The organism is Silanimonas sp. (assembly GCF_027531545.1).
In the GTDB taxonomy this organism is placed as follows: Bacteria; Pseudomonadota; Gammaproteobacteria; order Xanthomonadales; family Xanthomonadaceae; genus Silanimonas.
Genome location: NZ_JAPZSC010000004.1, coordinates 57,672 through 115,006 on the forward strand (window position 1 = coordinate 57,672; position 57,335 = coordinate 115,006).

A 57,335-nucleotide genomic window follows, 5' to 3' on the forward strand; every position below is an offset into this window, starting at 1 on the left:
GGCCGCGAACCGCAATTCAACGCCGACGGCACGCGCGTGCTGTTCCTGACCGGCGGCGGGCTGTCGAAGAAGCTCGTGTCGGTGGGCCTGCACGGCGAGGACCGCCGCGACGTGCTCGACCTGAAGTACGTCGACGCGGTCAGCGTCTCGCCCGACGGCCTGCGCGTCGCCTTCACCGAGCTCTACAACGCCTACGTGGCGCCGCTGCCGCAGACCGGCGCGGCCGTGGCGCTGTCGAAGGACACCAAGGCGGTGCCGGTCACCGCGCTCTCGACCGATGTCGGCGCCTACCTGCACTGGTCGGACGCCGACACCCTGCACTGGCTGGTCGGCGAGCGCTACGTGAGCCGCGACGTGACCGCGGCGAAGGACGACGGCGGCAGGGCGCTTGGCCTGCGCGTTCCGGTCGACGCGCCCACCGACGTCGTCGCCATCACCGGCGGCCGCGTGGTGACGATGCGCAACGCGCAAAGCGAGCAGGAGGTGATCGAGGACGGCGTGGTCATTCTGCGCGGCGACCGCATCGTCGCCGTCGGCCGGGCCGGCGAAGTCGCCGTCCCACGGGGCGCGCGCGTCGTCGACGCGAGCGGCAAGACCGTGCTGCCCGGCTACATCGACGTGCATGCGCACGCCAGCCACTTCTTCAGCGGCGTGATCCCGCAGGCGAACTGGAGCTACGCGGCCAACCTCGCCTTCGGCGTCACCACGATGTTCGATCCGTCGGCCAACACCGAGACCGTGTTCTCGCAGGCCGAACTGGTGGAGGCCGGGCGACTGCTCGGCCCGCGCGTGTTCTCGACCGGCACCATCCTTTATGGCGCCGACGGCGACTTCAAGGCGGTGGTGAACTCGATCGACGATGCCCGCGCCCACCTGCGCCGACTGCGCGCCAACGGCGTGTTCGCGGTGAAGAGCTACAACCAGCCGCGCCGCGACCAGCGCCAGCAGATCAACCAGGCCGCCCGCGAGCTGGGGATGATGACCGTCGAGGAAGGCGGCAGCACCTTCCAGCACAACCTGACGATGATCGTCGACGGCAGCAGCAACATCGAGCACAACCTGCCCGTGGCGCCGCTGCGCCGCGACGTGATCGAGCTGTGGCGGCAGACCGACGTTCGCAACACGCCGACGCTCAACGTCAGCTTCGGCGGCCTCTCCGGCGAGTACTGGTGGTACGCCCGCGACAACGTCTGGCAGAACGAGCGCCTCCTGCGCTTCTTCCCGCGCGAGACGCTGGAGGCCCGCGCCATCCGCCGCGAGACCGGCCCGGACTGGGATTACTGGCACATCACCGTCGCCGAATCGCTCAAGGCACTCCGCGATGCCGGCGTGCGCGTGCACGTGGGGGGCCATGGCCAGCTGCAGGGCCTCGGCTCGCACTGGGAGATGTGGTCGCTGGCGCAGGGCGGCTTCACGAACTTCGAGGCGCTGCGGGCATTCACCATCGACGGCGCGGATCATCTCGGCTACAGCACCGACCTCGGCTCGATCGAAGCCGGCAAGAAGGCCGACCTCGTCATCGTCGACGGCAATCCGCTCGAGAACCTGCAGGACAGTGCCAAGACCACGCACGTCGTGGTCAACGGTCGCCTGTTCGACGCCACCACCCTCGCCGAGATCGGCGGGCGTGAAACCCCGGCCCCGACCTTCTACTGGCAGCGCCAGGGCAACGGCCTGATGCGCGGCGCCGAGTGGGGCCCCACCGCCCCCTGCCACTGCCCGAAGAGCCACCGCGCGCCGATGCCCTGGGAGTACGGCGGCTCCTGGGCCGGCCGCGGGAATGCCAGCCGGATGGGGGACGCTGGCAGGAATTGACGTGCGAGCGGGCGGAAAATCACCCAAGAAATCGATAGTCTCGCGGCCATGCGACGTCTCCTGCTGATCCTCGCGATGCTCCCGGGCGTGGCCTTGGCCCGCCCGGTGCCTCCGTCCGCCACGCCGGCGGACGACGCGCCCCGAACCCTCGTGCTGTGCTTCGAGGACAGCGACGTGCTTCCGTGGCGCACGCGGGACAAGGTCGGCCTGAACTTCGTCATGCTCGACGCCGTCGCCGCCCGAACCGGCCTGCGCTTCGAGTACCAGGGACGGCCCTGGCGCCGTTGCCACGACGACCTCCGCACCGGCCGCGTCGATGGCACCTTCGGCATCAGCGTCACGCCGGAGCGGCAGGATTTCGCCGCGTTTCCCGGCGGCGACGCGCCCGATGCGGCGCAGCGCATGTTCGAGGGCGGCTACGTGCTGGTGCGGCGGCGCGGCACGCCCCTGGCCTTCGACGGCGAGCGCATCACCGGGCTGGTCGGCAGCATCGGGGCCGAACCCGCCACGTCGATCGCGCAGGACCTGCGCCGGCGCGGCTACGCGGTGGATGACGCCGCGCCGAGCCCCCAGGCCCTCTTGCGCAAGCTCGCGGCCGGGCGGATCGGCGCCGCTGCCGTGGGCACCGACCAGATGCACCAGCTCCGCCAGCAGCGACACCCATGGCTCATCGAGCTCGACGTGGTCGAGCGCCCGCTGGTGGAGAAGCCCTACTTCCTCGCGCTGTCGAAACCGCTGGTGGCCCGGCACCCGGAACTCGCCCGCCGCGTCTGGCAAGCCGTGGCCGAAGTGCGCGAGAGCGAGGCCTACCAGGGCGAACTCGCCCGCGCCCGCGGCAGCTCGGATGGTGGGAGCCCACGATGAGGCCTTCCGGCGTCTGCACCACCGCCGGCCTCGCGATCGCGGCCTGGTTCGGTGCGGAAAGCGTCGTGGCCCAGCCGGTCCGTCCGGCTGCCGCCGCCGAGCCCGTGACGCTCGATCTCTGCTTCGAGGAAACCCCGGCGGTGCCCTGGCGCAGCCGGCAGAAGCAGGGGCTCTACTTCGAGCTGCTCGATGAGGTGGCGCGACGCCTCGGCCTGCGCGTGGAGTACCACCCCCAGCCCTGGCCCTTCTGCCTCGCCGAAGTGGGCGGCGGCCGGATGGACGGCGCCTTCGCGGTCGCGTTCTCGCCGGAACGCCGGCCGGTGTTCGCCTTCCCGCCGGGCGCGCCCGATGTCGACGCCGATGCCCTGCGCGAGGACGCCATCGTCCTCGTCCGCCGTCGCGGCACCCCCGTCGACGTCGTCGATGGCCAGCTGGTGGGCTCCACGCGGCCTGTGGGCGTGCAGCCCGGCTATGCCATCGCGGACGACCTGAAGCGGGCCGGATGGGCCGTGGAGATGTCGTCGCGGGACCATCTGGTCCAGCTGTCGCGGCTGTCCCGGGGCGAGCTCGACGCCATCGCGCTCAGTGCCTTCCGCTGGGCGCAGTTGCAGGCGGCCGGCGGCGTCGCGCTGGATGACCTTGAAGCCCTGCCGCGACCGATCCTGACCAAGCGTTACTTCCTCGGCCTGTCGCATGCCTTCGTCGCGGCCCATCCCGCGCTGGCTCAACGGCTCTGGGCCACCACGCGCGAGGTCCGCACCAGCGCCGCCTTCCGACGTCGCGAGCAGGCCGCCATCACCGAGGCCCTGACGCCACGGTCCTCGCCCTAGGCCTCGCCGCGACGGCCTGACACAGCGCGATCCGTTTCGCCAGCCTGTCCGCCGCCAGCGGCCGGGGGGACAATCGCCGGCCGTTCCACCTGCCGTCGAGTCCCGATGTCCGCTCCTGCTGCGCCCGCCCCCGAAACCGCCGGCCTCGCCGCGCCCGTCCGTCCTGCCGCCGCCATCGCGGCCACCATCGCCCAGCGCATCGCCGGCGAGATCGCTGCGCAGCCCGCGCAGGTGCATGCGGCCGTGGAACTGCTGGACGAGGGCGCGACCGTCCCCTTCATCGCCCGCTACCGCAAGGAAGTGACCGGCGGTCTCGACGACACCCAGCTGCGCAACCTCGAGCAACAGCTCGGCTACCTGCGCGAGATGGAAGACCGCCGCGACGCCATCCTCGCTTCCATCGCCGAGCAGGGAAAACTGACGAAGCCGCTGCTGGACGACGTGCTGGCCGCCGACAGCAAGTCGCGCCTCGAAGACCTCTACCTGCCCTACAAGCCCAAGCGCCGCACCAAGGCGCAGATCGCCCGCGAGGCCGGGCTGGAGCCGCTGGCCGACGCGATCCTCGCCGACCCGACCGTCGCCCCCGAGGAACGCGCCGCCGGCTTCGTCGATGCGGAGAAAGGCGTGGCGGATGCCGCCGCCGCGCTCGACGGTGCGCGCGCCATCCTGATCGAACGCATCGGCGAGAACGCTGGTCTGGTGGGCGAGCTGCGCGAGTGGCTGCAGGCCAAGGGCGTGCTGCGCTCGAAGGTGATGCCGGGCAAGGAAAACGAAGGCGCGAAGTACCGCGACTACTTCGAGCACGTCGAACCGATCGGCGCGATCCCGTCGCACCGCATGCTCGCCCTGCTGCGCGGCCGCCGCGAGGAGATGCTCAGCGTCGACCTCGAGCCGACCGCCGACCTCGAGGCCGGCCACGCCTACGCCGAAGGTCGCGTGGCACTCGCAGCCGGCATCGCGCCGAAGGGCCGTCCGGCCGACGCTTGGCTGCTGATGACCGCCCGCCTCGCCTGGCGCGCGCGCCTGCTGATGCACCTGTCGGTCGACCTCGTCGGCGCCGCGCGCGAGAAGGCCGAGGCCGAGGCCATCACCGTGTTCGGCGACAACCTCAAGGACCTGCTGCTGGCCGCGCCCGCCGGCATGCGCCCGGTGCTCGGCCTCGACCCCGGCCTGCGCACCGGCGTGAAAGTGGCCGTGGTCGACGCCACCGGCAAGCTGGTCGCGTACGACACCATCTACCCGCACGAGCCGAAGCGGCAGTGGGATTCGTCCATCGCGCGCCTGAAGCAGCTCTGCGCGGCGCACGCCGTCGAGCTCATCGCCATCGGCAACGGCACCGCCAGCCGCGAGACCGACAAGCTGGCCGGCGAGCTGATGGCCAAGCACCCGGAGCTGAAGCTCACCAAGATCGTCGTCAGCGAGGCCGGCGCCTCCGTGTATTCCGCGTCGGAACTCGCGGCCCGCGAATTCCCCGACCTCGACGTCAGCATCCGCGGCGCGGTCTCCATCGCCCGCCGCCTGCAGGACCCCCTGGCCGAGCTGGTGAAGATCGAGCCCAAGGCGATCGGCGTGGGCCAGTACCAGCACGACGTGAACCAGTTCGCGATGGCTCGTGCCCTCGACGCACGGGTCGAGGACTGCGTGAACGCCGTCGGCGTGTACGTGAACACCGCCTCCGCGCCGCTGCTGGCGCGCGTGTCGGGCCTGACGACCACGGTGGCGGAAAACATTGTTCGTTATCGCGATGAACACGGCGCGTTCAAGTCGCGCCGCGAGCTACTGAAGGTGCCGCGCCTCGGCGACAAGACCTTCGAACAGTGCGCCGGCTTCCTGCGCATCGCCGGCGGCGACGAGCCGCTGGACGCCTCGGCCGTGCACCCCGAGGCCTACCCGGTGGTGGAGAAGATCGTGAAGGCCTGCGGTCGCCCGATCGGCCAGCTGATCGGCGACGCCGCCAGCCTGCGCGGCCTGAAGCTCGAGCCGTTCACCGACGAGCGTTTCGGCCTGCCGACGGTGAAGGACATCGTCAAGGAACTCGAGAAGCCCGGCCGCGACCCGCGCCCGGAGTTCAAGGCCGCCCGATTCGCCGACGGCGTCGAGGACCTGAAGGACCTGCGCCCCGGCATGGTGCTGGAGGGCGTGGTCACCAACGTGGCGGCCTTCGGCGCCTTCGTCGACATCGGCGTGCACCAGGACGGCCTGGTCCACATCAGCGCGCTCTCCGACAAGTTCATCAAGGACCCGCGCGAGGCGGTGAAGGTCGGCGACGTGGTCAAGGTGAAGGTGCTGGAGGTCGACGTGCCGCGGAAGCGCATCGCCCTCACCCGGCGCCTCGACGACGTGCCGGGCGAGGCCCGGGGCGGCAAACGCGACGACCGCCCCACCTCGAACGAGCGGGGCAGCCGGGAGGCGCGCGGCCCCCGTGCGGACGGCGGACGCCCGAGCGGCCGCGGCACCCCGGGCACCGGCCCCGCCCCGGCCAACAGCGCCATGGCGGACGCCCTGAGGGCCTTGAAGCGCTGATCCGGGGCGACTCCGACAGGAATTGACGCGGCGCGCCTTGCCGGGAGCCGGGAGTGACGCACAATGGGGTCGGCCTATCCTCGGACGGATCACGACCATCGCCACGGCGCGCGCACTGCTGTTCTGGCTGTTGGTGTCCGTCTCCATGCCGGTCGCCGCCGGCCCGTGGTGGCTGTTCGGCCCGGCCGCGGACAACGCCGGCGCCGAGCTGACCGTCTACGAGGCCGCCGAGGTGGTCTGGTGGCCCACGAGCCAGGCCCAGGTGGACCGCTGGTCGACGAGCCAGCAGCGCCTGCGCCACGTCGATTTCCGGGGCGGAACCTTCTGGCTGCGCCACCGTTTCCGCAGCAACGGCGACGGCGGTCGGTACGTGGTGATGCCCGGGAACACTTTCTTCCACACGGCGGAAGTCCGCGTGTACGGGCCCGACGGGGTGCAGGCGGGCACCGTCGGCATCGGCCAGCCCTCCCCGCACGTCATGCACCAGGGCGTGGCGGTCGTGCTGAGGCCCGACACCGACTACGACGTGCTGGTGCGGATGGAGACCCCGCTCTTCACCTCGCTGCCGCGGGTCGACATCTACGGCGCGGAGGCCTTCACCGAACGCGTCCGCAACGAGACCCTGCTGTTCGGACTGGCGCTCGGCGGCCTGCTCGCCCTCGGCATCTACAACCTGCTGATCGGCGCGTGGACCCGCTCGTCGGCCTACGTGCATTACGGCGGGCAGTCCTTGGCCCTCGTGCTGGGCTGGGGCTACTACTTCGGCCTGCCCTACCAGTGGTTCGGTTGGAGCGACCTCACGATCAACTACTCGGTCTTCTTCATCGCATTGACGGCGCTGCACGCGGGCTTCTGCCGGAGCTTCCTGCAACTCCCCAAGCTCGACCCGAAACTGGCCCACATGGCGGACGGGCTGATGGTGCTGTCGGCGATCGGCCTGCTCGGCGCCTTGACGATGCCAGGCACCGCGCACCTGTGGGCCACCGTCCTCGTCGGCCTCGCGATCGCGTTCGCCGTGGGCTCCAGCGTCTGGGCGCTGCTCAATGGCGTCACCCAGGCGCGCTTCATGCTCGCGGGCTACCTCGCCATCCTGATTCCCGGCGTCATCATCCTCCCGGCCAACCTCGGGATGATGGAAGACATCATCGACAACGCCGACCTGCTGGTGCTGATCGGCAACGCCGTCGAGGCGATGCTGCTCGCGGTCGCGCTGGCCGACCGCGTGAAATCCGTGGAGGCCTCGCGCGAGACCTTCCGCGTGGGCATGCAGGCCGCGCTGCGCCAGGCCAGCACCGACCCGCTCACCGGGCTGCAGAACCGCTACGCCTTCAACCTGCGCTTCGAGGAGATCCTCGACTCCGACAAGGCCCTGCTGGCGAACGGCATCCTCGTCGCGATGATCGACCTCGACGGGCTGAAGACCATCAACGACCTGGAAGGCCACGCCCGGGGCGATGCCCTGCTCTGCGCCGTCGCGCAGGGGCTGCGCGACATCGCGACGCCGAACGCCGAGGTCTATCGGCTCGGTGGCGACGAGTACGCCGTGCTGCTGATGGCCGGCGACCAGCTCTCCACGCAGCGCCTGAGCCGCGAACTGCAGCGCGTCGAGATGGAGGTACGGGCGACGGGGTTCCCGCAGGCCGGCCTGAGCTTCGGCATCGCCACATCCGACCGCGCCCTGCCGACCAGCCGGCATCTGGCCCAGCTGCTCGAAGTCGCGGACCAGCGGATGTACGAGAACAAGGCCACCCGCAAGGCGATCCGCGCCGGCCACCGCTCGACCTAGTCCGTCGCACCACCACACGCACCACCCACAGGGGAATTCCATGGCGACATCGGCGAAATCGCGGCCCGGAAGCTGTGCGACACGAACCCTCGCCGGCGCCCTCGCCGCCGGCCTGTGCAGCACGGCCTTCGGCAGTGGATTCACCGTGCAGTCGCAGAGCGCGGCCGCGATCGCGAACGGACACGGTGGCGTGGCGCGGGCCGACGACGCCTCGGTGGCCCTGTTGAATCCCGCCCTCGCCACGCGCTTCGACACGCCACAGACCAGTCTCGCACTGGGCGGCATCGCGCTGACGGCGGACTTCGACAACCGCCAGAGCCTCTCCGCCGTCGGCACGCCGGCCCTCGGCCCGGCCCGCTCCAGCGCCGATGGCGCGGCGCCGCTGCTCAGCGTGTTCCACACGCGGCCGCTGACGGAGCGCAGCGCGTTCACCGTCGCGCTCTACACGCCCTTCGGCCTCTCCACCGACTACGACCCGGACTGGGTCGGGCGTTACCAGGTGCAGACCGCCCAGCTGAAGACGCTGGCGGTGAGCCCCGCGCTGGCCTTCGAACTGGACGAACACTGGTCGGCGAGCGTCGGCCTCACGGCGGTGCGCGGCCAGACCAAGCTGGTCAGCGCGGTGGATTTCGGCACCGTCTGCTTCGCCGCGATCGGCCCCGCGGCGTGCGTGCCGGCCGGCATCCTCCCGCAAGGCCGCGACGGCACCGCCCGCATCGACGCCGAAGGCAACGGCTTCGGCTGGACCGCCTCGCTGGCCTGGCAGGCCTCCGAGCAGTTGCGTCTCGGCGCGCACCTGCGTTCGAAGATCGATCTCGACGTCGACGGCACGACATCGTTCCGCAACCCGGTGCTGCCGGGCCCGTTCGCGGCGCTGACGCAGACGCCCGCCACCAGCAACGGCGGCGTGGCCTCGACCCTGGTGCTGCCGGAAATCGCCAGCTTGGGCCTCACCTACGACCTCGGGGACAGCACGCAGCTGGTCGCCGACGTGATCTGGACGCGCTGGAGCCGCCTGCAGGACATCCGCCTGCGTTTCGCCAATGGCGCCGCCGACAGCGTCATCCCCTTCGCGTGGCAGAACACGCGCAAGTTCGGCCTCGGCCTCAACCACCGCACCAGCGCGCGCTGGCAGTGGAAGGGCGGCGTCGAATGGGAATCGAGCGCCGTCAATGACGCGAACCGCAATGCCATCGTCCCGGACAGCGATCGCGTGTTCGTCGGTGGTGGCTTCCGCTACACGATGGCCGACCGCCGCAGCCTCGACGTCGCGCTCGGCATGATCCGTTTCGCCCGCAGCACCATCGACCGCGACATCGTCGGCGCCGGCCGCCTGCGCGGCGACCACGCGCTCGATTCGCTGCATCTCGGCGTGCAATACAACTGGCACTGAGGCCCTGACGGCGCGGCGTCGCGGGCCACCGCGACGCCCGCTTGAGCCACGGGGGCGCGAACGACGACACTCCGGGGCTCCCCGACCCGGATCGCGCCATGCCCAACCCCACGCAGCGCCCGCCGTTCCTCTATCCCCCCGGCTCGGTGCTGATGCACTCGCCGCTCGAACTGAAGAACGCCCAGATGTTCGGCTTCTGGGTGGAGGGCACGCTGGCCGCCCTGCAGGCCAGCGTCGACCAGACGCTCAACGTCTGCACGCAGGGCAAGATGCAGTTCAAGGTGCTGACGCCCTTCGTCATGCTCACCTTCACCAACGTGGCGCATGCGAACAGCCAGTTCCCCGCCGACGCGGCGAAAGGCTGGGGCCAGGAGACCGACATCATCACCTGGGTGATGGTGGGCCAGGTGCCGACCGGCGGCACCGAGATCGAGCACGTCTACTTCTACCCGATGCACATCTGGGTCAACGACGCGATGGCGTTGATCAACGGGCGCGAGCTGTTCGGTTACCCGAAATACGAGTGCACGTACACGATGCCCGCCGCGGTCGGCGACCCGCTCGCGTTCACCCTCGCCGCCAAGGGCTTCCAGCCCTTCGCGCCGGGCACCGAACTCGCCCTGCATCCGCTGCTCGAGGTGAACGGCACCGGCGCGCCGCGGCCGATCGCCAGCTGGGTGCAGTGGCTGGAGGAGATGCTCACCTTCCTGCGCTCGCTGCCCGGCTTCTGGCAGTTCGGCGAAGGTGCGTGGGCGCAGCTGCTCGGCATGCTGCATTCACCGAAGGTCGACCAGCTGTTCCTGAAGCAGTTCCCCGACTCCGCCGGCGAACGCGCGGTGTACCAGGCCATCGTCACCGCGCCGGCCGCCGTGCAGAAGGTGCACAGCGTGCATCTGTTCGACGACACGGCCACGTTGAACCTGCACGCCTTCGACAGCTTCCCGCTCGACCGCTCGCTGGGCTGGACGCTGGGCACGCAGCCGGCACTGATGCCCTTCGCCGTGAACTTCGATTTCGTCGTCAGCGCGGGCGAGGAGCTCGTCGACAACTCGGTGGTGAAGAAACAGAAGATCGCCATCCTCGGCGGTGGCGTTGGCGCGATGACGGCCGCCTTCTGGCTCACGAACCAACCGGACTGGACCAACCGCTACGAGATCGACGTCTACCAGATGGGCTGGCGCCTCGGCGGCAAGGGCGCAAGCGGTCGCAACGCCGAGGTGGGCGAGCGCATCGAGGAGCACGGCCTGCACATCTGGTTCGGCTTCTACGACAACGCCTTCGACGTGATGCAGCAGACCTATGCCGCGCTGGGCCGCCCGGCCGGCACGCCGCTGGCCACGTGGCAGGACGCGTTCAAGCCGCAGCAGTTCATCAGCCTCGCCGAATCGCTCGGCCCGCCGGGCCCGGACACGCGCAACGGGCCTTGGTCGATGTGGAACATCGACGTGCCGCTGAAGCCGGGGCAGCCGGGCCACCATTCCGAAGCCATCAGCCTGTGGTCGGCGCTCAGCACGCTGCTGGCGTGGATCCGCCAAGGCCTGTCCGACATTCGCGCGCAGCATGTGGCCGATGCCAACCAGCACGGCTTCACCGCCGACGCCAACGGCGCCCACGCGTCGTGGCTGCACCGCTTGGCGGGTGAAGTCGAAGCCGACGTCGAACACCTCGCCGCCGACGTGCACCACGGGATTGCCGCGCTGGAACAGTTCATCGCCGCACTGCCCGAGGCCATCGAGCAGCACGACGCCGACGACCATGCGCTGCTTGGCGACGCCCTCCGCGGCCTGCGCGCCTGGCTCGGCGGGCTGGCCTCCGAGGCGATGGCGCAGAACGACGCGCTGCGCCGTCTCTTCATCATGGTGGACCTCGGCGCCACCTGCAGCATCGGCATGCTCGAGGACGCCGTGCTGAAGCGGGGCTTCCAGGCGATCAACGACATCGACTTCTACGCCTGGCTGACCAAGCACGGGGCGAATGCGCGCTGGACCGTCTACAGCGCACCGGTGCGCGGCTTCTACGACCTCGTGTTCGCCTACGAGAACGGTGATTTCAGCCGGCCGAACATCGAGGCCGGCACCATGCTGCGCGGCATGATGAAAGTGGCGATGTGCTACCACGGCGGCATCATGTTCAAGATGCAGGCCGGCATGGGCGACACCGTGTTCGGGCCGATCTTCGAGGTGCTCAAGCGTCGCGGCGTGCGCTTCCACTTCTTCCACAAGGTGCTCAGCCTGACGCCGGGCACGGCCGATGGCGCGAAGGTCGTGGACCGCATCGAACTGCAGCAGCAGGTCACCGGCACGGAGGGCTACGCGCCCCTGCGCCCGGTGCAGGGCCTCGACTGCTGGCCGTCGACGCCGCGCTACGAGCTCCTCAATCCGGCGCAGGCCTCGCTGCTGCAGGCGAACCACATCAATCTCGAAAGCCACTGGTCGCCGTGGCCGCAGGTGTACGAAGCCCACTTCGGCCAGCCGCTGCCGCAGCGCACGCTGCAGCGCGGCGTCGATTTCGACCTCGTCGTGTATGGGCTGTCCGTCGCCAGCCTCGTCGACGTCGCCGCGTCGCTGCTGCCGCTCAGTGCCGGCCTCACGGCCTGCAGCAATGCGGTGCAGGCCGTCGCCACGCAGGCCTACCAGGTGTGGTCGAACAAGGACATCGCACAGCTCGGCTGGACGACGCTCTCGCCCAGCGGGCAGGAGCCGGTGCTCTCTGCCTTCAGCGAGCCGTATGACACCTGGGCGCCGATGGACCAGCTGCTCGTCCGCGAGCAATGGCCCGCCGGGCAGCAGCCGCGCAACGTCTCGTACTTCTGCTCCGCGATGCCCGTCGCTTCGTACCCGCCAAGCAGCGAGGCCGGCTTCCCCGCCGCGATCGCCACGCAGGCGAAGCAGAACGCCATCGCCCAGCTGGAGCAACGCATCGGCACCCTGTGGCCGAACGCGGTGGCGCCCACCGGCTTCGACTGGTCGGTGCTCGTCGATCTCCAGAACGGCACCGGCGCCGCGCGCTTCGACGGCCAGTACTGGCGCGGCAACGTCGATCCCTCCGAGCGCTACGTGCTCAGCGTGGTGAACAGCAGCCAGTACCGCCTGCGCGCCGACCAGTCCGGCTTCGGCAACCTGTTCCTCGCCGGCGACTGGCTGAAGACCGGCCTCGACGCGGGCTGCGTGGAGGCGGCGACGATGGGCGGCATGCAGGCGGCGCGCGCGATCTGCGGCTACCCGGCGGTGATCCGCGGCGAAGGCGGGTTCTAGGTGCTGCTGAGCGCACTCGCCGGTGCCTGCACGGCCTTCGCCGCCTTGCTGGCGGTGGCCCTCGTCACCGCCCCCGCGCGGATGGCGATGCCCTGGAGCGCGCGCATCGGCGGGGCCGTGATGCTAGCCGGCCTCACGATGACGGCCTGGCAACACGTCGGCCTCGCCGCCCTCGGCGCGACCGACGCCCCGCCCTGGTCCTACGGGACCGGGCTGTTTGCTCAGAGCTGGGGCTTCTATGCGCTGCTGTCCGGCGTGCTGCAGCCGGCGGATCGCCGGCGCGGGCTGGTGATCACGGGCGGGGCACTCAGCGCCGCGCTGGCCGCGCTCGTGCCGCCGGCCTGGGCCATCCCGGTGTCCTTGACCCTGGGCACCGCCTACGCGCTGCACCTGGGGACCCTGGTCTATCGATTGCGCGCGACCCGGCGCTGGTTCCGCCTCGAGCTGCCGGTGGTGCTTGCCTTCGCGGTGATGGGGCTCGGGGTGGGCGTGGCCGGCGCGCTGACGCCAGCCGTCATCCCCTGGCACGCCTTCGCCCTCGCCTACTCGGTGCAGATCGCGGCCGGCTTCCTGCTGGTCTCGGCCCTGCTGCTGCTCGTGCCCGACCTTGCCACGAAGACGCAGGAGGCGGTCACCACCAGCTACGCGCAGAGCTCGCTGGGCCGGGTGGACGTGGCCGAGGCGGCGGAGCGCCTGCAGCGGCTGTTCGAGGACGAGCACCTCTACCGCGACGAGGACCTCGGGCTCGCCAAGCTGGCCCGTCGGGTCGAGCTCAGCCCGCACCAGCTCTCCGAGCTGCTCAACGTCCGCTTCGGGGAGAGCTTCTCGAAGTTCGTCCGGCGGCACCGCGTGGCGGCGGCCAGCCGGATGCTGGTCGACGAACCGCGAGCCTCGGTGCTGTCGGTCGGGCTGTCGGTCGGTTTCGGCTCGCAGTCGACGTTCTACGCCGCCTTCAAGGAGGAAACCGGCCTCGTGCCGGGCGAGTTCCGCCGCCGGAATCTCCCATCCGATCATTCCGGAAACGCCCAAGTCATTGATTGAACAGGGCTGAGGCCGCGACCTGTTCCGCGGCGATCATTCCGGAAGCGGGCCCCGCGGGGCGACGCCATCGTGGCGTCGAACCCACTGCGGAGACCCGCCATGTACGCCACCACCCCCGTCCCGACCGCCGAAGACGTGCTGCTCGTCCACGCCGTCTACGGCCTCTACCTGCTGATCTCGATCGCCCTCACCGTCTGGGTGGCACGGGTGCTTTCGGGTACTGGCGAGACCTTCCTTGTGCGCTGCTTCGGCCACGACGAAGACCTGGCCCGCTCGACCAACCGGCTGCTCGTCATCGGCTTCTACCTGGTGAACCTCGGCTTCATCTGCCTGCGCCTGGGGAACTGGACGCCGGCCGCGGACCAGCTGGTGGGCGAACTCGGCGTGCGCATCGGCGTGACCCTGCTGGTGCTCGGCGGCATGCACTTCTTCAACATGCTGATGATCGCCCGCATGGGCCGGACGATCCGCGGCTGGATCGCCGACTACGGCCCCGAAGCGAACGAGCCGCCGGCGATTCCGCGCTGAGGATGTCGGCCATGAAGTTCGCTCTCGCCACGCTCACCGCGATCGCCGTGCAGCCGCTGTGGTTGTTCGTTTGGCTTAGCGTGCCCAGCCTGCTGGGGGGCGGCTCGATGCCGCCCCTTTCCGACGTGGCTGGGATCGCCCTGTTGACCGCCCTCGTCGCGACACCGTTCGTGCTGCTGATCGGGCTTCCGTCGGGCCTGATCCTCCAAGGCGCCCATCGACGCGGGCGCTGGCTGGCGATGATCGGCTTCATCGCCGCGGCCCTGCCGGCCAGCGGGGGCGTCCTTTGGGGCGACGACCTGTCGCTCCACGAACCCGAGGCCCTCCTGCCGATGCTCGTCCTGGGATCGCATGGCCTCGCTGGGGCGCTCGTCTTCCATGCCGTGCTGCGCGGATTCGAGCGTGATGCGGCAGGCGTCCACTTGGCACAGGTGCGCCGCCACAGACCCGGAGCACGACAGGGTTGAGGCTCAGAACGCTTCGTCGATGATGGGCCGCCCATGCGACCGCATGTCGCCGTCAGTGACGGAGTCGACGCACCTGCACGGTGCCGACGCGAGCGTCGGGGCCTTCCGCGCCCTTGGGTTCGGTCCAGACGACGATGGCTTCGCGGCCGAGGCTGGCCACGCGCGGCATGCCGGTACCGCGGCCGGGCGGCAGCAGGGCGAGGTCGCGCGTCACGGTTGGCTGCAGGTCAGCATCGAGCACGGCCGCACGGAGGGCGGTGGCCCGCTCGGCGCCGGCCCCCAGCCAGACCGCGAGCCACGCCGTGTCGCCCCACGAGGCAAGATCGGGGCGGCCAAGCACCCCGTCGCCGCCCTCGAGCACGCGCGCACCCATCGTGCCGCTGATCGCCGCCGCTTTCACTTCGAGGGGGCCGCTGGCCATCGTCGGCCAGACCGAGACCACCGCGTCGCCACTGGCTGCAAGCGCCGGGCCGTTGACCGGGCAGGCCTCGATGCGCCAACCGTCGGTGCGGACCGCGCCCTCGAGGCGCCAGCGCCCGTCGCGGTAGTGCGCCGCGTGCACGTCGCGGATTTCGTCCTCGCTGCGATCGCGGTACACCAGCATGGCCTCGTCGTCGCGGCGCACGAGGTCGGTCGGGCAGCAGGAACAGACCCGCCCATCGACCTCCTGTTCATGGCGCAGCACGAAATCCCGGCCGATCTCGGCCGAGCGCAGGCTCATCGGGCCTTCCGCATGGGCGTGGCCGCCGCTCGCGGCGCCATGCGCGTCGTGCCCTGCCGCCGGCGCCGGCGGCAGGGTGTTACGCCCGTCGAGCCACGCCAGCAACACGCGGTCGCCGCCCATCGGCACCATCGAGACGAAGCCGTGCTCGGTGGGCGTGCGGTCGTCGTGCGGGGTGATGGGCGCGCTCCACGTACGGCCTTCGTCCTCGGAGCGGACGAGCCGGATGTCGTAGGCGTAGGTCGATGCGCCGGTCTTCTGCAGGTAGTAGGTCCACCAGTCGCCGTTGTCGGCGACCACGACGGAGGGGAAATCCGCCCAGTTGACGAACCAGTCGCAGCCGCGGGCGACATCGCGCGGCTCGCCGACGTCGCCACCCGCGGGCAGCACGGCCGTGCGCAGCACCGCACAGCCTTCGGCGTCGCGCTCCTGCCAGATCAGCACGAAGCGCGCCCCCGCCGGATCGGCGACGACGCTCGGCTGCGCCGCAGGACGATCCAGCTCGAAGGCCACGCGCTGCACGTCGAGCATTGGCGCGGCCACGGCGTTCGGCATGGACGATGCCGAAGGCTCGCCGGGCGCGGCGCCGCAGCCGGCCAGTGCCGCCAGCGACGCGAGGACCACGAGGCCGCTCGCGTGCCTGGGACGCCGGGCCCGGCTCAGAAGCGACGCTGCCACACCACCTCGAACCATCGCGGCTCTCCGACCATCACCTGGTTGCCGGCATTGTAGGCGGTGGTGGCGTAGGCCTTGTCGGCCACGTTGCGGACGCGCAGGCCGACGTCGCCCCAGCCCGTGCGCCAGTTCGCATTGAGGTCCAGCGTGGCGTAGCCAGCGAGCCACTGCGTGTTGGCGGTGTTCGCCGGGCGGCGACCGACGGCACGCAGGCCGGCGGCAACGCTGAAGGCGTCCGTCGCCTGCCAACGCAGCCACGTGGTGGCGAGGCGCTCCGGCACGTTCACCGGCACGTTGCCGCGACGGCTCACCAGACCCGTGCCCACGCGCTCGTCGAAGCGTCCGAAGGCGGCATCGAGCACGGCGGCGCTGCCTTCCAGGGTCCAGGCCTCGGCGAGCGGCAGGCGCACCGACACCTCGAGGCCGCGCGCGCCCTGCGCGCCGATCTGCTGGAACAGGTTCGGGTCGGCGGGGTCGCGCGACAGGATGTTCGTGCGCTCGATGTCGTAGAACGCCAGCGTCCAGTCACCGCGGCCCAGGCGCTGCTTCAGGCCCAGCTCCCACTGGCGGGCGTCGGTCAGGTCGAAGCGCGCATTGGCCAGCCCCAGCGTGGTGATCTGCGCCGGCGGCTCCGAGCCGCTGGCCCAGCTGGCGTAGACCATGCCGTCCGCGCCCAGCGCGCGGGTGACGCCGAGGCGCGCGCCGTTGCTGACGTAGCGGCGGTCGAAGCGCACGCCGGAAACGACGTTCAGCGATTCGACCTCGGTGCGGTCGTGGCGCCAGCCGCTGATCACGCGCCAGCCCGGCGCGACGTCGAGGCGGCTTTCCAGCCAGCCGGCGCGCTGCGCGATGTCAGTCGCGGTGCGCGGCAGGAAGGGGTCGAGGTTGACGAAGGCGCCGCGGCTCGACGGGAACAGCGGCACCACATCGGTGAAACGGAAAGGGCTGTTGCTGGCGCGGTCGTGGTCGTTGCGGTCGGTCTGCACGCCGAACGCGAGCTGGTGCGGCAGGCCGAACAACGAGTGCGTCCACGCGCCTTCGGCCAGCGCGCCGCGCAGGGCTTGGTCGTGCGTGGTGGCGAGGTAGTCCGCCCGGCGCACCGTGGCGGTGGCGGGCTGGTAAGTGTAGGCCTCGGTGTTGCGCCAGCGACGCAGCTCATCGTTGTGGAAGGCCACGACGCGGCCGCGGAAGGCGCGGGAGGGCGTCCACTCCAGACGGGCGCGCGTCCAGCGGGCATCCATGTCGAGGACGTCGTCGACGATGTTGAAGTTGGCCTCGCGCAGGCGCTCGTCGAAGCGGCCGTCCACCAGCGGCGTACCGAAGTAGCCCTCCGCATCGTCGCGCCAGCGGTCGATGGCGAGGCTGGCCAGCAGCGTCTCGCCCAGCGGCACGGCGACTTCGGCCGTGACGTGGCGGAACAGGAAGGAGGTGTCCTGCGCATAGCCGTAGGAGCCGCGCTCGTCCGAGGCTTGGTAGGTCGCATCGACGCGGTAGCGCACGGCGTCGTTGCCGATCGCGCCGCCGAGGCCCGCGCCCAGCGTCCACGTGCCGTAGCGGCCGAAGCCGGCGTAGGCGCGCGTGTCGTCCACGCCGTCGGCGCGCTGCGGCACGAGGTTGATCGCGCCACCCACCGCGCCCTGCCCCGCGGCCAAACCCGCCGGACCGCGCAGCACTTCGACCTGCGCGTAGTTCAGCGTGCTGCGCGGCGCGATCTGCCAGCCCGGATAGCGGATGCCGTCGAACAGCACCGGGCTATTGAACACGCCGGCGAAGCCGCGGCCGCTGACGTTGAGGGTGCCGAAGCTGTAGTAGCCGACCACGCCCGGCGCGTTGTCGAGCGCTTCGACCGTCGTGCTCTCGAGGCGCTGGCGCAACGCGTCCTGGTCGATCACGTCGACCGAGGCCGGCATTTCGCCAACCGCGAGGTCGAGGCGCGAGCCGGCCCTGGCGCGCCGCTCCAGCCGCGTCGGCGCGGAGGCGGTGACTTCGACGGCGTCGAGGCGGGTGGCGTCCTGCGATGTCGACGGGGACGGCAGCGGCGCGGTGGCGGCGTGGACGTTCGGCGCTGCAAGCGCCAGGGCGATGGCAAGGGGGAGAGGAGCGCGCATGGAGGGATCGGGACGGAAACGAGGCCGCGAATGATGGCGAAGCGCGCCGGCTGCGGCGATGCGACCGTTTGTCGCAGGCAGGCGACCCGCACCCCTCGGTCACATGGCCGGGATGTGCCGAAGCGGAGAGTAGGCAGCCCCGCCCCCGCACACCCCGCCCCATGCTTTGGCCCTTGCTCGCCTTCACCGCCCTGATCGTCGTCGCCTGGATCGCCGTGCTCGTCTGGCTGTCGCGCGGCTTCCGGCGGGGATGGCTGCTGCGGGACGAGGCGCCACCGACGCCGCCGAGGCGCGATCTCAAACTTTGAGCGTTGCGCGTTCGGCGGCGGCCTCCCTCAGAACGCTTCGTCGAAGGCCACTTCGCCCTCCACGCCGACCTGGTAGGCGCTGACCCGCCGCTCGAAGAAGTTGGTCAGCTCCTGCACGTCCTGAAGGTCCATGAAGGGGAACGGATTCCGCGCCCCGGTCTTGGCCTTCAGGCCGAGCTGCACGCGGCGCTGGTCGGCGACGTAGTCGAGGTACTCGCGCATGTCCTTCAGCGACAGCCCGGCCATGCCGCCGGCCAGCACGTCTTCGGCGAAGGCCAGTTCGACCGCCACGGCCTCGTCGAGCATGCGGTCGACGTCGGCGGCCCACTCGGCATCGCACAGGGCCGGCTCCTCCTCGCGCGCCGTACGCAACACCTCCATGGCGAAGGCCATGTGCGCGCTCTCGTCGCGGAACACCCAGTTGGTGCCCGAGGCGAGGCCGTGCAGCAGGCCGCGCGAGCGCAGGTAGTAGACGTAGGCGAAGGCGGCGAAGAAGAACAAGCCTTCGATGCAGGCGGCGAAGCAGGCGAGGTTGAGCAGGAAGCGCCGGCGATCGGCCGGCGTGCCGAGGCGTTCCAGCGACTGGATCGCATCGATCCAGCGGAAGCAGAACGCCGCCTTGGCCTGGATGCTGGGGATGTTCTCCACGGCGGCGAAGGCCTTCGTCCGCTCCGCCGGGTCGGGCAGGTAGGCGTCGAGCAGCGTCAGGTAGAACTGCACGTGCAGCGCCTCCTCGTAGAGCTGGCGCGACAGGTACATGCGCGCCTCCGGCGCGTTGATGTGCTTGTAGAGGTTCAGCACGAGGTTGTTCGCCACGATTGAATCGCCGGTGGCGAAGAAGGCCACGAGGCGCTGGATCAGGTGGCGCTCCGCGGCCCCAAGCTTGGTGGCGAGGTCCTGCACGTCGGGCGCGAAGTCGACCTCTTCCACCGTCCACGTGTTGCGGATGGCGTCGCGGTACATCGCGAAGAACTGCGGGTAGCGCATCGGCCGCAGGGTCAGGTCGAAGCCGGGGTCGAGGAGTTTCGGGGTCATGGCGGCGTTCACTGGCAGGCCTCGCAGCTTCCGGGGTTCTCGAGCGAGCACACGACGGCCGCGGTGTCGTCGGGCGCGGCGGCAGCGCGGGCCGCGACGGTGGTCTTGGCGATCTTCGTGGCCGGGCGGGAACGCAGGTAGTAGGTGGTCTTGATGCCCTGCTTCCACGCGTACATGTACATCGAGCTCAGCGCGCCGATGCTCGGGCTCTCCATGAACAGGTTCAGCGAGGCGCTCTGGTCGATGTACGGGCCGCGCGCGGCCTGCAGGTCGATCAGCGCGCGCATGGGCAGCTCCCACGCGGTGCGGTAGATCTGGCGCAGGGTTTCCGGGATCTCGGTGATCCCGGCGATGGAGCCTTCCGCCTGCTTTATGCGGTCGCGTACCTCGGGCGTCCACAGGCCGAGGCGCTTCAGCTCCTCGACGAGATGGCGGTTCACCTGCAGGAAATCGCCGGACAGCGTCTCGCGCTTGAACAGGTTGCTGACCTGCGGCTCGATGCACTCGTAGCAGCCGGCGATCGAAGCGATCGTCGCCGTCGGCGCGATCGCCACCAGCAGCGAGTTGCGCAGGCCGTGGCGGGCGATGCGCGCCTTTAGCGCGTCCCAGCGCGGCTCGTCTGGCGGTGTCACGCCCCAGAGGTCGAACTGCAGGCGGCCGTCGGCGGCATGCGTCTCGGCGAACGCGGGATGCGCGCCCCGGGCTTCAGCGAGTTCGCAGCTGGCCGACAGCGCATGGAAGTAGATCTCGGCGCTGATCCGCGTCGAGAGCGCCTTCGCCTCCGCGCTGTCGAACGGCAGGCGCAAGGCGAAGAACACGTCCTGCAGGCCCATCAGGCCAAGGCCCACCGGGCGCCAGCGGGCGTTCGAGGCCGCGGCCTCGGGGATCGGGTAGAAGTTGAGATCGATGACACGGTCGAGCTGGCGCACCGCCGCGCGCGCGGTCTCGCCGAGGCGCTCGAAGTCGACGCCGTCCTCGCCGAGGTGCTGGGCGAGGTTGATCGAACCGAGGTTGCACACCGCCGTATGTGCGCCCGAGGTCACCTCGAGGATCTCCGTGCACAGGTTCGACAGATGCACCACGTTGCCGGCGCGCGCCGTCTGGTTGCAGGTGGCGTTGGCGCGGTCCTTGAAGTTCATCCAGCCGTTCCCGGTCTGGGCCAGCGTGCGCATCATCCGCGCGTAGAGATCGCGGGCCCGCACCTGCTTGCGGGCGAGGCCACGCGCTTCGGCGCCCTGATAGGCGAGTTCGAAGTCCGCCCCGTGGAGGTCGGTGAGTTCGGGCACGTCGCTGGGGTTGAACAGCGACCAGTGCAGGTCGGCCTCGACGCGGCGCATGAACAGGTCGGGCACCCAGTGCGCGAGGTTGAGGTTGTGCGTGCGCCGGGCCTCGTCGCCGGTGTTGTCGCGGAGTTCGAGGAACTCCTCGAGGTCGGCGTGCCAGGTCTCGAGGTACACGCAGGCCGCGCCCTTGCGCTTGCCGCCCTGGTTCACCGCCGCCACCGAGGCGTCCAGCGTCTTCAGCCAGGCAACGATGCCGTTCGAGAGGCCGTTGGTGCCGCGGATCAGCGCGCCGCGCGAGCGGATGCGCGTGAACGACAGGCCGATGCCGCCGGCAAACTTCGACAGCCGCGCGACGTCGGTATATGCCTTGTAGATGCCCTCCAGCGAGTCCTCAGGCGAGTCGAGCAGGAAGCAGCTCGACAGCTGCTCGTGGCGCGTGCCGCTATTGAACAGGGTGGGCGAACTGGGCAGGTATTCGAGGCGCGCCATGCGCTCGTAGAGGTCGATCGCCTCGCCGATGGACGTCGCCAGTGCCGCGGCGATGCGCAGGAAGAACTGCTGCGGCGTCTCGATGACGAGCCGCGTCTCCGGGTGGCGCAACAGGTAGCGGTCGTAGACCGTGCGCAGGCCGAAATAATCGAAGCGCGCGTCGTGCGTGCGGTCGGCCGCATCGTTCAGCTTCCGCGCGTTGGCCTGCACGAAGCCCAAGAGGCGCTCGTTGACCAGGCCAAGCTCGGCGCCGCGCTGCACGCTCTGCGAGAAGGCGTGGATGCCCTGCCCCGCCACTTCCTTCTCGATCACCGCCGCCAGCAGGCGCGCGGCGAGACGTCCGTACTCGGGCTCCTCGGCCGTCAGCAGGGCCGCGGTTCGGATCGACAGCTCGTCGAGCTCGCGGGTGGTGGCGCCGTCGTACAGGCCCGAGATCGTGCGTGTCGCGACGCGCATCGGGTCGATGGCGTGCAAGCCCTCGGCGCAGCGCTGGATTGCGCGGACGATCTTGCTGAGATCAACGGGTTCGCGGCGACCGTCGCGCTTGGTGACGGTCATCGCCGGGGCGTGGTGGGGCGGGCGAAGGTCGAAGGTTTCGGCGGCGCGCAGGCGCTCGCCATCGACGGCGGTCGCCGTCGCGGTGGAGGTGCTCATCGGTGGTTCTCCGTCATGGAGCACGGGCCGCCACGCCTCCCTCGGGCGCGACGAGCAGCGCCGCGCGTTGTGCATCGCGCGGCGGGTCGGCAGGTCTTCGGGCTCGCGGACACGGACGGGGCCACCGTCCACCTACTGGCCGTCGCTTCCCGGGCGATGAGTCCCCCAGTGCATTGACGGCGGTCGTTTCCACATACCGCTGCGGGGCAGCCCCGGAATCGCACCGGGTTCCCTTTTCATCCCGGGCGCGAACCCGGGAACCGACGACCCCAGCCTATGGGGGTGCACCGCGCCCGTCAACACAAGATCTTGTGCGCGATCGGTGTCGAGGCGAGTCGACGAGCCGGATCAGCGTCGCGCGAGGAAGGCCTGCACCGCCGCCACCGTGCGCGCCGGGTCTTCTTCCTGCGGCACGTGGCCGAGGTCGTCGAACACCAAGATTTCGCTGCCCGGGATGGCGGCGTGGAAGCGCTCGCCCGCCGCGAGCGGGATGAGGCGGTCGCGCGCGCCCCAGAGGATCAGCGTGGGCTGCGTGATCGCCGACACCGGCTTGGTACTGGCCGGTTCGCGACGACCACCGAAGCGCGACATCAGGGCCGCGCGATTGCCTTCGCGCGTGGCGAGGTCGAAGTAGCGGTCGACAAGCTCGGGCGTCACCTTCAACGGATCGCCGTAGACGTTGCGGAGGCTGGATTCGATCACCGACCGCGGCAGCACGCGTTCCAGCACCGGGGCCGCCCAGGACATCCTCGCCAGGCGGAAGCCGATCGGCACCGAGCGTGGCGCGGTGGCGGCCGAGGCCGCCGTGTCGGGGGCCGGCGGGCCCGAGGCATCCACCAGCACGAGGCCGACGACGCGCTCCGGGTGCGCCAGCGCGGCCTTCCAGGCGATGCCGCCGCCGTAGGAGTTGCCGCCCACGACGGCGCGCTCGACACCGAGGCGATCCAGCACGGCCATCAGCAGCTCGACCTGCCGCTTCATCGAGTAATCGTGGTCCGGGTCCGGGCCCGTCAAGCCGAAGCCGGGCAAGTCGTAGCGGATCACGCGGCGCGTCGGTGCGAGCGCTTCGGTCCAGCCCTGCCAGGTGTGCAGCGAGTCCCCGGTGCCATGCAGCAGGACGATCGGCGTCGGATCGTCGCGCGGGCCCTCATCGCGCAGGTGCAGTGGCAGGCCGAGGATGGGCTCGATGCGCGAAGGCGGCGCGCCCCATCGCGCCATCAGCGCCTCGGCCGGCTGGTCCGGCGCCCAGGCCCAGGTCACGAGGCCACCCGCGGCGACCAGCACCACGAGCGCGAGCACGGCGAATCCCTTCAACAAGCGGCGCAGCCATCGACGCAGCATCGTGAACCTCGGCAAGGGGGCGACCCCCGCACTCTAGCGAGGACCTCCCTCAGCCGCGTGGCCAAGGCGCGAAGTTGCGCGGTGCTTCGGCGGGCGCATCGATGCCGTGCACATGGCCATGGTCGAGGCCCGCGCGCGTTTCCGCCACGGCGAGGCCGGCCATCGCGCCCAGGCCCAAGGCCACCGGCAACGCGCGCAGGCGCCACCAGCGCGCCCCTCGGGCGGGATGGCGGCGCAGCCCCGGCAACAGGGCGAACAGTGCGAGGTAGAGGAAGCCACCGGCCGCGACGGGCGACAGCCACTGCAACGCGGGCTCAGCCGCCGGTCCGGCCACGAGGCCGGCCAAGGCACCAACGAACACGCTGGCCGCGCTGCCGAGGTTCGCCTGCGCGGCCTCGCGCGGGCTGTAGCCGGCATCGACGAGGATCGCGTAGTCGCCGAGTTCCTGCGGCAGTTCGTGAGCGAGGATGGCGACGACGGTCGCGATACCGAGTACCGGCGAAGTCGCGAACGCCAGCGCGATCAGCGCGCCGTCGCCGAGGTTGTGCAGGGCGTCGCCACCGAGCGAGAGCGCCGCCGTGTTGCCGCGACGATGCCCGGGCGGAAGCAGCCGACGCAGGGTGGCGAACAGCCCGAAACCCGAACCGGCGAGGACGAGGGTTTGCGCGAGGCCCAGGGCATCGACGGCATGCGGGATCAGGTGCAGCAGGGCGTCCCCCGCCAGCACGCCGATCGCCAGCGCGAGCAGTGGCGGGATCCAACGCTGCCGTTGGCCCGGGTTGCGCAGCACCAAGGGCCCAACCAGCGCCATCGAAGCCACGAGGGCACAGCCGACAAGCGTCGCCCCCCACCATCCCCACCCGTCGAGGCCGACGCTCATCCGTCGATCGCCACCAGAAGGCGCGGGCCTTCCGGGTCGCGCGGCGGCGAGCGATGGAACTGCGCGGGGCCGCTGCCGAGCGTTCCCCGCATCAGCAACACCCAGCCGTTCGCGCAGCGCCATACCGCCTCCGGGTCGAGCACGTGGTCATTGCTGCCGTCCGCCGTGCGATGCGGGTCGATCGCCGACCCGGGCAGGCACTCCGTTCCCGCGCCGGCGTAGGTGCAAATCAAGCGCGATGCGACATGGTCGGCATGGAATCGCCGGCAGCCGTCGTCGACGAGACGCTCGATGCGAAGGCGGCGGCCCACGCCGGGGCGCAGCAGCGCATGCAAGGCCAGCAGTTGCCGGAGATCGCGCGCCAGCGCCTGCGGGAACGGATGCGCCCAACCGTCGAGGGCGGCCAGAACGGCCACGTCGGTGCGAAGCTCGTCCACCGGCACCACCACGCGGACGGCAGGGCCCGGGCGGAGCGTTTGCACCTCGGCGTCCACATCCGGCGCGAGAGAGCGACGCCAGACCGCCGAGGCGATCGGCTCGGACGCAAAGCGGCGCAGCACCGCGGCGCTATCGCCGAACGCCACGTCCGCAGTCCGCCCGCCGTCAGCGGGCATCGCGTTCGGCCCGCTCGAACCACTCCAGAACCCGAACATGGTGCTCGCCACCGTAGTGGCGGACGAACTGCTCGGTGTGGTGCGACGCCGGATCGCGCAAGTCGGCGAGCCGCGCCGCGATGAAGTCGCGCGTCAACGGAAGGCCGCAATCGTGCTCGATGCAGCGGCGCCAGTCGGCATAGGTGCTGGGGATCATTGGGGCTCTGGGTCGAATGGGCATCGGGGCACGGCCCCGAAGGCATGGTAGGATGTTACTTTATAACATCGCATCCACGCCCATGGATCCCCGCCTCCCCGTCACCGTCCTCTCCGGCTTCCTCGGCGCCGGCAAGACCACCCTGCTCAACCACGTGCTCCGCAACCGCGAGGGCAAGCGCGTCGCCGTGATCGTCAACGACATGAGCGAGGTGAACATCGACGCCCAGCTGGTCCGCGACGGCGGCGCCGAGCTCTCGCGCACCGAGGAGAAGCTGGTCGAGTTCAGCAACGGCTGCATCTGCTGCACGCTGCGCGACGACCTGCGCGACGAAGTGAAGCGCCTCGCCGCCGAGAACCGCTTCGACTACCTGCTGATCGAATCCACCGGCATCGGCGAACCGATGCCGGTCGCGGCCACCTTCGCGGTGCGCGGCGAAGACGGCTTCGCGCTCTCGGACGTGGCGCGCCTCGACACCATGGTGACCGTGGTCGACGCTGAGACCTTCACCCGCGATTTCTGCTCGCCGGACCGCCTCGCCGACCGCGGCATGGTGGCCGGCCCCGACGACCAGCGCGGGCTCGTGAACCTGTTGGCCGAACAGGTCGAGTTCGCCGACGTCATCCTCGTCAACAAGACCGACCGCGCCGGCGCCGAGACGACGCAGCAGGTGAAGCAGGTGATCCGCGCCCTGAACCGCGACGCCGAGATCGTCGAGACCACGCACTCGGCCGTGGCCCTCGACCGCGTGCTCGGCACCGGCCGCTTCGACTTCGTGAAGGCCCAGCTGGCCCCCGGCTGGATGAAGGAGCTGCGCGGCGAACACACGCCGGAGACCGAAGAATACGGCATCACCAGCTTCGTCTACCGCGCGCGCCGGCCCTTCCACCCGCAGCGCTTCTTCCGCCTGATCAACGAAGGCCTCGGCGGCGTGATCCGCAGCAAGGGCTTCTTCTGGCTGGCCACGCGGATGGACTGGGTGGGCGAACTCTCCACCGTCGGCGGCGCCACCCAGCACGAAGCCGCGGGCTTCTGGTTCGCCGCGCGCGACCGCGTCGACCAGCGCCGCGTCGGCGAGCGCCTTCGCACCGGCGAGCGCGTCACCGCGCCGCTGCCGGAGGCACACCTCGTCCACGACGAAAACGAATACGCCGCGATGAAGCGGCTCTGGGACCCGGCCTGGGGCGACCGCCGCCAGGAACTCGCCGTGATCGGCGTGGGCCTCGACGAACAGCGTGTTCGCGAAGAACTCGACGGCTGCCTGCTTAACCCCCGCGAGATGCGCCTTGGACCCGCCGGCTGGCAAGGCCTGCCCGACCCCTTCCCGCGCTGGCGGATGGGCGGCGCGGAGGACTGAGCGCGTCGCGCGTCGTCCGCTCCTCGCTCATCTGCTCTTCCTCCGCCTTCCTCTGCTTCTCAGCGCTCTACCTCCCCATGCCGAACATGCCCACGCCCCGCCCCACCCTGCTCGCCGCCGCCCTCGCCTTTGCCCTGTCGTCGGCGGCCTTCGCCAATCCCGCCGACGAAGCCCGTCGCCTCGACACCGTCGTCGTGATCGGTGAAACCACGGCGACGCCCGAGCTCGACCTGCAGGGCTCGCTCGACGTCATCGGGCGCAGCGAAATCGGCTACGAGAACGTCAACGACACCAGCGCGCTGTTCAACAAGATTCCGGGCCTGTACATCGCCCGCTACAACCAGGGCTTGGTGAACTCGGACATCGCCATCCGCGGCTTCTCCGGTGACGGCGAGACGCCGCACGTGAAGCTGCTGGTCGATGGCGTACCGATGAACCTGCACAACGGCTTCGGCGAGATGGACCAGCTGTTCCCGACGGGCATCGAGTCGATCACCGTGTTCAAGGGCACCAGTGATCCCACGGTGGGCCTGCTGGCCATCGCCGGCAACGTGCGCATCCAGACCCGCGAGGACGTGGCGCGCGAACTACGCCTGTCGTACGGCAGCTACGACGCCCGCGAGCTTCAGGGCTACGCCGGCTTCGAAGACGGCCCGCTGACGCACAGCTACACCGTCGGCTGGCGGCAGACGGAGGGCTACCGCGAGCGCATGGACCTCGACAAGCGCGCCTTCGGCGGCCGTTGGTCGCTGGCCATCAACGACGACACCACGCTGCGCGCCATCGTCCGCACGGCGAGCTACGACGGCGACTCGCCAGGCTACCTCACGCGAGCCGAATCGCGGGCGAATCCGCGCCAATCGGCCAGCTACGCCGACCAGGACGGCGGCGACAAGAACGTGCGGCACGGCAGCCTGCATTTCGACCAGCGCATCAACGACGCGCTGAGCTGGTCGGCAAAGGCCTACGTCAACCAATTCGAGCGCGAACGCTGGGTGCGCTTCTCCGCCGCGCAGGCGCTGCAGAACCGCTTCGATGACCAAGACCAGCGGGGCCTGCTCGTGTCGGCGCGCTGGGCCATCGACCCGAACTGGGCACTGGACGGCGGCGTGGACGCCGAAACGCAGGACGTGATCGAGCAGCGCTTCGGTACCGTCGGCCAGCGCCGCGTCCGTGACAACGCGGCTGTGCTCCGCAATCGCGACTTCACCTTCAGCCACTGGGGCGCGTGGACGCGGCTCGGCTTCCGCGACGAGGACCGCTGGGGCGCGAACCTCGCGCTGCGCGCCGACCGCATCGGCGGCGATTACCTGCAGTTCAACGCGGCGGGCGTGCCCTCGGCGCGCGACATCCTCGACTTCGGCACGATCGTGCAGCCGAAGCTCAACGCCTTCGTGGCACTGGGCGAGGACGCCCAGCTGTTCGCCAACGCGGGGCGCAGCTTCCAGCACCCGCTGTTCGCCGACGCCTTCACCGCCGGCAACCGCCGGGCGCGCGATGTGTCGATCAACGACGGCTGGGAAATCGGCGGCACCTGGCAGCCGGCCACGGGCGCGCAGCTTCGCCTGTCGTACTGGGAGCAGACCGCGAAGGACGAATTCGTGGTCGTGGACGGCACGGCGCAGAACGTCGGCGAAACGTCGCGCAAGGGCTGGGACCTCGCCGCCGACTGGCGCATCGACGAGCGCTGGACGCTGTGGGGGAACCTCACGACCGTCGACAGCGCCATCGTGCGTCCGGCCTCGAACCGCCGCGCCTTCATCGGCAACGCGCTGCGCGGCATCCCGGATCGCACCGCCTCGCTGGGCCTGAGCCTGCGTGCCACCGACACGCTGACGGCGCGCGTGCATCTCGACCACCAGGGCGACTATTTCGTCAACGAAGCCAACCTTGGCGGGCAGTTCGGCGGCTTCACCCTGCTGCACGCAAGCGTCGAGCAGCGCTTCGGTTGGGGCGTGCTCGCCTTGCAGGTGAACAACCTGACCGACCGCTTCCACGAGTACGTCTTCGACTTCAGCGAAGACGGCAGCAACACCATCCACTCCCCGGGCGACGGCCGCAACGCGACGCTCTCGGCCACCATCGAGTTCTGAGCATGGCCGTGATCGACCTGATGCCCCGCCCGCCGGCCCTCAAGGTGCGCGGCCTCGTCGCCGGCTACGGCGGCGAGCCCGTCCTGCAGGGCGTGTCCCTGCGCCTGCAGGCGGGTGAACTGCTGGCCGTGCTGGGCGGCAATGGCGCGGGCAAGTCGACCCTGCTGAAGGTGCTGCTGGGCCTGCTGCCACCGCAGTCGGGCCAGGTCAGCGTGTTCGGCCTCGCCCCGTCGGTCGATCCGGTGGCCGCCCGCGCCATGCTCGCCTACGTGCCGGAGAACGTCGCGGTCTACCCGCACCTCGATGGGTTGGAGAACCTCCACTACCTGCTTGGGCTCGCGGGCCGGCGTCCCGACGAGGCCGCGATCGCCCTCGCCTTGCGCGAGGTCGACTTGCCGGAAGCCGCGTGGCGCCAGCGCGCGGCGCGCTACTCGAAAGGCATGCGGCAGAAGCTGCTGATCGCGCTGGCCCTGCTGCGCGAAGCGCCGCTGCTGCTGCTCGACGAACCGGCCTCGGGCCTCGACCCGGAAGCGACCGACCAGCTCGCCGCCCTGCTCTCGCGGCTGCGCGATGCCGGGCGGGCAATCCTGATGGTCAGCCATGACCTCGAGGCCACGAGCGCCATCGCCGATCGCTACGTCTTCCTCGCGAAGGGGCGGGTGCTGCGCGAGGGCTCGGACCTTGCCGCGCTCGGCGCCGACGCGGCGGCCCTGCGCACGCTGTACGCGCGCCGGGCGGACCTCGCCCCATGAGCGCGCTGCACCGCACCGCATCGATCGCCGGCAACGAGCTGCGCCGGCTGCTGCGCGAACGGCTGGCGCGCACGCTGGGCCTGCTCGGCGCGAGCCTGATGCTGCTGGCCCTGGGGCTCGGTCTGGTGCGCGAAGGGCAGACCGCGGATCGGCAGTCCGACTACGCCGCCCGCGCTGATCGCGACTGGAACACGCAGCCCGACCGCCACCCCCACCGCGTCGTGCACGCCGGCGATTTCGTGTTCAAGACGCCGGGACCGCTGGCGCGCCTCGACTGGGGCATCGAATCGCAGGTCGGGCGCAGCGTGTTCCTCGAAGGGCACCGCCAGAACACCGCGAACTTCAGCGATGCGGCGCTCTCCGGCGGACTGCTGCGTCTGGGCGACCTCTCGCCCTCGCTGGTGGTGCAGCAGTGGCTGCCCTTGCTCGTGCTGCTGGCGGGTGCGGCCTCGCTGGCCGGCGAACGGCAGAGCGGCGTGCTCGCCACCAGCCTGATCGGCGGCGCGCGCGGCGCCGAGCTGCTGTTCGGCAAGGCCGCAGCGCTATGGGCCTTCGGCCTGCTGATGGCGGTACCTGCGTTCCTTGCGCTGCTGTGGACGGCTGCGACGCAGCCGGCACTGGCCGCACGCGCGGCCGGCCTCGGTGCCAGCTTCGCCGCCGTGCTGGGGCTGGCTGCCATCGGCACCGTGTTCGTTTCGAGCCTGGCGCGCAGCGTGCTCGGCGCCCTGCTGGCCGGCGTCGTCGCCTGGTTCGCGCTGGTGGCCGTCGCGCCGCGCGCGGTCGCCAGCTGGGCCGAGCTCAGCGTGCCCGCACCGACGCAGGCCGAGGTCGAGCAGCGCATCGCCATGGCCCTCGCCAAGATCGGCGACGCGCACGATCCCAACAGCGCGCACTTCGCCGCGTTCCGCCAGCGCGTGCTCGACGAGTACGGCGTCTCCCGCGTGGAGGACTTGCCGGTGAACTTCGGCGGCCTGGTGATGCTCGAAGGCGAACGCCTGACGACGGCGGCCATCGCCGCGGAGGTCGATCGCCAGCGCGACGCGTGGCAGGCCCAGGTCGACCGCGCGTCCGCGTTCGGCTGGATCGTCCCGACGCTGGCGATCCGCTCGCTGTCACAGGCTTTCGCCGGCACCGACCTCGCGCATCACCGCGATTTCCTCGACCAGGCCGAGCGCCGCCGCTTCGCCACGGTGCAGGCCCTGAACCAGCTGCATGCCACCCGCATCGCCGCATTGAACGATCGCGACCAGAAGCTCGACGCCTCGCAATGGGACGACATCCCCCGCGCCGACATCGCGCTGCCCTCGCTCCGCTCGACGGCGCCCTCGCTGGCCGCGACCGTGGTGCCGGTCGGCGCTTGGCTGCTGCTCGGCCTCGTCGCCCTGGGGTGGCTCGGGCGTGGACTGGAGCGTCGCGCATGAACCTGGAATTGCGACTGCTGCTGCGTTCGCCCCTGCTCATCGCCGCGGCCCTCGCCGCGGCCCTGGTCACCACGCTGGCGCTGCTGGCGGGCGTCGCGCAGGTCCGCCACGTCGACGCGGCGATGCACGAGGCCGTGGCCTTCGATGCCCGGGCGCTGGACGATGCCCGCGCAAAGGCGAGCGACGCACCGCTTGATGCAGGCCTGTTCGGCTACGGCACCCTGTTCGCCGTGCCGCACCCGGTCGCGCCCGGCGCCTGGTTCAACCTCGGCGACACCCTCGCCCAACCTGCCGTGCAGCGCCTCCGCCTGCTGGGCCTGCAGGGCCAAGTGCACGATGGCACCGGCGGCAATCCTGCCGCGCGAGCCGCTGGCACCTTCGACGCCGCCTTCGTCGTGGCCGTGCTGTTGCCCTTGCTCGCGGTGGCGGTGTTCGCGCCCTTGGCCGCGGAAGAACGCGAAGCGCGGCGCGATGGCCTGCTTGCAGCGCTCGTTGCGTCACCCCGCTCCTTCTGGCTGAAGCGCGTGGTGGTGCGCAGCCTGGTCGTGCTGGTGCCGGTGCTGGGGCCGATCCTCGTCGCGCTGCTGGCGATGGATGCCTCCCTGGCCTTCAGCCTCGGCGTGATGGGCGGTGCCACGCTCTACGCGCTCGGCTGGATCGGCCTCTGCGCCACGCTCGCGCTGCGGCTGCGCGGTGGCAGCGACGCCGTGGCGGCGCGCCTCGTCGCGCTGTGGGCACTCGCGGCCCTCGTGCTGCCCGCGCTCGGCGGCCTCGCGCTCGATCGACTGGCACCGGCAGTGCCCGGCAGCGCCATCGCCCTCGCCCACCGCGACGCGGTCAACGGCGCCTGGGACCGGCCGAAGGACGAGACCTTCGAGGCCTTCTTCGCCCATCACCCCGAGTGGCGCGGCACGCCGCCGGTGACCGGACGTTTCCATTGGAAGTGGTACTTCGCCTTCCATTCGGTGGCCGATTGGCGCGTCGAGCCCTTGCTCATCGACGCAAGGGCCGCGAAGCGCGATCGCCAGCGCGCGCGCGATGCGCTCGGATGGCTGCTGCCGACGGTTGCGCTGCAGAACCTGTTCGACGGCCTCAGCGACCAGGGCATCGAGGGCGACGCGGCGCGACAACGGGCGGCACGCCGGTTCCACGACGAACTGCGCGTCGCGTTCTATCCGTTCGTGTTCGAGGAGCGGCTGATCGGCGCGGCGGACATCGCGGCCCTGCCGACGCCCGCACCCAGCGTGCGCGAACTACGGCACCGGCCCGCCGCCTGGGCGGCGCTGCTCCTGTTCGCCGCGCTCGGGCTCGGCGCCCTCTGGCGCAGCGCTCGACGGATCGGCTGAAGGCGATGCCCCCCGCGGCACCCACGCGGCCGGCGCCTCGGCCGCGCCCGGGGCCTTGGGCTTCGCCCTTGCCCACGCCACGAAACTGCGCCGCGATGTGGGGGCAGGAGACGACGCATCGGCGCTGGCCGTTGCCTCGTCCGCGGGCTCCGGCGGCGGCTCGGGTGGCGATTCCTCGTCCTCGAGGCCGTTGAGGCTCTGGTAGCGGTGTGCGCCGGCGAACAACGCCGACATGGGTCCATAGCCGTGCGACAGGCCATCGAGATCGCAGGCCGCAACAGGAAGGCCCACCCCCATCAGTGCGGCCAAGACAAATGGCCGCGCCCATCGCGGCACGGCACGCAGCGGATGCGTCATGGCCATGGCGGCCTGTCCTCGCTGGCCCTGCTCTGATGCAGGAGGTCTCTCGGCGGATGTATGGCGCACTGCGCCGGCCGCGAGGGCGGGCGCGGAGGCGAGCACCGCGACGATGCGGCGGGCCGCCATCACGCCATCACTCCTCGATCAGCTCGAGGCGGTCGAGCTCCAGCGCATACGCCGACGTCGCCATCGCGTTCTCGACCAGCGAGGCGCGCACGGTGCCGTGCACCCAGTAGGCGTCCCACAGGTTGCCGAGCTCGACGGGATTCTTCGGCTTGATGTAGATGAGCTGGTTCGGCGGCGGCGGCGGCACGTGCACGCAGGCACCGAAGTACGGCACGAGGAACATCTCGGTGACGCGCTGCTGGTCGTCGAAGGCGATCGGCACGAGGTAGCCCGGCACCTTGCCCTTGACGCCATCCATCGCCGCGACCGTCTTCGTGCTGCTCATCGCCTGCGGCATCTGCATCTGGCCCTCGTGGTCGACCTCGGGCATCTCCTCGAGGGCCTTCAGGTCTTCGGGCGGCAGCAGCTCCAGCCAGTCGATCTCGCGGGCGTCGCTCTTCGGCAGGCCGTCGGTAGCCGGGCGCGCCCCGATCTCGGGCTCCTGCGCGGCGACGTAGGCGGGCGCGACCAGTGCGGCGCACAGGGCGGCAGCGGCGAAAAGGCGGGAGAAACGCATCGACATCGGCAACACCTCGGAAGTCATCGGTCGACGGCCACGCCGTCCTGCAGGGAGCGCAGGTAGGCCACGGCCGCCGGGAACAGGCCCAGAAGGATACCGCCCGCCCAGATGCCGCCAAGCACGACGGCTTCACGGATCGACGGCAGCCCGGGGGAAAGGAACACGCCGAATCGCGCCTCCAGCCACGGACCCAGCAGCCACAGTGCCCCTTCCAGCAGGATCACGCCCAAGGCCAGCCCAGCCCCCGTCAGCAGGGCGGCCTCGGCCAGCAGCAGGCCGAACACGTGCCGCGGCCCGGCGCCGACGGCGCGCAGCAAGGCCATCTCCCGACGCCGTTCATTGAGCGTGGCGAGGATCGTGGTGAGCAGCACCATCAGGGCGGCCAGCACGGCGGCACCGGCGGCCACCAGCAAGGCACGCTCCACGCCCCCCATCAGCGCCCACAGCTGCGTCAGGGCCACGCCCGGCAGGATCGCCGTCAGCGGCTCGGCACGGTACTCGTTGACCACGCGCTGCACCTGGAAGGTGGCGGTGCGCGACTCCAGCCCGACGAACGCGGCGGTGATGCTCTTCGGCTGCAGGCGCTCCATCGGGATGGCCGCGGCATCGACGCGCGCGCGGCCGATCGGCATGCCGCCGCGCCAGTTGAGGTGGATGGCCTCGATCGCCTCCAGCGAGACGAAGACGCCCTGGTCGATGGCGGTACCGGTGCGCGCCAGCACGCCGACGACGGTGAAGGGCTGGTCGTCATGGGCCTGCGTGGCCACCCGCGCCGTGCCATGCGCCAGCACGATGGACGTGCCCGAGGCGTAGCCCAGCGTGTCGGCCACGTCCGCACCGATCACCGCATCGTGCAGGGCCTCGAAGGGGCGGCCTTCGCGGAATTCGAGGCCGCGCCGCTCGCCGAAGCCCATCCGCGCGAAGTACTCGCCCGTCGTGCCGACCACGCGGTAGCCGCGATGCGAATCGCCGAGGCTGATCGGCACCGTCCAGGCCACCGGCGGCAGGGCCTTGAGCTTCTCGTAGGTGTCCCACTGCAGGTTGGCCGTGGGCTCGCCGAGGCGGAACACCGAATACAGCAGCAGCTGCACCGGATGCGCGCGGGCGCCGACGATCAGGTCGGTCCCGGCGACGGAACGCAGGAAGGCGTCGCGGGCCTCGTGGCGGATGCGCTCGATGCCCAGGAGCAGCAGCACGGAGAGGCCGAGCGTCAGCACGGTCAGCAGCACCGTGGCGCGCCGGTTCTTCAGGCTGGCCCAGGCCAAGCCGATCAGGCCGCTCATGCCAGGGCCTCCGGGGATTCGACGCCGGATGCCGTGAGTTCGCCCAAGGCCTGCTGGCGCGGGAAGCGCGCGGCCAGCGAGAGGTCATGGCTCACGAACAGCAGGGCGGTGCCAGCGGCCGCACATTCGGCGAACAGCAGGTCGATGAACTGGTCGCGGTTGCGGGTGTCGAGCGCCGAGGTGGGTTCGTCGCAGAGCACGAGGCTGGGGCCGCCGATCAGCGCGCGCGCCGCGGCGACGCGCTGCTGCTGGCCCACCGAGAGCTCGATGACGCGACGCGAGGCCTGCGCCGCCTCACCAAGCCCGAGGGCACCAAGGTAGTGGCGCGCCGCGGCGTCGAGGCTGCCGAAGCGCTGCAACGCGCGCTCGCGGCGACGCTTCGAGAAGCGGCACGGGAGCGTCACGTTGTCGACCATGGACAGGAAGGGCAGCAGGTTGAACTGCTGGAACACGATGCCGAGGTGGTCGGCGCGCAGCCGGTCGCGTGCGGGACCGGAGCGCTTCGCCACGTCCTCGCCGGCCACGCGCACGACACCGGCCTGCGGCAGCAGCGTGCCGGCGATCAGGTTCAGCAGCGTGCTCTTGCCGGTGCCGCTCGGGCCGTGCAGGAACACGCGCTCGCCGCCATCAAGCACGAGCGAGGGGACGGAGAGCGTCCAAGGACTGCGGGGCCACGCGAAGCGCAGCCCCTCGATGCGGAGGACCTCGCTCATTGCGCCAGCGTGAGGCGATTCGCCGAGGCCGTCAGGGTCTCTTCGCGTGCACCGGTCGCGTCGAGCACCTGCACGGTCGCCGACTGCAGCGAGGGGAACACCGCGAACATCCCGCTGTCGATCGCACGCAGGGCCTCGGGCGCCGCGCAACGGAAGCGGTAGCGCACCGTCCAGTCCGAATGCGCGACGTGATCGTCGTGGCCTTCGTGATCGTGATCGTGGTCGTGCGCCTCGCCGGCCCCCGGCACCTCCAGCACCGGCCCTTCGGCCACGCAGCGGGCCGCCGCGTTGAACTGCCACAGACGCGCATGGTCGAGGACGGCCTTGCGCGCGGCGAGGACCTGGGCCTCCTCCTCGGGCGTTGCCGCGGCGCGCTCGAAGCCGACCAGGTCCTGCGCAGTCGCACGCAGGTTGATTTCGACAACGCCGGCGTCCACCGCCACATCGACGAAGGCCTGCCCGTGGACGTGGGCATGCTGGGCCTGCGCGGCCACGAACGACGGAACGGCAAGCGCGGCGAACAGCGCGATACAGAGCGGACGAATGGTCATGGCAGGCTCCGGAACAAGGGGGTTACACAATAACGTTCCCGCTTCAGCGCCGGATGAATCCGCCGTCGCTGCCATACTCCGCGGCCGCCCGAATCCAGCGAAGCCATGAGTCCCCGCGATCTCGCCCTGCTCGTCCTGCTGGCCGGCCTCTGGGGCAGCTCGTTCCTGTTCATGCGCATCGCCGGACCCGAACTCGGCGCCGCGCCGCTGGCGTGGATGCGCGTGACGGTGGCGGCCGTCTTCCTGGGCGCCCTGCTGGCCCTGCGCCGGGAGTCGCCGCCGCTGTCCGGTCGCTGGGGCGCGATGACGCTGATGGCCTTCACCAACACCGCGGCGCCCTTCCTGCTGCTCACCTGGGCGACGATCCACCTCAGCGCCGGCTACGGTGCGCTGTTGAACGCCACCACGCCGCTGTGGGGCGCCGTGATCGGCACGCTGTTCTTCGGGCTCGCCGCCGGCCGCCAGCTGTGGGCGGGTCTCGCGCTCGGCTTCGTCGGTGTAGGCGTGCTCGTCGCCGGGAAGTTGAACGACATCGGCAGCGCGGCCCTGCTGCCGATCCTCGCCGGGCTCGCCGCGACCGCCTGCTACGGCCACGCCGCGCATTACGCGCGCACCGGCTTCGCCGGCGTCACGCCGCTGGGCCTCGCCTTCGGCAGCCAGCTGCTGGCCAGCCTGTGGCTGCTCGGCCCCGCCCTCGCCGCGTGGCCCATGGTGGCGCCCTCGTGGACGGCACTGGCCTGCGTGGTGTTCCTCGGCGTGGCCTGCACCGGCATCGCCTACCTGATCTATTTCGGCCTGATCGCCCGCATCGGCTCGACCAAGGCAACGATGGTCACCTACATCGCGCCGGTCTTCGGCGTGGCCTGGGGCGCACTGTTGCTGAAGGAAGCGATCACGCCGGCGATGCTCGCCGGCGGCGCGGTGATCCTCATTGGCGTGGCGGTGGCCGGACGCGCGCGGAAGTCCTGACGACCCGCTACGCCGGATCCGGGCCCGCCACCCGGTTGCGTCCCGCCTGCTTCGCCCGGTACATCGCGGCATCGGCCCGGGCCAGCAACGCCGCCGCACCGGCCGTGCCGCCCGGATCGTCCGGCTGCAGCACGCCAACGCCGAAACTGGCGGTCACCGCGAGCGGGCCGTGGCGGGTGTCGACGGGCGAATCGGCGATGGCGCGGCGCAAACGCTCGCCGAGCCCCATGGCCTTCACGGCCGACGCGCCGGCCAGCATCAGGACGAACTCCTCGCCGCCGTGCCTCGAGGCCAGATCACCGCCGCGAAGCATCGAGGAGAGCCTGCGTGCCACCTCGGTAAGGACCTCGTCGCCCACGGCGTGGCCCAGCGAGTCGTTGATGGACTTGAAGCGATCGATATCGACGAAAACCACGGCGATGGAGCGTCCCTGGGCCTTCGCCTCGTCGATGCGTCGCGGCAGCGTCGCCGCCATCGCGCGGCGGTTGGGGAGGTTCGTCAGCGGGTCCCGCTCGGCCAGCACCTGGAGCCGGTCGCGCTGGCGTCGCAGGGCCCCCATGCGCAGCGACATCGCGATCGTCATGGCCACCGTGTACCAGGCCTGGCTCAGCAGCAGGCTCTCGGGGATCCAAGCCGCCAGCATCTGAACCATCAGCATGGCGTGGACCACCAGGACAGGCGTCACCGCGACGAGCAGCGCCTTGCCCCCGGCCTGGCCGCGGGCCCACGTCATCGCGCCGATGGCCCCAGCCGCGGCGAAGATCGCCAGGCTGGCAGGACGCCAGACATCGAACACCGTGGATCCCGGGAGCGGCAGCAGGATCCAGGCCGTCAGCAGGGCACCAAGGAGGAAACCCCAGTGCCGTGTACGGTGGATGGCGGGCAGGACGCGATCGCAGCGCGTGTAGGCCACCGCGACATACCACGTCCCACCCGCGACGACCGCAGGCAGCACTTCGATCGCCAACTGCGCCAGCTCCGGGCTCGGAAGCCAGGGCCGCGGCCAAGCCGCCAAGCCGCTTCGCAACGCCGCCCACAGGGAGAACGACGCCGTCGAGAGCGCGAAAAGCGCGGCGACGCGATCGCGGGCATTGGCGGCGATCAGCAGCGAGGACAACAGCATGGCGACGAGGATGGCGACACCGCCCACCCGAATGGCGAAGCGCAACGTGTCCTCGCGCTGCAGGGGCGCCGGATCGCCGTAGCGGACCGTCATCGGCCAACCGAAGCCGCCGGTGGACGGCGCGGTCACGATGATGGGTTCCCGCGAGCCGGGCGCGGGTGCCAGCGTGGTACCGACACCGGAACGGAACCGGGTATCGCTGCTGCGGGTGTCGAAGCTAAGTCCACAGCGCGCCTGGCGCCCGCGCTCGATCGTCACGAGTCCCGGCGGTGTTTCAAGCACGAGCACCGATTGCGACCACGCCGGCCAACCCTCGGCCGGGGGATCGATGCGGACGACCTGCGCATCCGGCGGCGGCGGGCGGCGGCAGTTGAGGTTGATGTAGAAGGGCTTGCCCTGCAGGCGCTCGACGCTCGGCCCGGGGGCCGCGGCCTGCGCCACGGCGCTGCCGGCCGCCAGGGCCCACGCCAGCACCAGCAGCATCGCGACCGCGATCGCCCTCCACCCTCGCATCATGCTGCGGCCCCCTCCCGACTAGCCCGTATTCTGCACCCCGGCGGCGATGCCGTTCACCGTGGCCGCCAGCGCGCGGAAGCGGGCGTCGTCGGGGCGCCCCGCGGCGCGCCAATCGCGCAGCAGTTCGACCTGCAGCAGGCTGATGGGGTCCACGTACGGATTGCGCAGCCGGATCGAGCGCGCCAGCCGGGCGTCACCGGCCAGCAGGGCCGCGCCACGCAGGGCTTCCACGCCCTGAACCGTGCGCTGGAACTCGGCGCCGATGTCGGCGAAGTAGCGCACGTGGCGTTCGCCGGCCAGCTGCGAGTAAGCCTCGAAGATGCCCAGCTCGGTCTTGGCGAGGATCATCTCGAGGTCGTCGAGCACGGTGTCGAAGAACGGCCAATCGCGGGCCATCTCGATGAGTGCGGCGTCACCGAAGCGTTCACGCGCCGAGGCCAGCGCGCTGCCAACGCCGTACCAAGCGGTAAGGTTGCTGCGGTTCTGGCTCCAGCCGAACACCCACGGGATGGCGCGCAGGCCGTCGAGGCCCGCACCGCGCTTGCTCGGGCGCGAGCCGATGTTGAGCCGCTCGATCACGTCGATGGGCGTGGCGTCGCGGAAGTAGTCGACGAAGTCGGGGCGTTCGTAGACCAGCTCACGGTAGGCGGCGCGCGAAACCTCGGACAGATGGTCGGCAATCTCGCGCCAGGCGGCTTCACGCGGCTCCGGCGCGCGCGGCGCCAGGGTGGCGCGGAGCACGGCGGCGGTGGCCTGCTCGAGGTTGCGCAGCGCGAGCGCGCGCAGCCCGTACTTGCGGTGGATCACCTCGCCCTGCTCGGTGAGGCGCAGCACGCCGCCCACCGAACCGCGCGGGCCGGCGATGACGGCACGTTCGGTGCGCGTGCCGCCGCGCGAGACGGAGCCGCCGCGGCCGTGGAAGAAGCGCAGCTTCACGCCGAACTCGGCCGCCACTTCGCCCAAGCGCACCTGCGCCCGCTGCAGCGCCCAGCGCGCGGCCATGAGGCCACCGTCCTTGGCGCTGTCGCTGTAACCCAGCATCACCCACTGCAGGTCGCCGCGCGCCTTGAGGTGGGCGCGCCAGCGCGGGTCGGCGAGCAGGTCGCGCAAGGTGTCCGGCGCGGCAGCGAGGTCGTCGACGGTTTCGAACAGCGGCGCCACGTCGAGCGGCACGCGGCCGCGCGTATCCACCAGCCCCGACCAGCGCGCCAGGGCCAGCACGGCCAGCGCGTCCTCGGCGCTGCGGCTCATGCTGACGATGTACAGGCCGAAGGCGCTCGCACCGTAGCGTGCGCGGCCTTCGATGACCGCTCGGAACACCTGGCGCATGCGCAGCGCGGCCGGCGCCTCTTTCGGCAGGGCACGGGCCGGCAGCGGCTGGCCGGGCTCGACCACCGGCAGGGCTTCGTCGAGCGCGGCATGCAGGCGCTCGACGCGGGCGGCGCGGTTGCGGTCGGCGAAGGACGGCTCGCCCAGCCACTCGGCGATGGCCTGCCGATGCACGTCGGCGTGCTGGCGAAGATCGAGCGCAGCCAGATGGAAACCGAAGGCCGCCACGCGACGACGCACGCGGCGCAGCGCGAACACGCCGGCGTGCTCGCCGCGGCTGCCGAGCAGGCTGTCCTCGACCAGCGCGAGGTCGGCATCGAGGGCGGCGGCGTCGGGATAGCCGGTGAGGCGGTCCTCGCGGGTCGCGGTCAGGCGCGCCTGCACGAGGCCGAGGAACGCGCGATACGGCGTGTCGTCGTACTGCAAGGCCTGCGGCCAGCGCGCCGCGTACTCCTCGAGCCGTGCTTCGAAGCCGGCGCTGAAGGCCACGCGCGTGCGTGACTGCGTCAGCATCGCCTTCAGGTGCTCGATGTCGCCGACGTAGGCCGACAGCACGCGCTGGCGCTGCTGGTGCTGGGTGGTGGCGATGGTCTCGGCGCCCACTGCCGGGTTGCCGTCCATGTCGCCGCCCACCCAGGTGGCGAAGCGCAGCAGGGCCGGCAGCTCCGGCACACGGCCATACACCGCTTCGAACGCCACTTCGAAGGCCTCGAAGAACACCGGCAGCACGCGGTAGAGCGGATCGCCGAGGTAATAGCCCACCTGGGCCGACTCGTCGGCCACCGTGGGCTTCTCGGGCGCCGCGCTTTCGGTCTGCCAGCCGGCGGTGAGCGCGGTGCGGATCACCTCGCGGTCGGCGCGGGCCTCGGCCGGCGTGCGCGTGCCGTCGATGTCGGCGATCAGCGCCTGCGCAATCACCGCCTCTTTATCGAGAAGCGCGCGGCGCACGGCTTCGGTCGGGTGCGCCGTGAGCACCGGCTCGATGCGCAGCGCCGGCAACAGGGCCAGCACCTCGTCCAGCCCGATGCCCTCGTCCTTCAGTCTCTGCAGGGCGTCCTGCAAGCCGCCCGGCTGGGCACCGCCCCCGTGCCGCTGGTAGTCGCGCCGACGGCGGATGCGATGCACGCGCTCGGCCAGGTTCACCGCCGAGAAGTACAGGGCGAAGGCGCGAACCAGGTCGGCGTGCTGCTCGGGCGGCAGGGCGCCCAGCTCGGCCTGCAGGTCGGCCAGCGGCGCGACGTCCTCGCGCCGGCGGATGGCTGCCCGGCGCACGCGCTCGACGCGCTCCAGGAAGCCTTCGCCGCCCTGTTCGGCGAGGATCTCGCCCACCAGGCTGCCCAGGCGGCCCACGTCCTCGCGCAACCGCGCGTCGGTGGGCGGGAAATCGATGTCTCGGAGTCGGGGGGCGGAAGCGCCGGCGGTGCGGGGATCAGGGCTGTTCATGCCCGGAATCTACCGCGTGAAGGCGTCATGTGCGCCCGTGAATACGTGTGCAGCGGGGGCCGTCTCATCGCCGGTCGGCATGACCACAGGCATGACCATCGGACTACGGCCTGTTAACGCCCCCCCGGTATCCTCGCCGCCCCTGCCCGTTCCTTCGAGCCCCACCCCGTGAAGATCCGTCTTGCCCCGAGCCGCCTCGCCATGATCGTCGCCGCCGCCCTCGCCGCCACCGCCTGCAACAAGCCCGCCGAGGCGCCGGCCGCCGAGGCCGCCCCGGCCGACGCCGCTGCGGTCAATGCCGCGAATCCGTTCTTCCAGCCCAGCGCCCTGCAGTACCTCGCGCCGGATTTCGCCGCCATCAAGGACGAGCACTACGGCCCGGCCTTCGAGGAGGGCATGAAGCAGCACACGGCCGAGATCCGCGCCATCGCCGACAACGCCGAGCCCGCGACCTTCGAGAACACGATCGTGGCCATGGAGAAGAGCGGCGCCGTGCTGCAGCGCGTGGCCGCCGTGTTCTTCGGGCTGTCGTCGGCCCACACCAACGAGACCATCCAGGCCGTGCAGGTCGAGATGGCGCCGAAGCTGGCAGCGCACGAGGACGGCATCTACCTCGACGGGCCGCTGTTCGCCCGCGTGAAGTCGCTCCATGACGCCCGCGACACGCTCGGCCTCGACGCCGAGTCGGCACGCCTGCTCGAGCGTTCGTACAAGGCCTTCGTGCGCGCCGGCGCCGAGCTCGACGAGGCCGGCAAGGCCCGCCTGCGCGAGATCAACGCCCGCGAAAGCAGCCTGACCACCGAGTTCAGCAACAAGCTGCTGGCCGCCACCAATGCCAATGCCGTCGTGGTCGACAGCGCCGAGGCCCTGAAGGGCTTCTCCGAAGGCGAGATCGCCGCCGCGGCGGCCGCCGCCAAGGCGATGGGCCAGGACGGCAAGTGGGCCATCACCCTGCAGAACACCACGCGCCAGCCGGCCCTCGTGAGCCTCGAGGACCGTGCCCTGCGCGAGCGCGTGTGGCGCGCTTCGGCCGAACGCGGCACGCAGGCCGAGAACGACACCCGCCCCATCGTGCTCGAGCTGGCCAAGCTGCGCGCCGAGAAGGCCGCCCTGCTCGGCTTCCCGAACTGGGCCGCCTACGTGCTCGACGACCAGATGGCGAAGACGCCGGAAGCGGCCTACAAGATCCTGACCGATCTGGTGCCGAAGGTCGTCGCCAATGCCCAAGCCGAGGAAGCCGAGATCGCCAAGGTGATGGCGGCCGATGGCGTCGAGGGCCCGGTGCAGCCCTGGGATTGGGAGTACTACGCCGAGAAGGTCCGCGCCGCGCGCTATGCGCTGGATGCCGCCGAAGTGGCGCCGTATTTCGAGCTCGACCGCGTCTTCAACGACGCGATGGGCTACTCGATGAACCAGCTGTTCGGCGTCACCTTCAAGCCGCGCCCCGACCTGCCGGTGTACCACCCGGACGTCAAGGCGTATGAAGTGTTCGACGCCGACGGCAGCTCGATCGGCCTGTTCTACGCCGACTACTTCGCCCGCCCGAGCAAGCGTGGCGGCGCGTGGATGGGCAGCTACGTCGCGCAGAGCACCCTGCTCGGCCAGAAGCCGGTGGTCGTCAACGTGATGAACATCACCAAGGGCGCCGACGGCCAGCCGACCCTGCTGAGCTTCAGCGAGGTCACCACCCTGCTGCACGAGGTCGGCCACGCGCTGCACGGCCTGTTCGCCAACACCAAGTACCCGAGCCTCTCGGGCACGGCCGTGTCGCGCGACTACGTCGAGTTCCCGTCGCAGTTCCTCGAGGACATCGCGCTCGACCCGGCGGTGCTCGCCAACTACGCCAAGCACCACCAGACCGGCGAGCCGATCCCAGCCGAGCTGATGCAGAAGGTGATCGACGCCGGCGACTTCAACCAGGGCTTCGATTCGGCCGAGTACATCGCCTCGGCGCTGCTCGACCTCGACTGGCACACCCTGCCCGCCGACCAGATCCCGACCGACGTCGAGGCCTTCGAGAAGGCGTCGCTGGAGCGCCACGGCCTGGCCATCAACGCCATCCCGCCGCGCTACAAGAGCACCTACTTCGCCCACACCTTCGCCGGCGGCTACTCGGCCGGCTACTACGCCTACCTGTGGGCGGAAGTGCTGGCGGCCGACGCCTACTCGGTGCTGCAGCAGCGCGGCGGCCTGACCCGCGAGAACGGCGACGCCGTGCGCCGCGAGGTGTTCTCGGTGGGCAACACCCGCGAGCCGATGGACAGCTACCGTGCCTTCGCCGGCCGCGACCCCGAGGTCGAGGCCCTGCTGAAGCGTCGCGGCCTGCAGTAAGCACCGGGGCGGGGCCGGCGCTTCCGGTCCCGCCACGAACCGCAGGAAAGCGAAGGGCCCGCACAAGCGGGCCCTTTCGTTGCCACTTGGCGAAACCGCCGACTCAGCCCTTGCCGTGGCAGGCCTTGTACTTCTTGCCCGAGCCGCAAGCGCAGGGGTCGTTGCGCCCCGGCGTCGCGTCCTTGCGCACCGGCTGCTTCGGCGTCTTGCGCTCGAGCCCGCCGGCGTACAGGTCGTGCAGCACAGCCGGCAGCTGGCCGACGATCGCCAGACGGCCCTCGTGGCCCGGCTCTTCGATGTCTTCCCCGCCGGACAGCGACTGGATCAGGTCGAGCGCCTCGGTCACCCACTCGTCCTTGGCCTCCCACTCGCCCCACTCGAACTCGTGGAAGCCCACGGCCTCGAGGAAGCCGTCGGCCCATTCCGCGCCGACCGGGATGTCGTCCGCCGGCGGCGCTTCACCGTCCTCGGGCACCCAGATGAAGGGCATGTCCTGGTCGGTGAAATCCTCTTCGCCGAGCTTCACCCGGCGCTCGACCGCAGCCTTGAGGTGCAGGATCGGCGCGTAGTGCTCGTCGCGGTCGCGCGCGCCTTCCCAGCGCGGCTCCTTGCCCCACACGCGCGGCATCCAGTCGGCCTGCGCGATGGCTTCAGGCGACACCGCCACACCGGAAAGGAAGCCGTCCAGCTGTTCGAGGCTCATGCCGCCGAAGGGGATCGCGCGCTTTTCCAGCATCTGAGCCAGCGCTTCGGCATCGGCATCGGTGAACACGTTCGACATGGTGGTGGCTTGGCAGTGCGGCGACGGGGCGACAGTATGCGCCCACCGCTCCTCGACCGCGCCGCTTGGCGCCCGCCATGCACCTCCTCGCCCTGCTGCACTTCGCCATCGCGATCTACTTCGCGATCCACGCCGTCCGCACCGGGCAGGGCCTCTACTGGGTGCTCATCCTGTTGATGTTCCCGCTGCTCGGCAGCCTCGTGTACTGCGTTGCGATCTGGATGCCGGAAATGTCGCAGTCGCGCGGGGCGCGCCAGGCCGTCCGCACGGTGAAGCAGGCGCTGCAGCCCACCCGCGAACTGCAGGACGCCAAGCTCGCGCTGGACCAGGCCGACACCCTGCGCAACCGGCTCGCGCTCGGCGATGCCCTGGTGGCGCAGAAGCAGTGGGCGGCGGCGCTGGAGCAGTTCGACGCGGCCCTCGCGCGCGACCCCGAGGCCCCGGACGTGCAGGCCCGCGTCGCCGAGGCCAGCCTGTGGACCGGGGCCGCTGCCCGCGCACTCGACATCACCAAGGCCCTGCTCGCCCGCACGCCGCCGTTCCGCCAGAACGACGTGCCGCTGAGCCACGCCCGCGCGCTGGCCGCGCTGGACCGCGGCGACGAGGCGCGCAGCGCCTTCATCGCCCTGCTCGACGAGACCGAAAGCCTCGAAGTCGCCGCCCACTACGCCGAGTGGCTGAAGGTCTGGGGCGACTTCACCGCCGCGCGTGAACTGCGCGACGAAGCCCTGCGGCGCTACGAGCGGCTGCCGAAGCACAGCAGGGAGCTGCACCGCGAAGCGATCGCGCGGATCAAGGCGGCGAGCTGAACCCGCCGCGGCCGCGCGCGGCCGGGCTCAGTAGGCGAATTCCTTGAACAGCGGATCGACGCTGCCGTTCCATTCGCCGTGGAACAGTTCGAGCTTGCGCTCAGCGGCGGTCTGGTTCGCCAGCGCCATCTCGATCAGCGGCTCGAGGTACACCGCTTCGCTCGCGCCGCTGCGGTTCAGGCGCGCACGGCGCTGCAATCCCGCCTCGCTGATCTTCAGCGATTCCATCGCCAGCTCGCGCATCGTCGCGCCGCGGAAGGGCAGCTTGAAGCCGTGGCGCGGCACGCCGTCGCGCAGGGCGTGGCGCTCATCGAGCGTGAAGTCCTTCACCAGGTCCCAGGCGGCATCGAGCGCCGCGTCGTCGTAGAGCAGGCCCACCCAGTACGCCGAGAGCGCGCAGATGCGGTTCCACGGGCCACCGTCGGCGCCGCGCATCTCGAGGTACTTCTTCAGCCGCACCTCGGGGAAGGCGGTGGTGAGGTGATCGCTGAAGTCGCGCATCGACGGGCGCTCGCCCGGCAGCACGTCGAGCTTGCCGTCCATGAAGGCGCGGAAGCTCTTTCCGGCGGCGTCGATGTAGGTACCGTCGCGGTAGACGAAGTACATCGGCACATCGAGCAGGTAGTCGACGTAGCGCTCGAACGAGAAACCGTCTTCGAACACGAAGTCCAGCAGGCCGGTGCGGTCCGGGTCGGTGTCGGTCCAGACGTTGCTGCGGAAGCTCATGAAGCCGTTCGGCTTCCCTTCCGTGAACGGTGAATCGGCGAACAGCGCCGTGGCCACCGGCTGCAGCGCCAGCGAGACACGGAACTTCTTCACCATGTCCGCCTCGCTCGAGAAATCGAGGTTGGTCTGGATGGTGCAGGTGCGCGTCATCATGTCGAGGCCGAGCGAACCGACCTTCGGCATGTACTCGCGCATGATCTTGTAGCGGCCTTTCGGCATCCACGGCATCTCGTCGCGGCGCCACTTCGGCTGGAAGCCCATGCCGAGGAAGCCAAGCCGCAGCGGATCGGCCGCGGCCTTCACTTCGTAGAGGTGCTGCGCGGTTTCGCGACAGGTGTCGTGGATGGTCTCCAGCGGTGCGCCGGAAAGCTCGAGCTGGCCCGCGGGCTCCAGCGTCACCGACGCCTTGTCCTGTACCAGCGCGATCAGGTGCCCGTTCTCCTCGACGCGCTCCCAGCCGAACTTGGCGATGCCCTCGAGCAGGGCCCGGATGCCGCGCTCGCCCTCATAGGGGATGGGCTTCAGGTCCTCGTGGCGGAAGCCGAACTTCTCGTGCTCGGTGCCGATGCGCCAATCGGCGGGCGGCTTGCTGCCGGACGCCAGATACTCGATGAGTTGCGCACGGCCCTCGATGGGCGTGGTCTTCTCGGCGCTCGGTCCGGACATTCGTGAAGCCTTGGAAGGGGAACCCGACGACGATGGGGGCGCCACGTGACGACCGCAAGGCGGCCCGTCACTCCGCCTTCGCGAGTCCCAGCCAGCCGCTGACCACCGCGCGGGCCTCCTCGACACCGAGCTTGTCCGGCGACGAGAACAGCTGCGCCGAAGCCACGCCGCCCAGTTCCTTGCGCACTTTCGCCAGGGTCTGCGCCTGCGCGCTACGCGAGAGCTTGTCGGCCTTGGTCAACAGCACGTGGCAATTGAGGTTGCGGCGGAAGGCGAAATCCACCATCTGGCGATCGTAATCCTTGAGCGGATGACGGCTGTCCATCACCACCACCAAGCCCGTCAGCGACTTCCGGCTCTGGAAGTAGCCCTCGATGAAGGCTTTCCAATGCTCGCGCAGGTGCAGCGGCACCTCGGCATAGCCGTAACCGGGCAGGTCGACGAGGTAGTGCTCCGGGCGAACCTGGAAGTACACGAGCTGCTGGGTCCGGCCGGGGGTCTTGGACGTCCGCGCCAGCCCGTTGCGCTGGCAGATGGCGTTCAGTGCGCTCGATTTGCCGGCATTCGACCGGCCGGCGAACGCCACCTCCTGCCCGGTGTCGTCCGGCAACTGGTGCGGCAGGTGCGCCGCCTTCAGGTACTCGGCGTTCTGCAGGTGGTTGGTGGCCATCGGGGGTCCTTGCACGTTCGGCCGCAGAGTGTGGGGGTTGGCGGGCCACCCCGGAAGCCCGGCCGCCGACGGGGCCTGCCCCGGGGCCACCCGGCCTTCGTTGACCCGCCGCCGAGCCGGCTGGGATAATCCGGCGTCCTGCCGCGGCTTCGCCGCCCCGGCCCAGTTCCGTCTCACCTGCATTGAACACCGGAGTGTCCGCATGACGCTGAAGCGCATCCTTGCCGTTGGAGCCGCCGTGGGTACGGCGCTCGCCCTGGCCGGCGTCGCGATCGCCCAGTCGACCGAAGCCCCGGCCGCTGCACCCGCCGCGGCGGAAGCGCCGGCCGCCGAAACGCCCGCTGCCGTGACGCCCGCCGAGGAAGCCCCGGTCGCGGTCGCCGCCGAACTGCCGGCCGACGGGCCGGCCAACCCGGGCGATGCCACCGCCGGCGAAGCCAAGGCTGCCGCCTGTGCCGCCTGCCACGGCGCCGACGGCAACGCCGCCGACCCGCAGTACCCGAACCTCGCCGGCCAGCACGAGCACTACATCGCCCGCCAGCTGGCCCTGTACAAAAGCGGCGAGCGTGACAACGCCATCATGCTGGGCTTTGCCGCCACGCTGTCCTCGCAGGACATGCGCGACATCGGCGCGTACTTCGCCAAGCAGGCCCCGCGCCCGGGCGTCGCCGACGAAACTTTGATCGCGGAAGGTCCGAACGCCGGCCGCAAGTTCTATGAAGTCGGCCAGAAGCTCTACCGCTCCGGCGACCCGGCGCGCGGCATTCCGTCCTGCGCCGCCTGCCATGGCCCCGCCGGCGCCGGCGTGCCTGGCCCGAGTTGGCCGGCCCTGCATGCCCAGCACGCGCAGTACACGGCGGTGCAGCTGCGTGCGTTCCGCGACGGCGCGGTCTGGGGCAAGGACGGCAACGCCAACGCCATCATGTCGGCCGTGGCCCGCAACCTGACCGACGAAGAGATCGACTCGCTGGCCAGCTACCTGCAGGGCCTCCACGACGTCCGCGACGCGGCGCCGGCCGACGCCACGGCCGCCCGCTGAACGACGGCGGGAACTTTCCGCCCGCCCCACGTTCCGAACTCCCGAGCCGGCGGCCTCCCGCCGGCTTTTCATTTCCGACCCGAGGATTCCCGATGCTTCGCTCGCTTGCCCTGCTTGCCGCCCTCGCCCTCCCGGGCTTCGCCGCCGCCCAAGCCGCGGTCGCCGCGCCGCGCCAAGGCACCGACTACGACCTGATCACGCCCGCACAGGCCCCGTTCGCCAGCGGTCCGAAGATCGAGGTCGCCGAAGTGTTCAGCTACCACTGCCCGGCCTGCGCCGAATTCCAGCCGTTCTTCAGCCGCTGGAAGGCCCGGATGCCCGCCGATGTGCGCGTCACCTACGTGCACGCCGCCTTCGGGGGCGCCATCGACAACCTCGCCCGCGGCTTCTTCGCCGCCGAGACGCTGGGCGCCTCGGAGCGCACGCACGAAGCCTTCTTCAAGGCCTTCCACATCGATCGCAAGATCACCACCGGCAGCATCGCCGAAGTCGCCGACGTCTACGCCGGCCTTGGGCTCGATCGCAAGCGGGTGCTCGACACCATGAACAGCTTCGGCGTCACGTCCAAGGTGAACCGCGCGAAGCAGTTCGCCCAGCGCACCGGCGTCAATGGCACGCCCACCGTGGTCATCAACGGCAAGTACCGCGTGTACCTCACCCGCGACCGCGGCGGCGAGGGCATGCTGCAGACCATCGATGCCCTGCTGGCCCGCGAGCGCGCGTCGCGTCCCGCGTCGCCGGCTCCGGCGGCCCGCCCTGCGGCAGCGGCCCGCTGAGCCCCCGCCCTGCGCCTCCTCAGCGCCAACATCCAGGCCGGCCACAGCACCCGCGCCTACCGCGATTATGTGGTGCGGGGCTGGGGCCACGTGTTGCCGAACGGCAAGCAGCGCAACCTCGACGCCCTCGCGGAGCTGGCCCGGCCCTTCGATATCGTCGGCCTGCAGGAAAGCGACCCCGGCAGCCTGCGCTCCGGGTTCACCAACCAGACCCAAGCCCTCGCCGAACGCGGGGGCTTTCCGTTCTGGAGCCACCAGCCGAACCGCCGCGTCAGCCGCATCGCCAGCAGCGCCAACGGCCTGCTGTCGCGCGTCGCACCCGCCACGGTATTGGATTACGCCCTGCCCGGCCGGCTTGGCGGCCGCGGCGTGATGCTCGCCCGCTTCGGCGAAGGCGAAGCCGCGTGGACGCTGGCGGTCACGCACCTGTCGCTGGGCGTCGCCTCGCGCCGGCAGCAGCTCGATTTCCTCGGCGAGTTGCTCGCCGACGAGACGCGCCTCGTGCTGATGGGTGATTTCAACTGCCCGGCCACATCGCGCGAGTTCGAAGGCCTGTACCGGCGCACCGCGCTGATGCCGCCGCCCGAGCCGATCGCGACCTTCCCGAGCTGGGGCCCGACGCGCTCGCTCGACCACGTGTTCACTGCAGGCTTCCGGGTCGGCGAGTACCGCGCACTGCCAGCGGCAGGCTCGGATCACATGGCGGTGGCGGTGACGCTGGAACCACTCGGAAACGTCACGCCCGCCGCAGCCTGACGCCGCGTCAGGGCCAGAGCAGCGCCACGCCCACCGAAGCCAGCGCGACGGCGAAGACCCGCGCCAGCGCCACGCCGCTCAACCGATGCGCGAGGCGCACGCCGTAAGGCGCCGCAAACCACGCCCCGAGGCCGATGCCGACCGCGCCCGGCACGTGCACGTGGCCGACCATCCCGAAGGCCTTCGTCGCCGCGACCGCAGCCGACGGAGTCGTCGCACCCATCGACGGCACCAGCGCGTACGTCGCGGCACTGGCCAGCGCGATCACCACGCCGCAGGCGGAGGAGGTGCCGACAGCGCGCACCGTCGCCACGCCGCGCGACACCAGCAGTGGCACGGTGAGGCTGCCGCCACCAATGCCCACCACCGCCGACACCGCGCCGATCACGCCACCGGCGACGCCCAACCATGGCCCGCGCGGCACGGGGGCAATGACCGAGTCGCCCGGCGCGGTGGCGGGCGTGGAGCGCGTCGGCCACGCCATGCGCGCGGCCATGAGCAGGCAGAACGCGCCGACCAACGTGGCTAGGGTCTCGCCGTCGACGCCGATCGCCCACGCGCTGCCGGCCACTCCGCCCAGCACCAGTCCGGGCGCCAGCCAGGCCACCGTCGGCCACAGCACGCTGCCGCGCTTGCGATGCGCGTTCGCCGAAGCGCTGGCGGTGACGATGATCGACGCCAGCGAGGTGGCCAGCGCCACGTGCATCACCGCGTCGGGCGACACGCCGAACAGCGGCAACAGGGCGACCAGCGCCGCCACCAACACGATGCCGCCACCGATCCCCAACAACCCGGCGAGCACGCCCGCGACGATGCCGAGCAGCGGGAACACGGCCCAGGTGAACTCAGGCATCACGCGGGGGCTCCGCTACACTGGCCGGCATGCGAAACCTCTTCTTTTCCGTCGCCCTGATCGGCGGCATTGTCGTGGCAAGCGCGGCTCAGGGCGAGTCGCCCTCCGTGCGGCGAGCCGAAGTGCAATCCGCCTTCGAAGCGGCCGACCGCGGCCAACTCACGCTGGCCGACGTCGCCCGCCTGCAATCGCATCCGCTGTCGGGCTGGCTCGAAGTGCTGGTGCGCGAGCGCGAACTCCACCACATCAACCGCGAGACGCTCGGCGAGCTGCTCGAAGACCTCGGCCCGCAGCCTGCCGCCACGCGGCTGCGCCAGGCTTGGCTGCGACGGGCGGCCGCCGAAGGCCGCTGGTCGGACTTCCTCGTCCATGACCGCCCCAGCGGCGACGTCACGCTGCAGTGCTTCACGCTGCAGGCGAAGCTCGCCACCAACGCCGTCGACGCCGCCTGGGTGCAAGCCGCCACCGGCCTCTGGCTCAGCGCCGATTCCCAGCCCGCCGCCTGCGACCCGGTGTTCACCGCGCTGGCCCAGCGCGGCGAACTCACGCCGGCCCTGCGCTGGCAGCGCATCGAGCTCGCGGCACGCGCCGGCAACACCGGGCTGATGCGCGCCGCGGCGCGCAACCTGCCCGAGGCGGAGCTGGCGCTCATCCGCGACTACGCCGCGTTCATCGACGCGCCGCATGGCCGCGCGGCGCAATGGCCGAAGGACACCCGCAGCCGCGCGATGGCCGAGATCGGCCTGTCGCGCCTCGCGCGCCGCGATCCCGGCGCCGCCGAGCGCGCCCTGGCATCCAACGCCTCGCTGTTGCCCGCCGGCGGCCGCGAGTACGGCGCCGTGCGCGCCGCCATCGCGTTGTGGACGGCCGCCAGCTATGGCGCGGAGTCGGCCCGCCGCTTGGCCGCGGTGCCCGACGCGGCCTTCGACGAAGCCCTGCACGGCTGGGCCGTGCGCGAGGCGCTGGCGCGCGGCGACCGCGCCGGGGCGCTGAAGGCCATCGAACGCATGCCCGCCGCGCTGCGCGGCACCGCGCAATGGCAGTACTTCGAAGCGCGGCTGCGCGAGGACCTCGGCGATGCCGCGGCCGCCGCGCCGCTGTTCGCCGCGGCTGCCAAGAGCCCGACCTTCCACGGCTTCCTCGCCGCCGACCGCGCCGGCACGCCCTATGCGCTGTGCCCGCGCGACCCGTCGGACGACGCGCGCCTCGGCCGCGACGTCGAACGTAACGCCGCGCTGGCCCGCGCCATTGAACTGTTCCGCATCAAGCGCCCCGCGCTGGCCGCGCTGGAATGGCAGGCGGCGGTCGAGCGCATGGACGACACGCGACGCGTGCTCGCCGTGCAGAAGGCCATGCAGGCGCGCTGGTACGACCGCGCCCTGTTCGGCATGCCGGCGAATCCGCAAGCGCTGCAGTACTACACGCTGCGCTTCCCGCTGCACCACGAGACATTGATTCGTCGCGAGTCCCGCAAGCACGATCTCGAGCCCTCGCTGGTGGCGGCGCTCACCCGTGCCGAGAGCGCCTTCATGCCGGAGGCGCGCTCGCCTGCCAACGCGCGCGGCCTGATGCAGCTTCTCCCGTCGACGGCGGAGGGCGTGTCGCGGCGCCTCGGCCTGCCGTGGCACGGCGCCGACAGCCTGTTCCGCCCCGAATTGAACGTGCCCTTGGGCACCGCCTACCTCGCCCAGCGCATCGGCGACAACGGCGGCCTCGCCTACCGCGCCATCGCGGCCTACAACGCGGGCCAGGGCGCCGTGCAGCGCTGGATGGCCGCGCGCCCGGCGCTGCCCGCCGACTACTGGATCGAGACCATCCCGTTCAAGGAAACCCGCGAGTACGTGCCGCGCGTACTGGCCTTCAGCGTGATCTACGACTGGCGCCTGGACGGCCGCACCCGCTCGCTCACGGATCGACTCGAAGGCAGCGACGAACACGTGCCACGGCAGTTCGCCTGCACCACCGTGCCCGACGCCGCCGCGTCCACGGCCACTCCCACCGCCCGCTGAAGGTCCGACCATGAAGATCACCCTGCTCGGCGCCACCGGTTTCGTCGGCCGCGTCCTCCTCGCCCGCCTCGCGCAGGAAGGCCACCAGCTCACGGTGCTCTCGCGCAATCCGCACGCCCACCTCGTGCGACTGCTGCCGCCCGGCACGCGCGTGGTGACCGGCGACGTCTACGACCCCGAACTGCTGAAGGCGAACTTCGCCGGTGCCGACGCCGTCATCAACCTCGTCGGCATCCTCAACGAAACCGGTGACAACGGCCGCGGCTTCCATCGCGCGCACGTGGCGCTGACCAAGCTCGTCGTCGCCGCCTGCCAGCTCGCAGGCACGAAGCGGCTGCTGCAAATGAGTTCGCTCAACGCCGGTCGCGGCGACAGCTTCTACCTGAAGACGCGCGGAGAAGCCGAGGCCGCGGTGAAGGCCAGCGGGCTGGATTGGACGATCTTCGAGCCCTCGGTGATCTTCGGCATCGGCGACGGCTTCTTCTGCCGCTTCGCCGAGCTGCTGAAGCTGAGCCCCGTGCTGCCGCTGGCGAAAGCCGGCACGCGCTTCGCCCCGGTGTATGTCGGCGACGTGGTCGAGGCCATGCGCCGCGCCCTGCACTCGCGCGCCACGGTCGGACAGGTCTACGAGCTCTACGGCGCCGACGTGATGACGCTCGGCGACCTCGTGCGCCTGACCGCGCGGCAGCTCGGGCTGAAGCGGGTGGTGGTGCCGCTGCCCGATGCGCTGGCTCGCCTGCAGGCATTCGCCTTCGACTTCGTGCCCGGCAAGCCCTTCTCCTCCGACAACTACCGCTCGCTGAAGCTCGATTCCGTCGGCGCCATCGACGGCCTGCACCAGCTTGGCATCGAGCCGACGCGCATCGGCCAGCAACTCGCCACGATCCTGGGCTCGCCGGCCGAAAAGCAGCCGCGCTATGACCGCTACCGCAGCGTTGCCCGCTGAGGCCACGGTCTACCTCGTGGGCGGCGCCGTGCGCGACGCCCTGCTGGGCCGTGCGCCCGGCGATCGCGACTGGGTGGTGGTCGGCACCGACGCCGAAGCCATGCGCGCGGCGGGCTTCAAGACCGTCGGCGCCGATTTCCCGGTATTCCTGCATCCGGCCACGGGCGAGGAGTACGCGCTGGCCCGCACCGAACGGAAATCCGGGCGCGGCTACACCGGCTTCGTCGTCCACGCCGATCGCACGGTGACGCTCGAAGACGACCTGCGTCGCCGCGACTTCACCATCAATGCGATCGCGCAGGCTGACGACGGCACGCTGGTCGATCCGCTGAGCGGCCGCGCCGACCTCGAGGCGCGCGTGCTACGCCACTGCAGCCCGGCCTTCGCGGAAGACCCGCTGCGCGTGCTGCGCGCGGCGCGCTTCATGGCCCGCTTCGCCCCACTCGGCTTCCGCGTACACGACGACACGCTCGCGCTGATGCGCGGCATGGTCGAGGCGGGCGAACTCGCCCACCTCGTGCCGGAACGCGTCTGGCAGGAGCTCAAGCGCTCGCTCGGCGAAGCCCAACCCTCCGCCTTCCTGCAGACCCTACGCGCCTGCGGCGCGCTGGCCGTCGTGCTGCCCGAGGTCGACGCGCTCTACGGCGTGCCGCAGCGCGCCGAGTACCACCCGGAAGTCGACACCGGCGTGCACGTCGAGATGGTCGTCGACATGGCGGCGCGCCTCGCGCCCGGCGACACCGCGATCGGCTTCGCCGCGCTCACGCACGATCTCGGCAAGGCGCTGACGCCCGCCGAGGTCCTGCCACGCCATCCGATGCACGAGCACGCCGGCCTCAAGCCACTGGCGGCGCTCTGCGCGCGCCTGAAGGTGCCGAACGCCGAAACCCAGCTCGCCACCGATGCGTGTCGCGAGCACCTCAACGTGCACCGCTTCGACGAGCTGCGCGACGCGACGGTGCATGAACTGATCGAACGCTGCGGCGGCCTGCGCCAAGGTTCGCGCATCGACGCGCTCGCCCTCGTCTGCGAGGCCGACAAGCGCGGGCGCCTCGGCCACGCCGAATCCGACTACCCGCAGGGCCGCGCGCTGCGGGCCTGCCGCGATGCCGCCCTGGCCCTGCAGGCCAAGGCCGTGATGCGCGAAGGCCTCTCGGGGCCAGCCATCGGCGAGGCCTTGAAGAAAGCCCGCATCGCGGCGATCGCCGTCGCGCGGCGCACCCTCAGCGGCGGAACCGCGCCTCCAGCCACGCCGGCAGGTTGAGCGCGAGCCCGAGCGCGGTCCCCAGCCCCACGCCGACGGCGTTGGCCACGAGGTCGAGCCCGTCGCGCTGGCGGTCCACGGTCAGGGCGCCCTGAGCCCATTCCATCGCGGCACCGAGCACCAGCAGCGAAAGCAGGGCCCAGCGACGACCCGACGTCGTCGCGAAGCAGCCCATCGCCCACCACGCCAGTGCGGCATAGGCCAACGCGTGGTTCAGTTTGTCGGCATGCGGAAACAGCGGCACGGCGCCGGGCACCGCGGGCCCAAGCGACAGCACGACGCAAACGATCCAACCCAGCGCCCACAGCGCGAGCCACGCGCCTCGCCAGCGTGCGCCTTCGACGGACACGACCGGCCCGCCGCTCACAGCCGCCTCGAGAGCTCGCCGAAGGCGAACGCTGCCGAGAGGTCGACGTCGCGGGTGAAGCCCATCACCTGGAAGCGCTCGCCCATCTCGCCGGGCATCGTCAGCTTGCGGATCTCGTTGACGCGGCGGTAGCGCTCGCGATCATCGATCACGGCTTCGGCCTCGGCGATGCGCTGCGGCAGGCCATTGGCGATCAGGAAACTCGACTGGCTGCAGTAGCCGGCGAAGTCGAAGCCCGCGTTCGTGCCGGCTTCGGCCAGCGCGGTGAAATCGACGAAGGCCGTGATGTCCTGCAAGCCGGGCAGGAAGAACGGATCGCCGTGCGCACGGTGGCGGTAATGGCAGATCAGCGTTCCATCGTTGCGCTCCGGCAGGTAGAACTCGCGGCGCGGGTAGCCGTAGTCGACGAACAGCATCGCGCCATGCTTCAGCAGGCCGCCGATCGCCTGGATCCAGTACGGCAACTGCGGCAACACCTCCGAGCGGTAGCCGTCCGGCAGCGGCGCGCCGATCGTCCGCTCGATGTGCCGGACCGCCGCGCGCACCAGGGCGTCGGCGGGCTGGTCGACGCGGATGAAGTCCCCGTTCGCATCGAGGCTGACGAACTCCTCGTACACCTCGCCGTCGTGGGTGGCGAAGCGCGTGGTCGGCAGCGCATCCAACACTTCGTTGGCAAACAGCACGCCGGACCATTCGCCTTCCGGCGGGCCGTCCAGCCAATCGCAGCGCGCGAACACGGCCGGCGGCAGTTGCTCGCGCAGCCGCTGCTGCTGGCGCTGCCGAAGGTCGGCGCTCGGCTCGAGGATGGCGTAGCGCTCCGGCAGCACGCCCAACCGCTCGGCATGCTGCAGGAAGGCCACCGCGAACGCCCCGCTGCCGCCGCCGAGCTCGAGGAACCCTGGATGCGGCAGGCCGCGCAGGACCGGCGACACCGCCTCGCAGACGCACTCCGCGAAGACATTGCCGAGCTCGGGCGAGGTGACGAAATCACCGGCTTCGCCGAACTTGCTCGCCCCAGCGCTGTAGTAGCCCAGCCCCGGCGCGTACAACGCGAGCTCCATGAAGCGCGCGAACGGAATCGCACCGCGCTCGTGGCGGATCGCCGCCCTCAGGAACTCGACCAGACGCGCGCTGTGTTCGCGTGCCGCGACGCCCGGCTCGGGCAGGCCGAAAGTGCTCATCAATCCGCTCGTCGTGAATCAGGCGCCAAGGATACCGCCCCGGCCTGCACGTCCGGCCGACGGGCGGAGGGGGCATGATGTCCGCGCCGCCCGAACCCGATGCCGATGAGCCCCGAGACCCGCCTTACGCCGTCCTCCGCGACCGCCCCCGTTGCCTTCGTCACCGGCGCCGCCAAGCGCGTCGGTGCGACCATCGCGAGGCATTTGCACGCACACGGTTTCGACCTCGTGTTGCACCATCGCGCCTCGCCGGCCGAGGTCGAAGCGCTGGCGGCAAGCCTCGAGTCCGTCCGGGCTGGCAGCACGCTCATCGTGCAGGCGGAACTGGGCGACACCGCGCGCCTCCCGGGCCTCGTCGACGCCGCGATCGCGCGCTTCGGCCGCTTGGACGCGCTGGTGAACAACGCCTCGGCCTTCCACCCGACGCCGATCGGACAGGCCTCCGAGGCCGACTGGAACGCACTGTTCGACAGCAATGCCAAGGGCCCCTTCTTCCTCGCCCAGGCCGCTGCGCCGCACCTGCGCGCCCGCGGTGGCGCCATCGTCAATCTCGTCGATGTCTACGGCGAACGCCCGCTCGCGAACCACACGATCTACTCGATGGCCAAGGCGGCGAACGCGATGCTGGTTAAGTCGCTGGCGGTGGAGCTCGGGCCGGAAGTGCGCGTCAACGGCGTCTCGCCGGGCGCCATCCTGTGGCCGGACTCGGGCAAGTCCGAAGCGGCCAAGGCGGCGATGCTGGCCAAGACCGCGCTCAAACGCGTTGGTGCGCCCGAGGACATCGCGGAGGCCGTGCGCTGGCTGCTGCAGGACGCCCGCTACACCACGGGCCAGATCCTCGCGGTCGACGGCGGGCGCCTGCTCAATCTCTGAAGCCGCGACCCGGCGCGAGGCCGGGCCGCGACCGTGCTCACTTGTGGCGGAACGCACCCTGCAGGGTCGCGCCGTCGAAGCCGACCGGGGCCTGCCCGTCCACGGCGAAGCGGTACACCGCCGCCTGGTAGATGCCCGCGAGCGCTGCCTGCGTCACCGCCAGCGCGATCACTGCGATCACCACCAGCGCACCGATGACGATCGCCGCGGTCGCGCCGGCCGTCAGCGCGGCCGCCACGATGAGGCCGGCACCGAGCAGGATCACCACCAGCGTCAGCAGGCCGAAAGCGAAACCGAGGCCGACGTTGCCGATCAGGTTCTCGCCCCAGCTCTTCTTCAGCAGACCGAAGCTCTCCTTGATCGCATCGATCGGGCCGACGTTCTGCGCCACCAGCACCGGCACCACGAGGAAGGTCGAGACCGTCCAGGCCGCACCGAGCAGACGGGCCACCATCGCGCCGAGCCATTCGCTGCGCTGTTCCAGCGCCTTGATGAGCAGGCCGACCACGGCCGCGATCACCGCGTAGCCGACGATCGCGCCG

General features: G+C 71.0%; 48 protein-coding genes and 1 riboswitch (2 of these 49 cut by a window edge). Of the genes, 26 read left to right on the top strand and 22 right to left on the bottom strand.

All coding sequences use genetic code 11. The features are described 5' to 3' along the window. The 10 genes from O9280_RS03965 to O9280_RS04010 form a co-directional block, all read left to right on the top strand. Positions 1–1,815, top strand: partial view of an amidohydrolase family protein gene (locus tag O9280_RS03965; protein ID WP_298339067.1) — the 3' portion only. The gene continues 1,485 nt to the left of window position 1, outside the view; only the last 1,815 of its 3,300 coding nucleotides appear in the window; its start codon lies off the left edge, out of view; its stop codon occupies positions 1,813–1,815. Between the two features lie 48 nt (positions 1,816–1,863). After that, a complete protein-coding gene (locus O9280_RS03970) occupies positions 1,864–2,679 on the top strand; it encodes a transporter substrate-binding domain-containing protein (protein ID WP_298339070.1) in 816 nt (271 codons plus the stop codon). Beyond that, positions 2,676–3,509 (top strand): transporter substrate-binding domain-containing protein, encoded by an 834-nt coding sequence (locus O9280_RS03975; RefSeq protein ID WP_298339072.1) that lies wholly within the window; start codon positions 2,676–2,678, stop codon positions 3,507–3,509. The genes O9280_RS03970 and O9280_RS03975 overlap by 4 nt, the downstream gene beginning before the upstream one ends. Positions 3,510–3,614: 105 nt before the next feature. Further along, positions 3,615–6,032, top strand: coding sequence for a Tex family protein (locus O9280_RS03980; protein WP_298339075.1), 2,418 nt, complete (start codon positions 3,615–3,617; stop codon positions 6,030–6,032). 145 nt (positions 6,033–6,177) lie between these two features. After that, positions 6,178–7,818 carry a diguanylate cyclase gene (locus O9280_RS03985; protein WP_298339078.1) on the top strand — a complete coding sequence of 547 codons (1,641 nt, stop codon included), beginning with the start codon at positions 6,178–6,180 and terminating at the stop codon, positions 7,816–7,818. A 40-nt stretch (positions 7,819–7,858) separates the two neighbouring features. Further along, on the top strand, positions 7,859–9,211 hold the full coding sequence (locus O9280_RS03990) for an outer membrane protein transport protein (RefSeq protein ID WP_298339080.1): 1,353 nt from the start codon (positions 7,859–7,861) through the stop codon (positions 9,209–9,211). A gap of 98 nt (positions 9,212–9,309) precedes the next feature. Continuing rightward, positions 9,310–12,465 (top strand): NAD(P)-binding protein, encoded by a 3,156-nt coding sequence (locus O9280_RS03995; RefSeq protein ID WP_298339082.1) that lies wholly within the window; start codon positions 9,310–9,312, stop codon positions 12,463–12,465. Beyond that, positions 12,466–13,506 (top strand): helix-turn-helix domain-containing protein, encoded by a 1,041-nt coding sequence (locus O9280_RS04000; protein ID WP_298339085.1) that lies wholly within the window; start codon positions 12,466–12,468, stop codon positions 13,504–13,506. Positions 13,507–13,605: 99 nt separating this feature from the next. Continuing rightward, positions 13,606–14,034: a hypothetical protein gene (locus tag O9280_RS04005; RefSeq protein WP_298339088.1), complete on the top strand. Its 429-nt coding sequence runs from the start codon at positions 13,606–13,608 to the stop codon at positions 14,032–14,034. 11 nt (positions 14,035–14,045) lie between these two features. Then, complete coding sequence (locus O9280_RS04010; protein WP_298339091.1) at positions 14,046–14,501, top strand: hypothetical protein; 456 nt, start codon at positions 14,046–14,048, stop codon at positions 14,499–14,501. Between the two features lie 52 nt (positions 14,502–14,553). Here the strand turns inward: O9280_RS04010 and O9280_RS04015 are convergent, their stop codons facing one another. Together O9280_RS04015 and O9280_RS04020 are read right to left on the bottom strand one after the other, a co-directional pair. Further along, positions 14,554–15,846 (bottom strand): sialidase family protein, encoded by a 1,293-nt coding sequence (locus O9280_RS04015; RefSeq protein WP_298339094.1) that lies wholly within the window; start codon positions 15,844–15,846, stop codon positions 14,554–14,556. A gap of 35 nt (positions 15,847–15,881) precedes the next feature. Further along, on the bottom strand, positions 15,882–18,005 hold the full coding sequence (locus O9280_RS04020) for a TonB-dependent receptor (RefSeq protein ID WP_298339097.1): 2,124 nt from the start codon (positions 18,003–18,005) through the stop codon (positions 15,882–15,884). A gap of 173 nt (positions 18,006–18,178) precedes the next feature. Here O9280_RS04020 and O9280_RS04025 point away from each other — a divergent pair, with 173 nt between their 5' ends. Further along, the gene (locus O9280_RS04025; RefSeq protein ID WP_298339100.1) at positions 18,179–18,313 is read left to right on the top strand and encodes a hypothetical protein; all 135 of its coding nucleotides are present in this window, start codon (positions 18,179–18,181) and stop codon (positions 18,311–18,313) included. A 27-nt stretch (positions 18,314–18,340) separates the two neighbouring features. On the opposite strand, the gene O9280_RS04030 is transcribed toward O9280_RS04025, so the two are convergent. The 6 genes from O9280_RS04030 to O9280_RS04055 all read right to left on the bottom strand — a co-directional run bounded on the left by O9280_RS04030 (position 18,341) and on the right by O9280_RS04055 (position 24,805). Continuing rightward, positions 18,341–19,348: a ribonucleotide-diphosphate reductase subunit beta gene (locus O9280_RS04030; protein ID WP_298339103.1), complete on the bottom strand. Its 1,008-nt coding sequence runs from the start codon at positions 19,346–19,348 to the stop codon at positions 18,341–18,343. Positions 19,349–19,356: 8 nt separating this feature from the next. Continuing rightward, positions 19,357–21,678, bottom strand: coding sequence for a ribonucleoside-diphosphate reductase subunit alpha (locus O9280_RS04035; protein ID WP_298339210.1), 2,322 nt, complete (start codon positions 21,676–21,678; stop codon positions 19,357–19,359). A 166-nt stretch (positions 21,679–21,844) separates the two neighbouring features. Next, a riboswitch (cobalamin riboswitch) is annotated at positions 21,845–22,054 on the bottom strand. Positions 22,055–22,122: 68 nt separating this feature from the next. Then, complete coding sequence (locus O9280_RS04040) at positions 22,123–23,115, bottom strand: alpha/beta hydrolase (protein ID WP_298339106.1); 993 nt, start codon at positions 23,113–23,115, stop codon at positions 22,123–22,125. A 49-nt stretch (positions 23,116–23,164) separates the two neighbouring features. After that, complete coding sequence (locus O9280_RS04045) at positions 23,165–23,995, bottom strand: ZIP family metal transporter (protein WP_298339109.1); 831 nt, start codon at positions 23,993–23,995, stop codon at positions 23,165–23,167. Beyond that, positions 23,992–24,579, bottom strand: coding sequence for a DUF1826 domain-containing protein (locus tag O9280_RS04050; RefSeq protein ID WP_298339111.1), 588 nt, complete (start codon positions 24,577–24,579; stop codon positions 23,992–23,994). Before O9280_RS04050 ends, O9280_RS04045 begins: the two co-directional genes overlap by 4 nt. Before the next feature lie 19 nt (positions 24,580–24,598). Further along, positions 24,599–24,805: a hypothetical protein gene (locus tag O9280_RS04055; RefSeq protein ID WP_298339114.1), complete on the bottom strand. Its 207-nt coding sequence runs from the start codon at positions 24,803–24,805 to the stop codon at positions 24,599–24,601. A 67-nt stretch (positions 24,806–24,872) separates the two neighbouring features. Between O9280_RS04055 and O9280_RS04060 the strand changes: the two genes are divergently transcribed. The 5 genes from O9280_RS04060 to O9280_RS04080 all read left to right on the top strand — a co-directional run bounded on the left by O9280_RS04060 (position 24,873) and on the right by O9280_RS04080 (position 31,774). Then, positions 24,873–26,162 carry a GTP-binding protein gene (locus O9280_RS04060; RefSeq protein ID WP_298339213.1) on the top strand — a complete coding sequence of 430 codons (1,290 nt, stop codon included), beginning with the start codon at positions 24,873–24,875 and terminating at the stop codon, positions 26,160–26,162. An 86-nt stretch (positions 26,163–26,248) separates the two neighbouring features. Then, positions 26,249–28,255, top strand: coding sequence for a TonB-dependent receptor plug domain-containing protein (locus O9280_RS04065; protein ID WP_298339116.1), 2,007 nt, complete (start codon positions 26,249–26,251; stop codon positions 28,253–28,255). A gap of 2 nt (positions 28,256–28,257) precedes the next feature. Continuing rightward, entirely contained in the window at positions 28,258–29,007 is a 750-nt protein-coding gene (locus O9280_RS04070) for an ABC transporter ATP-binding protein (protein WP_298339120.1), read from the top strand. Next, a complete protein-coding gene (locus O9280_RS04075) occupies positions 29,004–30,428 on the top strand; it encodes a DUF3526 domain-containing protein (RefSeq protein ID WP_298339123.1) in 1,425 nt (474 codons plus the stop codon). The genes O9280_RS04070 and O9280_RS04075 overlap by 4 nt, the downstream gene beginning before the upstream one ends. Further along, the gene (locus O9280_RS04080) at positions 30,425–31,774 is read left to right on the top strand and encodes a DUF3526 domain-containing protein (protein WP_298339126.1); all 1,350 of its coding nucleotides are present in this window, start codon (positions 30,425–30,427) and stop codon (positions 31,772–31,774) included. The genes O9280_RS04075 and O9280_RS04080 overlap by 4 nt, the downstream gene beginning before the upstream one ends. Here the strand turns inward: O9280_RS04080 and O9280_RS04085 are convergent. Genes O9280_RS04085 through O9280_RS04105 form a run of 5 tightly spaced genes read right to left on the bottom strand, consistent with a single transcriptional unit; the run spans position 31,682 to position 35,366 of the window. Then, positions 31,682–32,260, bottom strand: a complete 579-nt coding sequence (locus O9280_RS04085) for a hypothetical protein (RefSeq protein ID WP_298339129.1) — start codon at positions 32,258–32,260, stop codon at positions 31,682–31,684. The genes O9280_RS04080 and O9280_RS04085 overlap by 93 nt on opposite strands. Before the next feature lie 7 nt (positions 32,261–32,267). Beyond that, positions 32,268–32,822, bottom strand: coding sequence for a DUF3299 domain-containing protein (locus O9280_RS04090; RefSeq protein WP_298339132.1), 555 nt, complete (start codon positions 32,820–32,822; stop codon positions 32,268–32,270). 17 nt (positions 32,823–32,839) lie between these two features. Continuing rightward, entirely contained in the window at positions 32,840–34,102 is a 1,263-nt protein-coding gene (locus tag O9280_RS04095; RefSeq protein WP_298339135.1) for an ABC transporter permease, read from the bottom strand. After that, entirely contained in the window at positions 34,099–34,815 is a 717-nt protein-coding gene (locus tag O9280_RS04100; protein WP_298339138.1) for an ABC transporter ATP-binding protein, read from the bottom strand. Before O9280_RS04100 ends, O9280_RS04095 begins: the two co-directional genes overlap by 4 nt. After that, complete coding sequence (locus tag O9280_RS04105) at positions 34,812–35,366, bottom strand: DUF2796 domain-containing protein (RefSeq protein ID WP_298339141.1); 555 nt, start codon at positions 35,364–35,366, stop codon at positions 34,812–34,814. Before O9280_RS04105 ends, O9280_RS04100 begins: the two co-directional genes overlap by 4 nt. A 105-nt stretch (positions 35,367–35,471) precedes the next feature. Here O9280_RS04105 and O9280_RS04110 point away from each other — a divergent pair, with 105 nt between their 5' ends. Continuing rightward, positions 35,472–36,335: a DMT family transporter gene (locus tag O9280_RS04110; RefSeq protein ID WP_298339143.1), complete on the top strand. Its 864-nt coding sequence runs from the start codon at positions 35,472–35,474 to the stop codon at positions 36,333–36,335. A gap of 7 nt (positions 36,336–36,342) precedes the next feature. On the opposite strand, the gene O9280_RS04115 is transcribed toward O9280_RS04110, so the two are convergent. Together O9280_RS04115 and ppc are read right to left on the bottom strand one after the other, a co-directional pair. Continuing rightward, positions 36,343–37,974: a GGDEF domain-containing protein gene (locus O9280_RS04115; protein ID WP_298339146.1), complete on the bottom strand. Its 1,632-nt coding sequence runs from the start codon at positions 37,972–37,974 to the stop codon at positions 36,343–36,345. 18 nt (positions 37,975–37,992) lie between these two features. After that, the gene (gene ppc / locus O9280_RS04120) at positions 37,993–40,746 is read right to left on the bottom strand and encodes a phosphoenolpyruvate carboxylase (protein ID WP_298339149.1); all 2,754 of its coding nucleotides are present in this window, start codon (positions 40,744–40,746) and stop codon (positions 37,993–37,995) included. A 201-nt stretch (positions 40,747–40,947) separates the two neighbouring features. Here ppc and O9280_RS04125 point away from each other — a divergent pair, with 201 nt between their 5' ends. Continuing rightward, positions 40,948–43,077 carry a M3 family metallopeptidase gene (locus O9280_RS04125; protein WP_298339216.1) on the top strand — a complete coding sequence of 710 codons (2,130 nt, stop codon included), beginning with the start codon at positions 40,948–40,950 and terminating at the stop codon, positions 43,075–43,077. 103 nt (positions 43,078–43,180) lie between these two features. Here O9280_RS04125 and O9280_RS04130 read toward each other — a convergent pair whose 3' ends face one another. Beyond that, positions 43,181–43,858, bottom strand: coding sequence for a UPF0149 family protein (locus tag O9280_RS04130; RefSeq protein WP_298339152.1), 678 nt, complete (start codon positions 43,856–43,858; stop codon positions 43,181–43,183). Positions 43,859–43,935: 77 nt separating this feature from the next. Between O9280_RS04130 and O9280_RS04135 the strand changes: the two genes are divergently transcribed. Continuing rightward, on the top strand, positions 43,936–44,667 hold the full coding sequence (locus O9280_RS04135; protein WP_298339155.1) for a tetratricopeptide repeat protein: 732 nt from the start codon (positions 43,936–43,938) through the stop codon (positions 44,665–44,667). Between the two features lie 27 nt (positions 44,668–44,694). Here O9280_RS04135 and O9280_RS04140 read toward each other — a convergent pair whose 3' ends face one another. Then, positions 44,695–46,059: a glutamate--cysteine ligase gene (locus O9280_RS04140; RefSeq protein WP_298339158.1), complete on the bottom strand. Its 1,365-nt coding sequence runs from the start codon at positions 46,057–46,059 to the stop codon at positions 44,695–44,697. Positions 46,060–46,126: 67 nt separating this feature from the next. Next, positions 46,127–46,729, bottom strand: a complete 603-nt coding sequence (yihA, locus tag O9280_RS04145) for a ribosome biogenesis GTP-binding protein YihA/YsxC (protein WP_298339161.1) — start codon at positions 46,727–46,729, stop codon at positions 46,127–46,129. Positions 46,730–46,931: 202 nt separating this feature from the next. On the opposite strand from yihA, the gene O9280_RS04150 reads away from it, so the two are divergent. From O9280_RS04150 to O9280_RS04160, 3 genes are all read left to right on the top strand, one after another. Next, on the top strand, positions 46,932–47,768 hold the full coding sequence (locus tag O9280_RS04150) for a c-type cytochrome (RefSeq protein ID WP_298339167.1): 837 nt from the start codon (positions 46,932–46,934) through the stop codon (positions 47,766–47,768). A 92-nt stretch (positions 47,769–47,860) separates the two neighbouring features. Further along, the gene (locus O9280_RS04155; RefSeq protein WP_298339170.1) at positions 47,861–48,544 is read left to right on the top strand and encodes a thiol:disulfide interchange protein DsbA/DsbL; all 684 of its coding nucleotides are present in this window, start codon (positions 47,861–47,863) and stop codon (positions 48,542–48,544) included. A 9-nt stretch (positions 48,545–48,553) separates the two neighbouring features. Beyond that, on the top strand, positions 48,554–49,300 hold the full coding sequence (locus tag O9280_RS04160) for an endonuclease/exonuclease/phosphatase family protein (protein ID WP_298339219.1): 747 nt from the start codon (positions 48,554–48,556) through the stop codon (positions 49,298–49,300). A gap of 7 nt (positions 49,301–49,307) precedes the next feature. Here the strand turns inward: O9280_RS04160 and O9280_RS04165 are convergent, their stop codons facing one another. Beyond that, positions 49,308–50,153, bottom strand: coding sequence for a sulfite exporter TauE/SafE family protein (locus tag O9280_RS04165; RefSeq protein WP_298339173.1), 846 nt, complete (start codon positions 50,151–50,153; stop codon positions 49,308–49,310). A gap of 29 nt (positions 50,154–50,182) precedes the next feature. Here O9280_RS04165 and O9280_RS04170 point away from each other — a divergent pair, with 29 nt between their 5' ends. Genes O9280_RS04170 through O9280_RS04180 form a run of 3 tightly spaced genes read left to right on the top strand, consistent with a single transcriptional unit; the run spans position 50,183 to position 54,372 of the window. Next, the gene (locus O9280_RS04170; RefSeq protein WP_298339176.1) at positions 50,183–52,162 is read left to right on the top strand and encodes a lytic transglycosylase domain-containing protein; all 1,980 of its coding nucleotides are present in this window, start codon (positions 50,183–50,185) and stop codon (positions 52,160–52,162) included. A 10-nt stretch (positions 52,163–52,172) separates the two neighbouring features. Further along, positions 52,173–53,108 (top strand): complex I NDUFA9 subunit family protein, encoded by a 936-nt coding sequence (locus O9280_RS04175; protein WP_298339179.1) that lies wholly within the window; start codon positions 52,173–52,175, stop codon positions 53,106–53,108. Next, on the top strand, positions 53,080–54,372 hold the full coding sequence (locus O9280_RS04180) for a multifunctional CCA addition/repair protein (RefSeq protein ID WP_298339182.1): 1,293 nt from the start codon (positions 53,080–53,082) through the stop codon (positions 54,370–54,372). The genes O9280_RS04175 and O9280_RS04180 overlap by 29 nt, the downstream gene beginning before the upstream one ends. On the opposite strand, the gene O9280_RS04185 is transcribed toward O9280_RS04180, so the two are convergent. Together O9280_RS04185 and O9280_RS04190 are read right to left on the bottom strand one after the other, a co-directional pair. Then, on the bottom strand, positions 54,332–54,721 hold the full coding sequence (locus O9280_RS04185) for a VanZ family protein (protein WP_298339186.1): 390 nt from the start codon (positions 54,719–54,721) through the stop codon (positions 54,332–54,334). The genes O9280_RS04180 and O9280_RS04185 overlap by 41 nt on opposite strands. Before the next feature lie 14 nt (positions 54,722–54,735). Then, a complete protein-coding gene (locus O9280_RS04190) occupies positions 54,736–55,920 on the bottom strand; it encodes an SAM-dependent methyltransferase (protein ID WP_343228724.1) in 1,185 nt (394 codons plus the stop codon). Between the two features lie 105 nt (positions 55,921–56,025). On the opposite strand from O9280_RS04190, the gene O9280_RS04195 reads away from it, so the two are divergent. Continuing rightward, positions 56,026–56,793 carry a pteridine reductase gene (locus tag O9280_RS04195; RefSeq protein ID WP_298339189.1) on the top strand — a complete coding sequence of 256 codons (768 nt, stop codon included), beginning with the start codon at positions 56,026–56,028 and terminating at the stop codon, positions 56,791–56,793. 37 nt (positions 56,794–56,830) lie between these two features. Here the strand turns inward: O9280_RS04195 and O9280_RS04200 are convergent, their stop codons facing one another. Beyond that, positions 56,831–57,335, bottom strand: partial view of a DUF6159 family protein gene (locus tag O9280_RS04200; RefSeq protein WP_298339193.1) — the 3' portion only. Its footprint extends 326 nt past the window's final position; only the last 505 of its 831 coding nucleotides appear in the window; its start codon lies beyond the right edge, outside the window — the gene reads right to left on this strand; its stop codon occupies positions 56,831–56,833.

Coding starts and splice junctions, on each gene's coding strand:
- O9280_RS03970 (WP_298339070.1), top strand. CDS start 1,864: ATGCGACGTCTCCTGCTGATCCTCGCGATGCTCCCGGGCGTGGCCTTG.
- O9280_RS03975 (WP_298339072.1), top strand. CDS start 2,676: ATGAGGCCTTCCGGCGTCTGCACCACCGCCGGCCTCGCGATCGCGGCC.
- O9280_RS03980 (WP_298339075.1), top strand. CDS start 3,615: ATGTCCGCTCCTGCTGCGCCCGCCCCCGAAACCGCCGGCCTCGCCGCG.
- O9280_RS03985 (WP_298339078.1), top strand. CDS start 6,178: ATGCCGGTCGCCGCCGGCCCGTGGTGGCTGTTCGGCCCGGCCGCGGAC.
- O9280_RS03990 (WP_298339080.1), top strand. CDS start 7,859: ATGGCGACATCGGCGAAATCGCGGCCCGGAAGCTGTGCGACACGAACC.
- O9280_RS03995 (WP_298339082.1), top strand. CDS start 9,310: ATGCCCAACCCCACGCAGCGCCCGCCGTTCCTCTATCCCCCCGGCTCG.
- O9280_RS04005 (WP_298339088.1), top strand. CDS start 13,606: ATGTACGCCACCACCCCCGTCCCGACCGCCGAAGACGTGCTGCTCGTC.
- O9280_RS04010 (WP_298339091.1), top strand. CDS start 14,046: ATGAAGTTCGCTCTCGCCACGCTCACCGCGATCGCCGTGCAGCCGCTG.
- O9280_RS04020 (WP_298339097.1), bottom strand. CDS start 18,005: ATGCGCGCTCCTCTCCCCCTTGCCATCGCCCTGGCGCTTGCAGCGCCG.
- O9280_RS04030 (WP_298339103.1), bottom strand. CDS start 19,348: ATGACCCCGAAACTCCTCGACCCCGGCTTCGACCTGACCCTGCGGCCG.
- O9280_RS04035 (WP_298339210.1), bottom strand. CDS start 21,678: ATGACCGTCACCAAGCGCGACGGTCGCCGCGAACCCGTTGATCTCAGC.
- O9280_RS04040 (WP_298339106.1), bottom strand. CDS start 23,115: ATGCTGCGTCGATGGCTGCGCCGCTTGTTGAAGGGATTCGCCGTGCTC.
- O9280_RS04045 (WP_298339109.1), bottom strand. CDS start 23,995: ATGAGCGTCGGCCTCGACGGGTGGGGATGGTGGGGGGCGACGCTTGTC.
- O9280_RS04055 (WP_298339114.1), bottom strand. CDS start 24,805: ATGATCCCCAGCACCTATGCCGACTGGCGCCGCTGCATCGAGCACGAT.
- O9280_RS04065 (WP_298339116.1), top strand. CDS start 26,249: ATGCCCACGCCCCGCCCCACCCTGCTCGCCGCCGCCCTCGCCTTTGCC.
- O9280_RS04070 (WP_298339120.1), top strand. CDS start 28,258: ATGGCCGTGATCGACCTGATGCCCCGCCCGCCGGCCCTCAAGGTGCGC.
- O9280_RS04075 (WP_298339123.1), top strand. CDS start 29,004: ATGAGCGCGCTGCACCGCACCGCATCGATCGCCGGCAACGAGCTGCGC.
- O9280_RS04080 (WP_298339126.1), top strand. CDS start 30,425: ATGAACCTGGAATTGCGACTGCTGCTGCGTTCGCCCCTGCTCATCGCC.
- O9280_RS04085 (WP_298339129.1), bottom strand. CDS start 32,260: ATGGCGGCCCGCCGCATCGTCGCGGTGCTCGCCTCCGCGCCCGCCCTC.
- O9280_RS04090 (WP_298339132.1), bottom strand. CDS start 32,822: ATGTCGATGCGTTTCTCCCGCCTTTTCGCCGCTGCCGCCCTGTGCGCC.
- O9280_RS04095 (WP_298339135.1), bottom strand. CDS start 34,102: ATGAGCGGCCTGATCGGCTTGGCCTGGGCCAGCCTGAAGAACCGGCGC.
- O9280_RS04100 (WP_298339138.1), bottom strand. CDS start 34,815: ATGAGCGAGGTCCTCCGCATCGAGGGGCTGCGCTTCGCGTGGCCCCGC.
- O9280_RS04105 (WP_298339141.1), bottom strand. CDS start 35,366: ATGACCATTCGTCCGCTCTGTATCGCGCTGTTCGCCGCGCTTGCCGTT.
- O9280_RS04110 (WP_298339143.1), top strand. CDS start 35,472: ATGAGTCCCCGCGATCTCGCCCTGCTCGTCCTGCTGGCCGGCCTCTGG.
- O9280_RS04115 (WP_298339146.1), bottom strand. CDS start 37,974: ATGATGCGAGGGTGGAGGGCGATCGCGGTCGCGATGCTGCTGGTGCTG.
- ppc (WP_298339149.1), bottom strand. CDS start 40,746: ATGAACAGCCCTGATCCCCGCACCGCCGGCGCTTCCGCCCCCCGACTC.
- O9280_RS04125 (WP_298339216.1), top strand. CDS start 40,948: ATGATCGTCGCCGCCGCCCTCGCCGCCACCGCCTGCAACAAGCCCGCC.
- O9280_RS04130 (WP_298339152.1), bottom strand. CDS start 43,858: ATGTCGAACGTGTTCACCGATGCCGATGCCGAAGCGCTGGCTCAGATG.
- O9280_RS04135 (WP_298339155.1), top strand. CDS start 43,936: ATGCACCTCCTCGCCCTGCTGCACTTCGCCATCGCGATCTACTTCGCG.
- O9280_RS04140 (WP_298339158.1), bottom strand. CDS start 46,059: ATGTCCGGACCGAGCGCCGAGAAGACCACGCCCATCGAGGGCCGTGCG.
- yihA (WP_298339161.1), bottom strand. CDS start 46,729: ATGGCCACCAACCACCTGCAGAACGCCGAGTACCTGAAGGCGGCGCAC.
- O9280_RS04150 (WP_298339167.1), top strand. CDS start 46,932: ATGACGCTGAAGCGCATCCTTGCCGTTGGAGCCGCCGTGGGTACGGCG.
- O9280_RS04155 (WP_298339170.1), top strand. CDS start 47,861: ATGCTTCGCTCGCTTGCCCTGCTTGCCGCCCTCGCCCTCCCGGGCTTC.
- O9280_RS04165 (WP_298339173.1), bottom strand. CDS start 50,153: ATGCCTGAGTTCACCTGGGCCGTGTTCCCGCTGCTCGGCATCGTCGCG.
- O9280_RS04170 (WP_298339176.1), top strand. CDS start 50,183: ATGCGAAACCTCTTCTTTTCCGTCGCCCTGATCGGCGGCATTGTCGTG.
- O9280_RS04175 (WP_298339179.1), top strand. CDS start 52,173: ATGAAGATCACCCTGCTCGGCGCCACCGGTTTCGTCGGCCGCGTCCTC.
- O9280_RS04180 (WP_298339182.1), top strand. CDS start 53,080: ATGACCGCTACCGCAGCGTTGCCCGCTGAGGCCACGGTCTACCTCGTG.
- O9280_RS04190 (WP_343228724.1), bottom strand. CDS start 55,920: ATGAGCACTTTCGGCCTGCCCGAGCCGGGCGTCGCGGCACGCGAACAC.
- O9280_RS04195 (WP_298339189.1), top strand. CDS start 56,026: ATGAGCCCCGAGACCCGCCTTACGCCGTCCTCCGCGACCGCCCCCGTT.